Source organism: Micromonospora sp. NPDC049101, assembly GCF_040648675.1.
Classification (GTDB): Bacteria; Actinomycetota; Actinomycetes; order Mycobacteriales; family Micromonosporaceae; genus Micromonospora.
The window spans coordinates 112844-169880 of the sequence record NZ_JBEZED010000003.1; the positions used below are offsets into that span (position 1 = coordinate 112844).

Below are 57037 nucleotides of genomic sequence, written 5' to 3' on the forward strand. Positions count from 1 at the left end.
TCGCTTCACGCACGCCCATGCAAGCCTTACGTTTACGAACTTCGATGTCCCGGTCCTGGCTCGATGGGGAGCGTCGGTGCGCCGGGGACGGTTGTGGGAGGAGACGTCATGCGCGGACGCAGATGGGCGACCCTGGTGGTGGGCGCGACGCTCGCACTGGGTGGGCTGGTGGGGATCGGCGCCACTCCGGCTGCGGCGGACCCGCAGGGCGGCACGCTGCGCAATGTCTACTCCGACGGCCAGTTCTGCAACAGCTACGGCAGCGAGGGCGTCCGGACTGGCCTGTGGAGCTGGTACTACTGCGAGTACCGCCAGTACGGCCCCAACGCCCCCGGCTTCTACTTCCTCTGGAGCTTCACCTACTAGTTGACCGCCAGGAACGATTGGCTAGCTATTTGCGTGGCGCGCATATTTGCGCGCCACGCAAATAGTGCTACCGTGGTGGCATGACGGGGCTACGGGAGCGCAAGAAGGCCGAGACGCGGGCGGCGCTCGGCTGGGCGGCGATCCACCTCACCGTGGAGCGCGGCTTCGACAACGTCCGCGTCGAGGACATCGCCGAGGCGGCCGGGGTGTCCCCGCGCACCTTCAACAACTACTTCTCCAGTAAGGCCGAGGCCATCGCCTCGCGCCATCTCGACCGCAGCCGGCGCACCGCCGCCGCGCTGCGCGAACGCCCCGCCGACGAGCCGCTCTGGGCGGCGCTGACCCAGGCCGCGCTGGAGCAGTTCACGCGCGGCCCCGAGGTCGAGGCGATGCCGTCCCCGCCACACGACCAGTGGGCAGCCGGCGTCCGCACCATGCTCGCCGAGCCCGCGTTGCAGGGCGAGCGGCTGCGCGCCGTCGCGATCGCCGAGGCCGAGTTGGCCGCCGCGGTCGCCGAGCGCACCGGCACCGACCTCGCCACCGACATGTATCCGCGGCTCGTCGCCGCCGCCGCCAGCGCGGCCGTCGCCGTCGCCATGCAGCACTATCTCGACAGCGCCGACCCGCCCGCCCCGATCGAGCGCCTCATCACCGACGCTTTCACCCAGGTCGCCGCCGGCCTCCCGGCACCGCCCCGCTGAGCCCCGACACGACCTCACTTACCTCTCCAGTCGCGGCACACCCGCGGCGGGCCGGCCGCGCGCCGCGCCCGCCGTGGCGATGACGCACGCCCAGAACGGATCACGATAATGATCGATGTCCTGATCGTTGGCGCCGGACCCAACGGCCTCATGCTCGCCTGTGAGTTGGCCCTCGCCGGCGTCCACCCCGTCGTCCTCGAACGCCACGCCGCGCCCACCGGCGAGCCCCGCGCCAACGGCCTCGTCGGCCAGGTCGTCCGCCTGCTCGACCGCCGCGGCCTGTACGCGCGGCTCAGCGGCACGAGCACCCCGCCGACCCCCCAACCAGCCTTCGTCTTCGGCGCGTTCCCGCTGGATCTCACGATGCTCACGGAGAACCCGCACTACGTGCTCGGCGTGCCGCAGGCCCAGCTCGAGGCCGCCCTCGCCGCCCGGGCCGCCGAGCTCGGCGTCGACCTGCGCCGCGGCCACGAGGTCGTCGACCTCCGCCAACGCCCCGACGCGGTCGAGGTTCACCTCGCCGACGGTACGCAGCTCACCTCCCGCTTCCTCGTCGGCGCCGACGGTGGTCGCAGCGCGGTGCGCCGCGTCGCCGGCATCGAGTTCCCCGGCGCCACCGTCGACCGGTCGATATCCCGCACCGCCACCGTGACCGTCCCCGCGTCAGCTCTCGATCCCGAGACCGGCGGTCTGCGGGTTCCCGGCTACGGGGTCGTCCCGCCGTTCCAGCACACCCGCACCGCCCGCGGCCTGATCGCCTGGGCCCCGTTCCCCGGCCGCCCGGCGATCCTCAGCACGACGGAGTGGCCCGACACGCCCACAAACGACGAGACCCCGATGGACCTGGCGGAGCTACGCGCCAGCGTCGCCCGGGTGCTCGGCGCCGACGCCCCCCTCGACGCGCCGGACGGCCCCGGCCTGCTGCGGCGGCTGACCGGCCGCAACACCCGCATCGCCGCCCGCTACCGCGCCGGCCGGGTGCTGCTGGTCGGCGACGCCGCGCACGTGCACCCCGCGATCGGCGGCCCCGGGCTCAACCTTGGCCTCCAGGACGCGGTCAACCTGGGGTGGAAGCTCGCCGCCACGGTACGCGGCTGGGCACCGCAGGGCCTGCTCGACACGTACGAGACCGAGCGTCGCCCCGTCGCCGAACGGGTCGTCATGTCCACCCAGGCACAGTCGGCGCTCATCGGCCCCGGCGACGAGATCACCGGCCTGCGGGAGCTCTTTGCCGAGCTGCTGCGCAAGCCGGAGGTGACCGGGCACATCGCGGCGCTGATGTCCGGCGCGGACATCCGCTATCGGGCCGACCCCGCCGACCCGTTGGCCGGCCGCTTCGCCCCCGACGTGATCGTGCACCGCGACCACGGCCCGATCCGCCTCGCCGAGCTGACCCGCGCCGCCCGGCCGCTGCTGCTGGACTCCACGGGCGTGTACGCCGAGGTCGCCGCGCCGTGGCGAGACCGGGTCGACGTGGTCACCGGCCCACTGGAGGGCACGACCGCGACCGCGATGCTCGTACGCCCCGACTGCTTCGTCGCCTGGTCCGCTGGGGATGCCGGTACGCTGCGCGCCTCGCTCACCCACCACTTCGGCGTCCCACGATGAGGAGGCAACCACGATCGCGGGTGGACGCGGATCAGGGTTTCCGGCGTAGTTCGCGCAGCACGCCGTGCCGGCGCACGGCCCAGGCGAGGCGTCGGACGCTCGGGTGCCTGACGAACAGCACCGCCACCTGACGGATCAGGCCGAAGCGGTTGTCGCTCGCCTGGTTGTCGACAGCCTGCCAGATCAGCTCGCGCACCCTGGCGTTGTCCAGCACCGCCCGCAGCTCACGCCGGACCGCGGGGTCCTCGGCCGCGGAGGCGAAGGCGGCGACCTGACCCGGCTTGTCCGCAAGTGGCTCCAGCGCCGCCGCGACGAGTGGCCGGCGTACCTCGTCCTGCTCCAGCAGCAGCAACACGGCTTCCCGGATCTCGATCGTGTCCAGGGCGGACCGCAGCAGGCTCAACAGGCTGCGCTCCACCTCGCGGTCGTGATCGGCGGCGGACAGCGTGGCCAGCAGCACCGCCACCTCGTCGAGGTCGATGAGGTGGCGCAACGCGCTGCGGAACTCCGGCAGCCCCCAGGCAACCTGCAAGGCCTTGACGAGATTACGGTTCATGAACCATCCGCTACCCGAAAGCGACGGCCGGCGAAACCCGTGGCCGGCCGCAGGTCCGCGCGGCTGCCACCGGCGGCCTTGCGCTGCCCGTAGGGCTTGGGGCGTCCGCCGACGGCAGGGGTTCGCCGAGCAAAGTCGCGCCGACCGGTAAACCGTGCGAGCCGATCCGGTGTCTTGCAGGTTGACGAGGCTCGGGAGGGCGGATGAGTGATTCGCGTGGGGCGGAGTTCGACGACTTCGTGCGTACCCGATCGGTGGTGTTGTTGCGGGTTGCCTTCCTGCTGACCGGGGACCGGCACGCGGCGGAGGACCTGCTTCAGGAGGTGCTGGAGCAGGTGTACGTGCGCTGGCGTCGGGTGCAGAGCAGCCCCGAGGCGTACGCGCGACGTGCGCTGGTCAACCGGTCGATCAACCGGTGGCGTTGGCGTGCCCGGCGTCCGGAGCGGGCGTTGGGTGACCACGACGGGGTCGCCCGGGACCATGCCGACGCCGTCGCGGTTCGCGAGCTGGTCGTCGGGGCGCTGCGGGCGTTGCCGGCCCGGCAGCGGGCCGTGGTCGTGCTCCGTTACCTGGAGGATCTGCCGGTCGCCGACGTCGCGGCGGCGATGGCCTGCTCCGAGGGTGCGGTGAAGAGTCACGCCTCGCGTGGGTTGGCGCGGCTGCGGGAGGTGCTGGCGGATTCGAGTCTCGCCATGCCCATCACGGAAACCGGGAGTGCGCGATGACGATGAACGACAGTGAGGTGCGCGAGATCCTGCAGCGCGCGACGGATGACCTGGTCGCCCCGGCGGGTCTGCTCGGCGCGGTGCGCCGGGGCGGGCGGCGCCGAGTGGTGCGCCGCCGGGCGGTGTTGGCGGCCGTGTGCGTGGCCGTGGTGGCCCTCCCGGTGGCTGGCGGACTTCGGCTGGCCGGCGACGCGGGAGACGCCCAGGTCGCCGCACCGCTCTTCGACGAGCCCACGCGCGGTGACCTGGCCGCCGACGAAGGCTACCTGCGGCAGGTCCGCACGACATGGGATCGTCATCTGAAGCAGATCGGAGAGCCGACGAGCGGCCCGCCGCACGTCGTCTGGGCCGGCAGGACACCTGCGGGGCCGGCCGCCTACGTCGCCGACGGCACCCTGCGCCCCACGACCGTGGGGTTCGTCGAACCCACCGCCGACGGGCCGCGCGTCGGTACCCTGACGCAGGTCGGCGACTCGGGGACGGACGGCCTCGAGCAGGCCACACTGCTCGGATCCCAGCGCGACGTGCTCCTCGTCCTCGACTTCGGACAAGCTGTGGAGTTCTCCCCGGAGTTGCGCTTCCGGCCCGATGGCAAGGTCGAGCGGACGTTCACGCCGGTGGCGTTCCGCGACGGCGCGGCGGTGCTGTCGGTGCCCCCACAGCGCACGAAGCTCACCGTCGCGCTCGCCCGGACACCAGTCGACCGGAGGAACGCACTCCACATCAGCAACACGTCGCTCGTCCTCTTTCCCGACGGGAAGGACCGGCCGGCGGCACCGCTCTTCCGCCACACGTTGCCCGGCGCCGAGCAGGTGTGGGGCAGCGACCCGGCTGCCGAAGACGTGAGCGCGCCCGCCGAGGCCATCGCGGACTACATCGACCCGGTGGGCTCGCACACGCACAACGGGTCCCCCCGGCTGTCGGTCTACGGGGCAACCCCGGACGGTCGCCGGCTCCTCGTGGAGAGCATCCAGTACGACGACCACCCCTCCTGCGTCATCGCCTTGCTCGCCGGCAGGAACCTTCCCTTCGAAGCGGTGGCCAGCATGACCACGGACTGGCTGGCACCCCTGCCGGTACGGCTACGACTGCCCGACGACCAGGGCATCTTCGTCGCCGCTGAGGGGTCGGCGCTGAGCTACCGGATCGGCGACGGGCAGTGGCAGGACGCCGGCCGCAACGCGGCACTCCTACCTGCCAGCGCCACCGACGTCCGGGTCACCGACGCCGACGGGACCGCGACGAGCGTCCCCGTCGGGCCCTGATCCCGCAGACCGGCCGCCGGCAGCCCCGCCGGCGGCCGGCGCGGTGGCCGGCAGTCGAGATGCCTCACCCGCTTCGCGGGAACGCGTGCGGTGTGTTGCTGAGCCCCGCCGCGCGTCCACGGCGAGCAGCAGGAGCGCGGCCAGCGTCAGCAGCCCACCGGCGAGGGCCAACGTGCGTGCCCCCGAGGTGGGCAGGAGGGCACCGCCGAGCAGTGAACCGCCCGCGATGCCGGCGTTGAAGGCGGTGCTGACGCCGGCCGACGCGATGTCGGTGCTGCCCGGGGCCAGGTGCAGCATCCGGTTCTGCACGGCGGAGCCGAACGCCGCGTAGGCGAGGCCGATCCCGGCCAGGAGCGCGACCGCGCCGGGCCGGAGCGCGCCGAACGCGTACAGGCCGAACAGCGCGGCCGTGCCGATGCCCAGCGGCGTCAGCAGGGAGGCGATCGGCCGGGTGTCCAGGGTCCGCGCCGCAGCCAGGGTGCCGACCACCCCGGCGGCACCGGCGGCGAACAGCAACGGCGCGAGCAACGCGTCGGCGAAGCCGCTGACATCCAGCAGGAACGGTGCCACGTAGGTCTGCAGGGTCAGGAAACCGCCGATGCCGAGGGCGGTCGCGACAAGCAACAGGATGAAGCGTCGCCCGTCCGGTGCGGTGCCCCGGGCGGCGCCACCAGCGGCCGGGGGATAGGAGGGCAGGAAGACGAGCACCGCGGCGGCGACGGCCAGACCGACCCCGGCCAGCGCCGCGAACGCCGCCCGCCAACCGGCGTGCTGCCCGAGCCAGGTGCCGAGGGGTACGCCGAGCACCGGGGCCAGCGTCGCCCCGGTGGCGAACAGCGCCACCACCCGGCCGCGTACCGCCACCGGAAAGGGACCGGTCACGGCCGCCGTGGCGACGGACCAGAACAGGGCCTGCGCGAGGGCGGTGGCGAGTCGGGAGCCGGCCAACACGGTGTACGTCGGCGCGAGCGCGGCGGTGCCGTTCGCGGCGGCGAACAGGAGCATCGTGCCGCCGAGCAGGTGACGTCGGGGGATCCGCCGGGTCAGCCGGGCCAGCGGCACGGAGGCCAGCACGACCACGACGGCGTATCCGCTGACCAGCAGACCCACCTGGGAACGGGACCTGTCGAGATCGGGTGCGATGTGGGTCAGCAGACCGACGGGCAGCAACTCGGTCGTGATGAACGCGAACGCGGCGAGGGAGAGCGCGACGAGCACGGCCCTGGCCCTGCGCGGCGACACCTCCGGCACCCGTCGCCCACCCCCATCCCTGGCCACCAGAGGTCAGGAACGCGGCCGGAACGGGGCGAGCACGGCACGGATCTGGTCAGCCGCACCCCAGTCGTCGTCGAACTGGGCCAGCACGGCGAGGTGTTGTCGCAACTGGACGATCGGCATGCGGGCCCGCCAGTCGCCGTCGAGCGAGGTCCGGTCCGCGTAGACCTCGAAGAACCGGCGCGCCTCGGGCGGGGGCGAGGTCGACCACAGGTGGGCGAGGTCGACCTCGGCCCACATGTACGACACCGCCGGGTCGATCAGCGCGGGTTGCCCGTCCGGGGTGGCCAGCACGTTCTGGACCCACAGGTCGCCGTGTGTCAGGCACGCGGGCCGGACCGGCAGCAGGTCGGGCAGCCGGTGACACAGTCGTTCCAGTGCCGCCCGGTCTCCGGCGTCGAGTGCCGCCTGCACGCGGGGCTCCCCGAGCCACCGGAGCAGCCGGTGCTCGGCGAAGAACGCGTGGCCGTCGTCCTGCCAGGTGTTGACCTGGCGGCGACGGCCCAGCCAGTTGTCGCGGTGCCATCCGAAGCGAGGATGGGTCGTGCCCAGGTGCATGTCGGCCAGGAGGTGTGCGAGTCGCTCCCAGAAACTCTCGCTGTGCGGCCGCTCGTGCAACACCGACAACACGAGCAGTCGACGGTCGGCCAGGATCACCTCGGGTGTCGCCACGCCGCCGAGCTCGCGCAGGGCGGCCAGCCCTTCGGCCTCCGCGAGGAAGACCCCGTCGTCCGGCTCGTCGGCGAACGCCTTGACGAACACCGGCGGCGCGTCCCGGCGGGTGACCATGCCCGCGAGCGCCGCGACCCCGCCGGCCACCGGCTGCACCGTGACGACCTCGCGCATTCCGGCTTCGAGGAGGCGCTCCAGCAGGATCGTCGTCGAGCGCATCAGAACGCACCCCCCACCGTCGGCGTGCTCGGTCGCCCCATCCTAGGTGGCGGTCGAGCCCGGCTTCAGGACCGGTTGCGTGGCTGGGCGAGGAAGCGCAGATACTCCACCCGGTCGAACGGGTTGCCGTCGGTGCGCGGCCGGCACGGCGGGTCACCGGACACCGGGCTGTCCCCGCCGGGCGTCGACGACCACAGCCCCTCGCCGCTGGACAGGTCCGGTAACCGCCGCTGCGCCTCCGGTTCGAGCCGCGCCGGCAGCACCCCGCCGATCCGCCAGCCGGCCGCGATCTCGTCGGTGCCGTCGATCCGGGCTCCGAGCCGCCCCAGGTACGCCGCGACCGCACCGAGCCGGTCGGCCGGCACCTCCGCCTCGAACCGGCGACACGGCTCGAAGACCCGGGTGCCGGCCTCGGCGAGCGCGCGCATGAGGACGTACGGCGCCAGATCGCGGAAGTGCCCGGCCGTGGTGATCGGCGACCAGTAGCCGCTGTGCGTGAGGGTGACCCGGATGTCGGTGACCGGCCAACCGTGCCGACCCTGGTCGAGAGCGGCCCGGGTGGCCTCCTCGATGGCCTTGTGGAACGACAGCGGCAGCGAGCCAAGTTCGACCTCCAGCCGGTAGCGCACCCCGGAGTCGGGCTCGACCCGGAACCCGACCGTGCCGAGGAAGCCGTGCCCGATGATCTCCACCGCCGTGCCGGTGCCGGTGGGCCGCTCGACGTGCATGAGCCGGCCCGGCCCGAACTCGGCCTCGATCCCGTACGTCTCGGCCAGCGTGGCGGCCAGCACCTCGCGCTGCACCTCGCCGTAGAGCAGCACGCTCGTGCCGCCGTCCGGGGCCACCCGGGTCCGGATGAACGGGTCGGTGTCCGCGATGTCCAGCAGCGCGGCGTGCAGCGCCAGCGTCCGGGCCGGGTCGCGGGGTCGGACCACCGCCTCCAGGGTCGGCGCCGGGAAGTGCGACCGCCCGTCGAGGCCGGCCGGGCTGCCGAGCTGGTCGCCGAGGCGTACCCCGGTCAGGCCGGCCACCCGCGCGATGTGCCCGGCGGTCAGCGCGGCCGGCGGATCGTCCCGCCCGGTCTGGGCGTGGTGGGTGGCCGCGCCGATCACGTCGAGCCGGGTGATCCGGGCGCGGGTCGTGGTGGTCCGCCCGTCCGGCTCCCGGCGGTACGCGACGACCCGCTGGCGGGCCCGGAGCTGCCCGCCGTACGACCGCAGGTACGCCACCCGTTCCCCGGCGGGGTCGCGTTCGATGGCGAAGACCCGGGCCCGCGGCTCGGACTCCGCCGGAGGCGACGCCGGGAGCAGGGCCGCGATGGCGTCCAGCAGCTCCGGTACGCCGGCTCCGGACAGCGCCGAGCCGAACAGCAGCGGGTGGACCTGCCCGGCCGCGACCTGCGCCCGAAGCACCTCGTCGATCCGATCCGGGTCGGGCGGCAGGTCGTCCACCAGGTCGGCCAGCAGCTCGTCGTCGTGCTCGGCGAGGGTCTCGGCGAGACGGTGGACGCTGCGGTGGTCGTACCGTGGATCGTCACGGCGGAAGGCGGCCTCGGGGGTGCCGGGCGCGTGGACCGTGCCCAGCGGGGCGACGGCCGGGGTGAGCAGGCGGCGCACGTCCCCGACCAGCTCCTCGGGGCGGGCGCCGGCCCGGTCGATCTTGTTGACGAAGATCAGCGTGGGTAGCCGGAGCGACCGGAGGATCCGCATGATCCGCCGGCTGTGCGGTTGCACCCCCTCGACGGCCGACAGCACCAGGATCGCCGCGTCGAGCACCCCGAGGGCGCGCTCGACCTCGGCCACGAAGTCGCTGTGCCCGGGGGTGTCGAGCAGGTTGACCTGGCGGTCGCCCAGCCCGAACGCGGCCACGGCGCTGCGGATGGTGATGCCCCGACGGCGTTCGATCTCGCCGGTGTCGGTCTGGGTGGTGCCCGCGTCGACGCTGCCCAGCCGGTCGATGGCGCCGGTGGCGTGCAGCAGGCGTTCGGTCAGGCTGGTCTTACCGGCGTCGACGTGGGCGACGATGCCAAGGTTGACGGTCTGCATGGGCTGACGGGTCCTCGAAAGCTCGCGTCCGGATGGGCGGGAAGATTTCGAGCCCTCGCATCGCCGTGCTCCCGTCGGTCGTTCGTGCCCGTCGTGGCGCCGGACCGATGGTGGCCCGGATCCGTCTTCCGGCAACGCTGGCACGGCCGGGACCGGCCGGTCCACCGAAATAACTGTCAGCCGGCCGGCACCCACCCGGACGGGTGACGCTTGATTAGATCGTCTCCCGTCAATAGATTGAGGGTGGGCGCCGCCGGGGTCCGGGTGACCGGGCCGTCGGCGACTGACAGGTCCACCCCGAGCCGGGCACCGCGGTCGTACGCACCGACCAGCCGTTGTGGCGCACCGCCGCGCCGCACCCAGGGCGCACTGCCGTGCCGCGTCCGTCCCGGACGCGCGTCGCCGTGCCGCCTCCGTTCAGCTCGATGGCAGAAGGACCTCCCCATGACGATTCTCCGCGCCCGCCCCGCTTCGACCCTGGCGGTCGTCGCCGCGCTGGCAGCCGTGACCGCGACCGGAACGGCCCTGCTCACCAGCCCCGCCTCGGCGGCCCAGGGCTGCCGGGTCGACTACACACCCAACCAGTGGTCCGGCGGATTCACCGCCAACATCAAGGTGTCACCCGGCGACACCGCCGTCTCCAGCTGGACAGTCACCTGGACGTACGCCGGAGACGAACGCGTCACGAACGGCTGGAACGCCACCGTCAGCCAGTCCGGCTCGACGGTGACCGCCCGCAACGTGTCGTACAACGGCAGCATCCCGGCCGGCGGCGCCACCGAGTTCGGTGTGCAGGGCACGTTCGGGTCCAGTGGCGGCGCGCCGACCGGGTTCAGCCTGAACGGCGTACCGTGCAACGGCACCGGGCCGATCCCCACCACCGCGCCGCCGACGACGCCCCCGCCGACCAGCGCGCCGCCGACGACACCCCCGCCCACCACCCCGCCACCGACCACGCCCCCGCCGACCACGCCCCCGCCGACCACGCCGCCGCCGGTCGGGTGCGCCGGGGCGGTGCTCTGCGACGGCTTCGAGAACCAGACCGGCTCGACACCGTCCGGCGACTGGACCGTGGTGAGCCCGGACTGTTCCGGCGCCGGCACGGCCACCATCGACACGACCACCACGCACAGCGGCAGCCGGGCGGTCCGGATCAACGGCGCGGCCGGCTACTGCAACCACGTCTTCATCCGCTCCACCAAGAATCTCGGCAGCGTGGGCAGCGTCCGGTACGGCCGAATCTGGGTCCGCCACACCACCGCCCAGCCCACCGAGCACACCACGATGATGGCGATGACCGACGCCGCCGACGGCAACAAGGACCTGCGGATCGGCGGCCAGAACGGCGCCCTGCAGTGGAACCGCGCCTCCGACGACGCGACCCTGCCCGAGCAGAGCCCCGCCGGGGTGGCCCAGAGCGTGCCGCTACCCACCAACCGGTGGGCCTGCCTGGAGTTCATGGTGGACGGCTCGGCCGGTCAGCTCCGTACCTGGCTGGACGGCACCGCCATCGCCGGGCTGACCGCGGACGGCGTACCGACGCACGACATCGACGGCCAGTGGTACAACCGCACCTGGCGGCCGCAGCTCACCGACCTCAAGCTGGGCTGGGAGAGCTACGGCGGCGGGGCCGACACCCTCTGGTACGACGACGTCGCGATCGGGTCCAGCCGGATCGGCTGCTGACCTCCAGCTATCGGAAGGAGGGGTGCGGGGATCGTCGCCACGAACGATCTCCGCACCCCTCTCGTCGCCGGGGCCGATCTCCGCATCCCCCTCGTCGTCGCGGCCCCGGGGTCGACGAAGCACCCGCGCGGCTCGTGGTCAGCCGCGGCGGCCTGCCCACAACGGGCTGTCCACGTAGTGGTTGTCGTAGCGGTCCTGGGTCTCGCCGACGTCCTGCCAGGTGGCTTCGCCCCGGTGCACCCTGTCCAGGAGTCGGTAGTAGTCGAACCGAGGCTTCCCGGGGGTGATCACCACCAGGAAGTCGGCGTCCTGTCCGTCGGCGGGGGCGAAGGCGTGCGGGGTGTTCGGCGGGACGAAGAGCGTGTCTCCCCGGTGCAGGGTGTGCAACTCGTCGCCGACGAGCATCTCCAGGGCGCCGTCGAGCACGAAGAACAGCTCGCCGGAGTGCGTGTGCAGGTGTGGTGGCGCGCCGTCGGTGCCGTGCCTGAGCAGGGCGCGGTTGCTGGTCAGGGCGCCGCCGGTGTGCTCCGGGTCGAGGAGCAGTGTGATCACGCTGGCGGGGTCGCTGTCGAGAACCTCGGCCTGGGCCGCGCGTACCAGTGTCATTGTCGACTCCTTCGACGATCGCTGAATCCTAGACATTAAATGTCCAGAACCCGTCGACGCCAGTGAGCATGACACTCGTCCCAGGTTCTGGACAGGTAAAGTCCAGAATCATGCGGATGAGCCAGGGTGTCGAATGGGCACTCCACACGTGTCTCAACCTGAGCTGGCTGGACGCGCCGGTGCCAACGGGCACCCTCGCCGCGTTCTACGAGCTGCCCCCGGCCTACCTGAACAAGCAGCTACAGGCCCTGGTCCGGGCCGGGATCCTGACGTCGACCTCGGGGCCGCGCGGGGGCTTCCAGTTGGCCCGTGCCCCGGGTGCGGTCTCCCTGCTGGACATCGTCGCCGCGATCGAGGGCCCGGAGGAGCTGTTCCAGTGCGACCAGATCCTCCGCAAGGGGCCGGGCGAGCATGCGGGCGTGGACTATCGGCAGTCCTGCGCGTTCGCCCAGGCCATGCGGGGTGCCGACCTGGCCTGGCGGCGGGAGTTGGCCGGCCGGACCGTGGCCGACGTCCGGGCCGACGTCGAGCGCGGGTACCCCGAGGCGGCCGCCAACACCCGGGCCAGGATCGCCGAACTGCGCTAGTGCGGCGGGCCGGTGCGCCGGCACCGGCCCGCCGAGCGGCCTGGTTGTTTGTCAGGATCGGGTGAGCTTCAGCTCCCGGTGCAGGTGGCGGTGGTGCCGCTGCCGCTTCCGGTGCCCTGGAATCCGAAGCTGGTGCTCTGCCCCGCGCCCAGTCGGCCGTTGTAACTCTGGTTCGCGACGGTGATGGTGCCACTGGTACCGCTGGCGACACCGTTCCACAGCGAGCTGACCGAAGCTCCGCTGGGCAGGTTGAGGGTGACCCGCCAGCCGGTGAGCGCGGTGGTCCCCGCCGTGACGGTGACGGTGGCGACGAACCCGCCGTTCCACTGGTCCTGAACGGAATAGGCGGCGGTGCAGGCGGGGGTGCCGCCGGGCGGAGGCGTGGTCGGCGGCGGCGTGGTGGGCGGCGGCGTGGTGGGCGGCGGCGTGGTGGGCGGCGGCGTGGTGGGCGGGGGTGTGGTGGGCGGCGTGCCGTCGTCGAGCGTCAGGTTCTTCTGCTGGACGCTCCACTGGCTGCGGCAGAGGCCGCAGTTCGGGCCGACGAAGTTCCCGCCGGCGGTGGTGTCGCCCTTCAGCCGCCACTTGAGGTAGAGCACTGCCACCCGGCCGAACTCGCCGCCGTTGGGCTGGTCGTACGTGCCGCCGTGCCCGACGTTCAGGTTGCCCATGAAGGCGGGCAGCCCGGCCGGCAGCTTGCCCCAGTCGTCGATGGCGTTCGGGTAGGCGATGTCGCTGGGCCCGCCGACGAAGTAGGCGATCGGTTTGGTCAGCCGGCGGAGTTGGTAGTCGTCGGCATCGTTCAACAGGCCGCTGCTGAAGATGCCGGTCGTGGTGACGCGCGGGTCGTTGGAGACGGCGTAGGCCTCCAAGCCCCCGCAGGAGAAGCCGGCGACGGCGACCTTCGTGGTGTCGATCCTGTTGAAGTACTTGCTGCCCTGCCGGGAGTTCTCCGCGACAGCCCAGTCGATGGACTGGGTGAGCATCTGGGAGTTCGTGGAGCCGGATCCGTTCGGAGCCCCGTTGGCGATGGCGAGGAAGCCGTGGGAGGCGATCTCGCGGAGGAAGTTGCCCTGGGAGAGGCCGTTGGCCGAGCAGCCGCCGTTGCCCCAGACGACGATGGGGAGCCGTTCGGACGGGAGTGTCTGCGGCCGGAAGATGGTGTGGTTGGCCAGGCTGGCCGAGGTCTCGTAGTCCGCGGGATACGGGCCGGAACCGCCGACCGCGGCATCGGCGGGTGTCGCGCCGAGCGCCATGAGCACGGATGTGATCGGGACGACGGCGGCGGCCAGGCCCACACAGATCTTGGATCTCGTTCTCATGTACCCCTCCAGCGGATGACGCGACGGCGCTCCCTGCGGCGGCGGTGGGGCAGGCGCCCCTCGACCATGGTCGTCAGCGCTGGTCACGGGCCAGGTCGACGTGGGCGGGTCGACCACCCGGCCGCGGTTTCCCGCAGGCGATCCGAGGGGAGCGGTATGCAGTTACTATCACTCTCGCAATGAAAAGTGTCAATGTCTCGGCGGTGTCGTCAGCCCCCATGGGGTGGGCCGGCGCGCGTGCCACCTGTCGGTTCCGGTCGCGAGGGATCTCTCGAAGCCTGGAAGTGGGTGATCCACGACGAGGCGTCCGGCCAGTGCGGTGTCGCCACCTCGACGAGACGCGCCTGCGCGAGCGAGCCGAGCGTGGAGTGGATGTCCAGGAAGATCTCCCTGGCCTCCCGACGCGGCCAGGGCGTCGGCAGCAGGTGCTGGGGCAGATCCGGGTCGAGGTCCGCGAACCTCCGCCAGGAGTCCATGGCGGACGTCCGGGCGACAAGCGCCCTGGCCGGGGCCACCTCCCCGTTGCGGGCCGCCACCCGCAACTCGGCGTACCGCTCGATGAAATCCGCGTACGCCGACGCGAGGGCGCCCAGGTCGTACGCGGACGCCGGGCCGTGCGGCCCGGCCTCGTCGTCGAACCGGACGTGCAGGACCGACCACCGCGCACCGCCGACCTGCTGCAGCAGTTCGCGCAGCGCCTCCCGCACCGGCGCGGCATCGGATCCGGGCCGGATCCACACGCTGTCGTACAGGCCCACGAACCTCAGTTCGCTCAACGCCCTGCGCACGGCGTGCCGGGGCGCCTGGCCGGCGCTCGGAACCGAGAAGGAGGCCATCACCCAGTCACCGGTCCAGCGCGGCGGCTGCGCGCCGAAGGTCAGGAAGTGCCGCATCCGGGAGCGATGCCTGGCGATCGCCGTGGGCGTGAGGTGGTAGACCGGTGGCCGCCGGTTACCCCGCGCCGCGATGAGACCGCGCTTCACCAGCCGGGACAGCGCCGCACGGGCACTGGACTCGCTGACACCGAACTCCCGCAGGATCGCGATGACCGCCGTGGACGGCAGTTGGGCATCCGCGGAGTCGAGATACTCGCCGAGCACCGTCGTCAGCAGATGTTGCGGGCTGGACCCGATCTGGGCTCGGGGGACTCGGACGTCGTCGGCGGGCTCGTGGGCACTCACCTCCGCTCACGCCCGAGCCGAACTCGTGCCCACGATGTCGATGGCGACCCGCAGAGGTGTTTCCGCCCTGTCGAGCAGTTCGAGTGTGATCGCGATCGCCTGGATCATCCCCACCTCGTGCTCGGCCAGGAACGTTTGGACCGCGTCCATCCCGTCGCTCTGGAGGATGGGGCGGCATTGCTCGACCAGCGCTGTCCAGCGTGCGGCATCTTCGGTGCCAAGGCCGATGACGTGGTCGAACACGACCTCTCCTTTCACGCTGACTGGCGGGATGCACGCATTGAGCCTCAGACGAGGAAGGCCGCGATGCGGAACTTCCCGCTGCTACCCGCCTCCGCGCAGACCCCACTCATCCAAACCCGAGTAGATCAGGCCGGCGCGGACGACCGGCGCACCGAGACAGATGGACTCGCCCGAGTAGATGGAGATCAGCGAGTCGGCGCCGCGCCACCAGACGTCTGCCAGTCCGCGAACTTCTGCCACTGGTTCGAAGTCGTGCAACTCCAGGTGATCCAGTGCCTCGCCGGTCACCTTCGTGATCTGCTTCGCCCAGTGCGCGGCGTGATCAGACAGGGCGACTGATTCGACCCAGCCTTCCACACTGGCGTGGAGTGGCACCCACCGTCGGCCACAGTGGATCCCGAACTCGCCAGCCGGGCCGATCATGAACGAATAGGGAACGGCTGTCCGTTGCGGGCCGGCTTCGAACCACCATCCCGAAATCGCGGGACCATCTGCCGTTTCCGCCGGTGAACCTTCGGGGATGCCGACCTGAAAGTATCTGGGGCCGCCGTCGTACTTCGGTGCCGGTGGCAGGACCAGGCCGCCCCACCGACGCTGGAACGCCACGGCGCGGTCGATCTCGTCGGCCGGGACGCCCGACTCCAGCCAGGCGGAGCGGTGTTGCTCGACGTCCGGCAGGTCGGCTTGAACCCCGTCGGCGACAATGAACGACCGGGCTCGTCGGGTCAGCCCTTCCGGAACGTGGTGAAAGAGATTCAGCCTCACCGGTTGGACCCTACCTACCGTCAGTAAAGGGGGCCGGCAGCGGCCGTCGGTCGGGTGCTGAGGGCGTAGCCGGCGGTCGTGACACCCAGCGCCACACCCCAGCCGAGGAAGACGAGCAGTGTGGCGGTGACCGCCCAGCCGTCCCACACCTCCGACCACCGCAGCTCGCCCGTGACTAGTCGGTCGACGACCACCGCGGTGCTGAGCACGCCGTAGGCGACAAGTGTGAGCGCCACCATCCCGGCCGGGATCACCGCCAGCAGCCGGGGCACCCGTCGACCGCCGAGCCCCGGCACCCAGCGCGGAAACTGCTGCCCCCACCGCTGCACCAGCCCGAGAACGAGCAGGCCGGCGAGCGGTGGGGCGAGAGTGAGCGCCACGCCCGTCGCCGTCGACAGGTCGCGGTGGATGTCGTCCAGCTCCCGCTCCGAGATGCCGAACGGAACGCCGAGCACCCAGAGCCCATGGGGTACGGCCCAGCCGACCACCGGGAGAGTGACCGCCACGTACGCCCAGCGCCGTGTCCACCGGGGCACCGGCCGGTAGCCGGGGGTCACCGGTCCGCGCCGGGGACCGGACGCGTTCGCCAGCCCGGTGAACAGGATGCCACCGGCCAGCAGGGCGAGCCGGGCGCCGAGGTCACGCCAGTCCGAGGGACGTCCCGTCAACGCCGCCGGGACCTCGAAGAGCAGGTGCAGCGGGAACGCGCCGACCAGGAGCAGCGCCGCCGCCAACCAACTGGCCGTGGTCGCGGGGCGGCCGGGGGAGCGGAGTACGCCCACGACCACCACCGCGAGGGCGACGAGGATCGCCACCGCTCCCCAACCAGCCCAGAACGGCAGTGTCTCGACGTGGTCGGCGCCGCATCCCCCCGCCGGATCGACCAGGTCGGTCCGGTCGCAGGCGGTGTACGCCCACCGGCCACCGGCGATCCAGAAGAGGCGCAGAGCCAGCTCGCCGAGGAGGAAGGCGCCGCACGCCACCGCCCACGGTCTGGCCCGGTTGGCCACTGCGAATCGGTACGTTCGAGCAGTACGGTCGGACATCCCACTCCCCACGGACGGTGCCGCGCCGGCACACCGGGCCGCTCGTCGCCGTGCCCGCTGTCCACACCGGAACCCAGCAGGCACCAACCGGCAGCCATGGATCGATGATCTGTGGCGCTGGGCGACTCCTCCTCCCCCGGCAGAGGGGACTGCGCTCCCTCGGCGAGGTGACATCCGCGCGCCGGCCGGGTGTCGTGTGGCACGAAGACCGGCACCCCGGAGTGACAGATGCCGAGCGGGCCCTGGGCGCGTCGTACCGGAAGGTCGCCGAGGCCAAGCAGAAGGCGGCAGGGATGGCCGTGATGGACACGCGGGCAGCACCGATGGCCACCATGGACGGCAGGCGACGAACACCACGCGGCTGCGCTGGTTGGTCTGGGCCGGTTGTGCGGGTGGGCGTGGGTCGGGCATGTGCTGGCCCGCGCTGTCGGGCTCGCCGCTTGATCAACTCGGTGTTCATGAAGTCGGGCTGTCCCGGGCGAGCGGATGCCCCGACTTCCTGTTAATCAACTCGGGTTTCGTAAAGTCGGGCCATCCTGGGCCGGCAGATGCCGCACCTTCCTGAAAGTCCCGAAGGTCAGGGCCCGACTTCCTGGGCAGGCTCGCGCGGAAAGGGCGGCGGTGACCAGCCTACGGACGTTCGCGGAAGCCGGGTGTGGTCGTGCTGGCCATCCCACCCGGCACCGCTGCCAGAGGTTGAGCCAGCGCCTCCCATCCATGCGGACGGGGATGTTGGCCAGACGTCAGCGCTTGAGCCCCTGGACGAACGACGACCAGGCGGACGAGGTGAACGACAGCACTGGCCCCTGCTGGTCCTTGCTGTCGCGGACAGCGACCACGGCCGGGAGGTTATCCGCTACCTCAACGCACGCGCCGCCGTTGTTGTCGCTCCGTGTGGACTTTCGCCACACTGCGTTCGTGAGGTCCGGGGTCATCATGGTCAACCTCTACTTGATTTCGTCGACGATCCGCAGGATGAGCTTGCGGGACTCTACTGGCCCGAGGGCTGCCGCTTGAAGACGAGCCCACAATCGAGTGTATGCCCGGACGGCCTCGGGGCTGTCAAGGTAGTCGGCGTCAGCGAAGGTCTCGACGTAGATAACGCCCGACGCTTCTCCGAACCGCAGGACGATGAAGTTGTACGACGACGCTACGTAGGTAGCGGCATTCAGCGGGAACGCCTGGACCGTTACGTTCTTGCGGCGGCTGACCTCCGCGACATGCAGCAACTGCAGCGGCTCGGCGTGGTCGCCGGTCACCCCGTAGAAGTCGAGCAGCAGCTTGAGGTCGGTGAGGCGGATGCCGGACTGGCCCAGCTCCAAACGGCTGATCTTGCTCGATGAAGAGTCGATCAACTCTTAGGAATTCGCCGGAGTGACTGCCGGCCGTTCTCACGGCACTCGCGGAGCTGTTTCGCTTGCGTCGTGGTTCCGTCGTGCGCCTTGATCGGCTAGCGGAACGTTTGCGGTAGCCGGGTGTGGTGGCCTTCAGGGACCACACCCGGCACCCTTGTTCACGCGTCGATTTTGCCGGACTTGATCCCTTGGACGAAATCGATCCACTGACCAGCGCTGAACGCTAGCACCGGTCCAAGTCGATCTTTGGAGTCCCGGACCATGACTAATGGGGTTGGCGCGGCAACCTCGACGCAGTTCCCCTCGTTGCTGCGGGTGCTCGTCTTCCAGTTGAGCGTGGTCATGTTAGTTCCTCTGCGATCGATGCCATGAGTTTGCGAGACTGCGCTTCGGTCAGCGCCGGGTTCTCCATGATCTCCCACGCCTCCCCGTACGTTGCGACCTCAGCGGGCTTGTCGAGGTAGAGCGCACCCGTGAGACTGTCGGAGTAGATGATCGACGGCTCGGCTCCCCCCTCGAAGTCGAGGATCGTGAACGTGCCGCTGGTCATGTTCCCCCGGTGCAGAGCCCCGGCTAACGGAATCACTCGCAGCGAGACGTTCGGCTGCCTGCTGACCCTGATCAGGTGCTGCACTTGCTCTGCGTCTATCCCTCGCCGCAAGACAGCCTCCTCAAGCAGAACGTCGAACTGCGGAGCGGGTGGTGCCGAGCGCGTCAGTAGCGCCTGACGACCGAGACGCACGGCTAGCCGTCGCTCGATCTCCGGCCGGGTGATGTCTGGACGGGCTACCTGCAAGACGCGGGTAGCGTACGTCTCGGTCTGGAGTAGGCCGGGAACAAGCTGCGCTTCGTACGTCCGGAGTCGAGCTGCTGCGGCTTCCAGTCCCACGTACAGCTCGAACCACTCGGGGATGGCGTCGCTGTAGGAGTGCCACCAGCCTCGACCCTTCGTCTCCTTCGCGAGGCCCATCAAAGCCTCGGTCAGTTCTGGTGACGCTCTGTAGATTTTGCACATCGCTTCTACGTCGAGCGATCTCATCGAAGTAGCGCCAGTCTCGATGCGCCAGATCTTCGGTGTCGACCACTCCAGCGCGTCGGCTGCTGCCTTGACTGTCACGCGGGCTTCCTCGCGAAGCTGCCGCAGGTACCGCCCTAGCTGTCGCCTGGGGACCGTCGAGCCGGTGTCTGTCGTCACTGCCGCTCTCCTTCTCGTGACTACATACCGGGCGCGGCTTGCACTCGATATGTAACTCCTGTCGGTCACGCATAGCAATGGAATCTATCAAGATGAAATCTACTCTTACGTTTCATCCAAAATGTAATATTGCATATCCGCGTTGACCGGTAAACCATTGCGCTGGGTGTGGCGATCGGGTGACTGTGGGTAGGCGTGCTGCCGCAACCCTCTACGAGGGAGGGTGAATGAGCCGGCACGTGCCTTACGGCGAATACCTGACGGCGGCAGCGATGACCTTGGCTCGCAGGCATCGGCCGGTGTGGTCGTGGGTCAAGTGGCGCAACGTCTGTCGGTGCGGGAGCGAGTTGCCGTGCCGAGTCAGGCACCGGATCCCGATCAACCGGGGTCACTGGCCGGGTGAGAGCCGATGACCACCCACCTTCCGGTCCTGCCGCTCTGGCTGTGCGACGCGTGCGCCCGGCCTTGGCCATGCCCCACCCGCCGCGTTGAGCTGCTGGGGGAGTACGCCACGTCGCCGGTGGCCCTCCGGATCTACCTGGGGTCGCACTTCGCCTCGGCCCTGCAGGACATGTCCTGGGCTCCCGCCGACGCCGTGTATCGCAGGTTCCTCGGGTGGCTGGCATGAAGGCCGGTGACGTCGTGCTGATCGGGGCGGCCTGCTCGGTGCAGTTCTCGGGGGACCGGGCCCTGATGCTGCGTCTGGTGTCGGTTGGCGAGACCGACCCGTACAACGACTGGATCTGGGTCACCGGGTACGTGCTCGACGCGAAGGGGTTGGCTACGACCAGGCGTGAGCTGTACGTCCTGCGGGCCGGGCTGGTCGTCCAACGGGGAACCGCCCCGGCGGGTGTGCAACCGAGGCGGTCCGGTTCGCGCGTGACGGTCTAAGTCGTATCGGCGGGCGGTCAACCGGCGGTGTCGGAGTAGACCTCCACGTCGTAGAGCAGTTGCACGTGCCGGCGGCCGTTGGTGATGCCGACGAAGGTCGGGTCGCCGGCCGGGGTGCGGCCCTGACGCCACACCTCCGCGCGCGCCGCCTCCCGCGACTCGTGGTGGGTCCTGCCCTCCTGGTGCAGTTGGAGAACGCGACGTGCGGTGATCCGGTCGCTGTCGAGGTGCACACGTAGCAGCGGCATTCTCCGACCTCCCTGCCGACCGTACGGCCAACCTTCGCTTGTTCAGCTAGCTTACCGATGTTAAGTCCCCTGTCCAGTGGACTAGGGTGGTGCCATGACCACCGCAGAGCCGGGCGTACCGTCGATGCCCACGGCCGGGCGACGAGACAGCCGCACGTCGTCGCCGGTATGGCTACGCGCGGAGTCACCCCGTCCGGCACGAAGAGCGCCGCTGACCCTCGGGCGCATCGTGGACGCGGCGGTGACACTGCTGGACGAGCGTGGCGTCGAGGGTCTGACCATGCGCGGCCTCGCCCAGCAGCTCGACGTGACGGCTACCGCCCTGTACTGGCATGTGAAGACCAGGGACGACGTTCTGGACCTGGCCGTTGACCAGATCTTCGGCGACGTGCCCATCCCGGACGTGAGCGACGACTGGCTGGAGGACGCCCGCCTGCTCGCCCGAGCCTGGCGCGCCGCCATGCGGCGGCATCCCTGGGCGCCGAACCTGGTCGGACGTCCGATGCTCGGGCCCAACGTCCTCGCCCGTACCGAATTCCTGCAGTCGGCGCTGGTGCGCGGCGGCTGCCACGGACTGCAGCTCGCGGTGGCCACGCGGATGCTGGCCAACTACGTCATCGGCGCCGCGCTCACCGAAGCCACCTGGCACCAGACCGCGGATCCGCACGCCCGGGCCGCGGCCCGAGACCACATCGCCGCGAGGGCCGACACCTACCCGACCCTCGACGCCTCCGGCCATCTCGACGACACCCGATGGGACGACGACCTGCTGTTCGAGGAGGGCCTCGACGGCATCCTCCGGGCAGCGGCACGGACCGGGCTGCCGGAATGACCGGCGCGCCGCCGGCGTGACCGTGGGAGAGCGGGGTCGGCAGTCGAGCCGAAAGGCCCGGAGCAGACTGGCTCCGGGCCTTTCGGTTTCGCCCTCTGCTCAGGGACTGGCGCAGGTGGTGGTGGGCGGGGTGGCGCTGTCGCCGGTGGCGGTGAACCCGAAGGTGGTCGACGCGTTCGGGGCCAACGTGCCGTTGTAGGCGGCGTTTCGGACTGAGACGTTGCCGGTGGTGCCCGTGTTGGTGCCGCTCCAGAGGCTGCTGATGGCCTGGCCGCTGGCCAGGGTCAGGCCGACGGTCCAGCCGTTGACGGTGGCGGCGGTGTTGTTGGTGACCGTGACCTCACCCTGGAAGCCGCCGGGCCAGTTGTTGACCATGCGGTAGGTGGCGGCGCAACTGCCCGGCTCCCCGGTCGGCGGAGGCGTGGTCGGCGGCGGGGTGGTCGGTGGGGGCGTGGTCGGGGGCGGGGTGGTCGGCGGGGGCGTCGTCGGCGGAGGGGTCGTGGGGGGAGTGGTGGACTGGAACTGACTGAAGAATCTCCAGATCTCCCCCGAGGTCCAGGTCCTGGAGTCGTTCGGGCTGGACCCGTCGACCGGGCTCGGGGTGTGGTCTCCGTCGAACGCGGCCCACTGCACGGGATAGCCGGCTCGGCAGCCCGCGTAGGTGGTGGTGATGTGGGTGCCGCTGCCCCGGCTCGGTTCGCGGGGGCTCTGGGCGGTGCAGCCGTTGTTCCTGACGAACGTGTCGCGCAGCGCCCGGCCCTGGGAGATGTTCAGCACGCTGTCGTAGATGCCGTGGATGCCGAAGTAGGGGACGGGTTGGGTGCCACCGTTGCAACCACTGAGATTGGCGCCGGACAGGACGGCGACCGCGCGGATGACTGTTGGTCGGGCACAGGCCACGGCGTAGCTCATCGCGCCGCCGTAGCTCCAGCCCAGGGCGAAGCGTTGGGTCGTGTCGACGCAGAGGTCGTTCTCGACCTGTCGGGAGATGTCGTCGAAGAGGGTCAGGTCCCGACCGTTGGTGTTGGCCCAACCGGCGTTGATGCCCTGGGGCGCGACGAAGATCGTGGTGTTGTTCGACAGCGGCGCGAGCCCGTAGTAGCCGGCCGAGGCGACGTTGTTGGCCGAGCCGTTCAGCCAGTGGAAGCCGAAGATCAGCCGGTAGGGCTTGTTTCTGTCGTACCCGTCCGGGATCCGCAGGATGTAGGTGCGACTCTGGCCGCTGCTCTGGATGGTGCGTGTCCCGTTGGTGAGCGTGGGGGCCTTGCCGCAGCCGGCGGTCGCCGCGAGCGTGCCGTTCGTCGCGGCCACCGCCTCCGGGCCGAAGCCGCCGTTGAGCACGCCACCGGCGGCCGCCGCGAGGAGAACCGCCGCGCCCGCGATGAACGAGAAGAGCTGTCTATGCTTCGCCATTGCTTGACTCCTTGCCACTGGTGGTGGTGCGGGACCGGCTCCGGCGACCGCCGGCCGCGCCCGTGGTGACACCGGGGATGTGGATGACGGTTGCCGGCCCGTGTGGCGTGCGGGGCCGTACCGTCGCTGCCGGGTGTCCGCCGCGACGGGCGTGGGAAGCTGGGGTGTGCGGCCGGAGACCGGGGTCGTCCGGCAACCGCCCGCGGTCGCCTGGCATCGGCGGAGCGGCCCGGACTGGTCACCGACTGGCAGGGGCGGCCGGAGGGCGTCGCCCTCGGCGTGCCGATGTCAATCGGCTGGGTGCTGGGAAGCGTGCCCTGCGCTCCCGCGCCGGAAAGATAGCATGTCATCGATGTCTTGCTCAACCGTCCGAGGGCACACCCCCCACAACAGGCCGCAAAAGGCCTAGGAGCGAGGAGTCGCAATGAACGTGGCTACCCTGGTCGGCGGCCTTGTCGCACTCTTCATCGCCGCGGCGGCGCTCGTGAGCCTACGCAGGCGCGGTCCAGCATCCGGTTCCGTTGGTCTGCTGCTGAGACTCCTCGCGGTCGCGGCCACCGCCTGGATCGTCATCGCGCTGCTGCCGTTCACGATCGACGACAGTGGCGGTGCGGTCAGCTATCTGCTCGGTGTGCCGGTGGTCGCGGCCGTGTGTCCCCTCGTCGCCGACCTGACCCACCGTGCGGTCGGCATCACCACGACGGTCTCGGCGGTGGTGCTGCTGCTGTGGGCACTCCTCCTGGGCCTCGGCGTCGGTCTCTGGTTCGTCCTCCCGGCTCTGCTGCTGGGGATGGCCGCGATCGCCACCGTGCCGGGCCGAGGCGCGGCGGTGCGGGGAGGCCGGGATGCCTGAAGCCGCCTGCCGCCCCGAGGTGCTGCGCACGATCAGTGCTGCCGCCGCACGTCCGCCAACCGCTCGACGAGGAAGGCACGCTCCACATCGTTGTCGGTGAGGGTCAGCGCCTCCTCGTAGGCGGTCACGGCCTGGGACCACCGCCTCAGCTGGCGCAGGAAGTCGGCGCGGGCCGCGCTCAGATATCCGTAGGTAGCCAGGGCCGGGTCGGCGAGCATCGGCGTGAGCGCGTCGAGGCCGGCCTCGGGGCCGTCACGCAGCCCGATCGCGACGGCGCGATTGAGGCCGACGACTGGCGACGGCCACAGCCGGAGCAGGGTGTCGTAGAGCCCGACGATCTGGTTCCAGTCGGTGTCCTGCCAGGTTGGCGCCTCGGCGTGCACGGCGGCTATCGCGGCCTCCAGGGCGTACCGGGTCGGTGGCCGTCGGCGCAGCGCCTCGGTCAACAGGGACAGGCCCTCGCCGATGAGCTGCCGGTTCCAACGGCTGCGGTCCTGCTCGGACAGCAACACCAGCCGCCCGTCGGCGGACGTGCGGGTGTCCTGGCGTGCCGTGGTGAGCAGCAGCAGTGCCAGCAGGGCGCTGACCTCCGCGTCGGTCGGCATGAGCAGGTGCAGCATGCGGGCCAGACCAATCGCGCAGTCCACCAGGTCCTGCCGCACCAGGTGCGCGCCCACCGGCGCGGTGTGGCCGGTGGTGAAGATGAGATGGACGACCTCGAGTACGGCGCCGGTCCGCTCACCGAGCTGGTCAGGCCCCGGTACCCGGTACGGGATGCGGGCCGCGGCGATCTTCCTCTTGGCCCGGGTGATCCGCGCGGCCATGGTGGTCGGCGGCACCAGGAACGCACGCGCCACCTCCGGGGTGGACAACCCGCACACCAGGCGCAGGGTCAGCGCGACCCGCGCCTGCCGGGACAACGCGGGGTGCACACAGGTGAAGATGAGGCGCAGCCGGTCGTCGACCAGGCCATCATCGGGGCCCGGCACCGTCTCGTCCGCGACGAGCAGTGGCATCTTGCGACGGAACACCGACTCACGACGCAGCACATCCCGGGCCCGGTTGCGGGCGATGGTGGTGAGCCAGGCACCCGGCCGGTCGGGAATGCCACTCTCGGCCCACGTCTCCAGGGCCTGCGCGAACGCGTCCTGGGTGCACTCCTCGGCGAGATCGAGGTCGCGGGTCAGCTGGGCGGTGGTGCTGAACACCTGGGCCCAGTCGCGGCGGTGCGCCTGGGCGACCGCCGCGACGACCGTGTCGTTCATCAGTGGTCGACCACCGGACGGATCTCCACACCGCTGTGACCGGCGCGCACCTCGGGCAGCAGTGCCGCCAGAGTCAGCACCTCGTCCAGGTCGGCCGCCTCCAACAGGTAGTAGCCGCCCAGCGCCTCCTTGGTCTCCAGGAACGGGCCGTCGGTCGTGTCGAGCTGGCCGAGTGCGTCCGCCCGCAGCGAGGTGGCCGTGGGCGCCGGTTCCAGCTGCTGCCCGCCGAGGACCCGCGCGCCGGCCTCGGCCACGAACGCCACGTGGGCGGCGTCGTGGGCCTTCCACTGCTCGTCGGTCATCGCGTCCCACTGCTGCGCGTCGCCGTAGATGAGGATCATGTACTTGGCCATGTCTGGCATCCCATCGTGTGCTGGCCCCCGTCGGTGGTGGCCACTACCTAGACGACGAGTTCGCGGAGCCCCGGATCGACAGCCTGGCGAAATTTCTCCGTTCGAACCCGGCGCGGCCGTCGGCCTCAACAGCAGTCCCTAGGCCACTCCGGTCAGGTACATCCGACGTCGTCGAGGCTCGAACTTCTCGATCGCGTACCGCAGCATGACCCGTGGCATGACCTGGTAGCGCCCGGCGAGGAACCGCTCCGCCGCCGCCCGGTCACGGTTGCCCACCTCGCGCAGCATCCAGCCCACCGCCTTCTGCACGAGGTCGTGGGGGTCGCGCAGGAGCTGGTCGCCGAGCCGGAAGGTCCACTGGAAGTCGCCGGCCCTGATGAAGGCGAACGTCGCCATGATCGCGATGCGCCGGTCCCACACGAGGCTCGACGCGGCCAGCCGATCCAGGACGCCGCGGTCCTTGTCGAGCAGCCAGGGCCCGACGATGTACGGCGCGGACGAGTCCACCAGATCCCAGTTGTCGATGCGGTCGGTGTTGGCCAGGACGATGTCGAAGATCTGGCCCCGGGCCTGCTCGTCGCCCTTGGCGAACTTGCGCACCAGGACGAACAGCGCCGTCAGCCTCTCCTCGTGTACGTCGCCGGCCAGCAGGTCCGCCGTTGCCGACAGAGGAAGATCGCGCCAGTACCGGGCGGCCACCTTGCGCTGTTGTGGCACGGAGACGCCGATGGCGCGGTCGCCCTCGGCGTACCCGCCCGGGGTCATCTGGAGAAACCGGCTCGACGCCGCCGCTCGGTGCGGGTCGGCGAGGCTGGCGAGCTCGGCACGGACGTCGGCGATCGTGGCCATCACCGCCCAACCTACCGGGACCGCCGGGCCGGCCATGACCTCCGACCGAGCCCTGGCGGTTCGGCAGCTTCCGGCACCGACGGCGGTGCCGCCTCCGTGAGTCTCACGGCGGCGGCACCGCCGGTCGGGTGGTGGTACGGGTCAGTTGCGGGTGGACCAGCGCTGGTTCTGTTGCCCGTTGCAGGCCCAGAGGAGGAGCTTGGTGCCGTTGGCGGTCCCGGCGCCGCTGGCGTCGAGGCAGAGCCCGGACTGGACGCCGGTGATGGTGCCGTTGGAGTTGATGTTCCATTGTTGGTTGGTGCCGCTGTGGCAGTCCCAGATGATGGCCTGGGTGCCGTTGGTGGTGCCCTGGCCGCTGGCGTCGAGGCACTTGTTGCCCAGCACCTGCAGTTGTTTGCCGGCGGTGTGGGTCCAGCGTTGGGCGGTGTTGCTGGTGCAGTCCCAGAGTTGGACCTGGGTGCCGTTGGTGGTGGTGCCGTTCGGCACGTCAACGCAGCGGTTGGACTGGCCACCGACGAGCTGGACGCCCTGTTGCGGGTTACCAACGGCCGGCGCGTACCCGGCGGCGGCGATGTTGGCCTGCACCGCGTCCTCGGTCGCCGCGGTCGGGTAGCCGGAGGTCATCACGCCCTCGTAGAAGGTGCCGCGGGCAGTGTTGCTGTTGTCGCCGCCGATGCCGAGCAGGATGGCGCCTTCCTTCTTCATCGGGTGGTAGCCGTTGGGGCGGCGTCCGTCGAAGTAGTTCGTCAGGCCGCCGGCCTGGGCGTTGCCGCCCCGGATCGCCCAGTGGTTCGGTTCGCCCTTGACGATGGCGGTCACGAAGCGGTGGTTGATGGGCGCCATGGGGTTGTATCGCGGGTTCACTCCGGAGAAGAGTCCCCATTCCATGTCCATCATGATCCAGGGGCCGTTGCCGTCGCCGTAGCCCCACACTTTGTTGTTGCCGAAGTAGATGGTCTCCATGATGCCGATGTCGTCGGCCATGGCGTTCGTCTGCGCGTTGCCGTAGTCGAAGCAGCACCCGTTGTTGTAGTGCGTGCCGTCGAGGACGGCGTACATGCCCTCGGGCTGGTCGCCGGTCGCGATGCCGTTGGTGTTGTTGTTGCGGTAGCCGGTGCCCGGAGGGATGTAGACGCCGTACGCCTTCTGGCCGCCGATCGTGACCGGTGCCGCCTTCGCGTCGGCAAGGTTGTCCGACCCGCCAGGCCCGGGGCCCGGCACGCCGCCACCCAAGGCCTGGGTGAGCCGGTTGTTGCGGCCGGACTGGTCGTAGATGATCGTGATGACGCAGTTGGTGTTGGCGCAGAACGTGTCCTGGGTGGCGGCGTTGACGTAGCCGCCCTCGCTCAGCACGCCGACGTCGCGGGTGGTGTTGTCCGACGAGCGGCGAACCTGGTAAAGCGGGCCGTTGTACGCGCCGTACAGCGCGCGGGTGGTGCTGTGCGCGGCGACGCACGGGGTGCCACCCGAGGCGTAGATGTCGCACGGTCCCGTGCCGGCGGCGCGGGCGACACCCGGCGCGTCCGAGACCACGTAGATACTGGCGCCTACAGCGAGAACCAGCAGGGTTCCCGTCGCGGCGAGCAGACGACTCAGTCGTCTCTTCACATTCATCGGATCCTCTCGGCGGTGAGGTGGAGCGCGGTGGTGGGGTGGGGCCCGACGTCACACGTCATACCTGTTTACATTAATGCTCGTCCATTCGTTGCGCCACCGTCGGTCGTCCGCCCCGCTGGTCGCGGAACCTGCTGGCTCGGGCTGGGGTTTCCGGACGGATATGCTCGTCAGGGAATGATGGTGCGTGCCCGTGTCGGGGCAAGAATCGATTCGAGGGCGCGGCATGAACATCGGGGAGATCGCCCGCCGGGCGGGGGTGTCCCGCAGCACCGTCTCCTACGTCCTGAGCGGGAAACGGACCGTCTCGGCGGGGACCCGGCAGCGGATCCAGGCGGTCATCGACGAGCTGGACTACCGACCGAACGCCAGCGCCCGCGCGCTCAAGGAGGGTCGCACCCGCACCCTCGGGCTGGTGATCCCCCCGGCCAGCCAGCGGTTGACCGACATGCAGTTGGGCTTCGTCGCCAGTGTCGTCGAGGCGGCCGCGCGCCACGATCTCGACGTGCTGCTGTCCCCGTCCGGGGGTGACCACGACCGGTCGTTCGAGCGGATCGTCACCGGGCGCCGGGTGGACGGGGTGGTCCTGATGGAGATCCGCCTGGAGGACGACCGGGTGACCCGCCTGACCAAGACTGGTCTGCCGTTCGTCACGATCGGGCGGATCGCCGAGCCGCACGACATGAGCTGGATCGACATCGACTATTCCGGGCTGATCGCCCGCTGTGTGCACCACCTGGCCGACTTGGGGCACCGGCACGTGGCCCTGGTCAACCGCTCCGCCGAGTTGGTGGCAGCGGGTTACGGCCCCAGCCATCGAGCGCTCACCGGTTTCCGGGCGGCGGCGGCGGACCGGGGGCTGACCGGCGTGGAGGTCTGCTGCGGCGACGACACGGCCTCCGGCGAGGCGTGCGTGGAACAGCTGCTCGTGACACATCCCGACGTCACGGCCATCGCCACCATCAACGAGGCCGCGCTGCCCGGCATGCAGCGCGCGCTGACCGGCGCCGGTCTGTCCGTGCCGCGGGACTTCTCCGTCACCGGCGTCGCCGCCCAGCACTGGGCGGAGGACTTCCGCCCGCCGTTGACCGCCGCGGACGTCCCAATGGTCGAGATGGGCGCCGAGGCGGTGTCGCTGTTGCTGGAGAGCATCGCCGCCCCGGGCGCCGTGCCACGGCACCGGCTGTACAGCCCGCCCATCTCGCTGCGCCTGAGCACCGGGCCGGTCCGGGGCCGCGGAGCCGACGCGGCTACCTCCTCGTGACCCGCCGTTCCTCCTGACCGGCGGCGAGGATGAGATAGCTGCTGGCGGTCCAGGTGTACGCGCGGTCCCGGAGCCCGGCCCCGGTTTCGGCGTCGAAGTTCTCCGCGAACCCGGACTTCTCACACAGCGCGAGGAAGCGTCGGCTGATCTCGTCGGCGACCCTGGTCTGCCCGGCCCGCCGCAGGCCGTCCTCGACCAGCACGGTGGAGGGCGCCCAGATCGGGCCACGCCAGTAGCCGTCGGCGAGATAGTGCGCCGAGTCGACCGGCTCGGTGGCCAACCCGTGCGTGGTCAGGTGGGTTTCGACGCCCCGGGCCAGTGCGACGGCGACCGGAGCGGGTAGGTCGGCACCGAGCGCGACGGGCATCAGGTCGAGCAGGCTCCGACTCGTCCGCCGCTGGCCGGTGTGCGGGTTGCGGGCGGCGAAGCGTTCGCCGTCCCACAGGTCCCGCAGCATGGCGCCATGGACCCGGTCGGCCTCCCGGGACCACTGGTCGGCGGGCTCACCCAGCTCGGTGGCGAGGGCGGCGAGGCAGCGAAGCTGGGACACCAGGAACGCGGCCAGGTCGGCCGTCTGGAGGACCCGGCTGCCGTCGAAGGTGGTCGCGTTGTCCCAACCGCTGTCGTTGCCGTGCTGGTAGTGGGGCAGCTCCTGGCCGGGGGCCCGACGGGCGTCGAGCCAGAACCGGGTCCAGCGGGCCAGCCGGTCGTACGTCTGCGCCAGTGCCGCCCGGTCCAGTGGCTGGGGAAGGCGTCGACGCAGGTGGTGCAGGGCCCAGCCGTGGATGGGAGGCTTGACGTAGTTGTGCAGGACCTCGGAGTGCGTGACCGAGTCGGGGAGCGCGCCGGCCTCGTCCTGGTGGTCGAAGGGCAGGTGGAACTGGTGCCAGGCCAGCTCCGGCTCGCCGGCGGCCAGGGCGATCGCGTTGAAGCAGTGGTCCCAGCTCCACACCTTGTCCATCCAGTGCTTGGACATCAGGACCGCGGGGCGGGTGACGAAGCCCGCCGGGCCGACGGTGGCCGACCACAGCACGTAGGCGGCCAGCTCGGCGGCCGGGGTCTCCGCGCCACGCCACGGCGCGACCGCGTCGACGAACGCGGTGAACTCGGCGACCCGGTCGCGGCACAGCTGGTCGAAGGTGGCGGATCCGACGTACGGGCGGCGGGCGGTGGCGTACTCCTCGATCGCGATCTCCCAGGGCTGGTCGCCGGGGAGGTCGACGTGTCGGTCCGCGGTGCCGAGCGCCTCGACACCGTCGGTGCGCTGGAGCGCACCGGAGAGCACGGTGATCCGGTAACGGCGCCCGGTCTCGTACGAGGTGAACACGTGGGAGCCGTCGACCGGATCGTGGTAGAGGTAGGTGCCGCTGAACGGGGTGAGGGTGGCGGCGGCCGCGGCCACCCGCAGGCCGAGCCGTCGGCCCCGGATCCGCAGGGTGTCCGGCCCGTCGTAGACCGCCTCGATCCGGTCGGCGCCGTTTCGCCAGGTCAGCAGCGCGGGTGTGGCGACGACAGTGGTGCCGGCGACCGCGGGGGAGAGCCGGAGCACGGCGTGGAGCCCGGTCTGGTGGGAGACCAGGTGCAGATCGTCGGCGTACGTCTTCTCGGCTACCACCGGGGAGATGTTGAACCAGGATCCTCGGTAGCTGAACGGGATGTCCTGGACGGGGAACTCCGGACCGGACGGGACGACGGTCATGGGTGGCGGGTGCCTTTCTGTGCTGCGGGTGGTCAGTCCTTGACGGCGCCGGCGGTCACGCCCATCGAGACGTAGCGCTGGGCCAGGATGAGCAGCACCGCGGCGGGGATGGAGGCGACGACAGCGGTGGCCATGATGGCGTTCCACTGCTGGTTGTTGTTGCCGATGTAGTGGTAGATGCCGAGGGTGATGGGCTGCCGGTCGCCGCCACCGGCGAGTGTCGAGGCGAAGATGAAGTCCGACCACGACCACAGGAACGCGAACAGCGACACCGTGACGATCGAGTTGCGGCTGATCGGGAGCACGACCGACCAGAAGGTCCGCAGCCGGCTGGCGCCGTCGACGACGGCGGCCTGGAGCAGCTCGTCGGGGATCCCGGACATGAAGGCCGTGAAGATCAGCACGCCGAACGGCACCGCCAGTGTCGAGTCGGCCAGGATCAGGCCGGGCAGCGTGTTGAGAATGCCGAGACTGAGATAGATGGCGTAGAAGCCCATCGCCATGATGATGCCCGGGATCATCTGCGCGATCAGCAGGACGAAGCTCAGTGCGGTGCCGCCGGGTGGCCGCAGCTTCGCCAGCGCGTAGCCGGCGGGGGCGGCCAGCGCCACGGTGAGCACCACCGTGCCGAGACCGACCAGGAAGCTGGTGCCGAGGTACGGCAACTGTTGGTCGAGGACGGCCCGGTAGCCGTCCAGCGTGCCGTTGGTCGGGAACAGGTGCGGCGGGCTGGCCCGCATGTCCTGGTCCCGGGTGAACGACACGTTGATCATCCAGTAGACGGGGAAGAGCATCAGCCCGGTCAGCACCAGGCCGACGGCGGTCTTCCACCAGACCCGGGGAGTGGAGGTGGTCATGACAGGTTCTGCCTCCGCTGGATCCTGATGTAGACGAGCCCGGCGACCAGGGCCATCACGATGAGCAGGTTGCCGACGGCCGCACCCGGACCGAACTCGGGCAGCAGGTTGCCGAAGCCGAGTCGGTACGACCAGGTCGCGAGCGTCGCGGAGGAGTCGCTCGGCCCACCCTTGGTCATGATCCAGATGATGTCGAAGACCTTCAGCGTGTAGACCAGCCCCAGCAGCAGCGTGATCGCGGAGACGGGGCGCAGCAGCGGGAAGGTGATCCCCCAGAACCGTTGCCAGCTCGACGCGCCGTCCAGCGCGGACGCCTCGTACATCTCGACCGGGATCGCCTGTAGCCCGCTGTACAGGACCACCAGGTTGAACGGGATGCCGATCCAGATGTTGGCGATGATCACCGAGGTGAGCGACCAGCCCGGCGAGGTGAGCCAGTTGACCTGGTCGATCCCCACGACGCCGAGTGCCGCGTTGACCAGCCCCGAATCGCTGTTGAGCAGCCACGACCAGGTCGAGGCCGAGACGATCAGCGGCAGCAGCCACGGTACGAGGAACAGCGCCCGCAACGTGGCGGACAACGGGAAGTGCTGGTGGAAGAAGAGCGCCAGCGCCATGCCGATGCTGAACTGGAAGACGAGCGACGCGGCAGTGAAGGTCAGGGTGTGCGCCAGGGTGGATCCGAACGCCGGGTCGGTCAGGACCGTCCGGTAGTTGTCGAAGCCAGCGAAGGGCGCACCGCCCTGCACGAACGAACGGACCGTGTACTCGCGCAGGCTCAGGTCGAGGTTGCGATAGAGCGGGTAGGCGTAGAAGGCCGACAGGTAGAGGGTGACGGGCGCCAGGAAGGCCCACGCGAGCCATCGGCTGGGCCGGCGGGTGCGGGACGGGGGAGGCCCGGGCGGGGCGGCCTTGGCCGCCCCGCCCTGGTCCGGTGCGGCAGTGGAGCTGGGTGTCGTGGGGAGCATGGTGTCGGTTCGGCGCGGCTACCTGGTCGCGGCCTGGGCGGCGGTCAGCGCGTCCTTCGGTGACTTCCCACCGCTGAGGGCCGCCTGCACCGCGGTCCACAGGGATTCCGAGATCTTCGGGTACTTCGTACCGAGGTTGTCACCGGTGCGACCCTTGGCTGCCCGGACCGCCTCCACCCAGACCTTGAGCTTGGGGTCCGCGGTCGCCTGTCGATCCTGCACGGCGGCGACGGGCGCGACGTAGGACAGCGTGGTGTCGGTGGTGAGGAGGTTGTCGGCGTTGGTGAGGCAGGCGACGATCTTCTGCGACGTCTCGTACCTGCTGGTCTTCTTCTGCACCGGGATGGAGACGAACTCACCGCCGGTGGGCGCCGGTGCCGGGCCGCCCGCGTTGGCCGGGATCGCGATGGTGCCGTAGGAGAAGCCGAGCTTCTCCGCGTTGGCGAGCTGCCAGGTGCCGTTCTCGGCGAACGCGAAGTCGCCGGTGGCGAACTCCTGCCAACTCGTGGTCTGGGTGTTGTTGATGACCGAGTTGGGGGCGAGGCCCTGCCGGAGCCAGTCGGTCCAGAGCGTCAACGCGGACACCGACTGCGGCGAGTCCAGGCTGGTCAGCTGGGCTCCCGACCCCCAGAACCAGGGCAGGAACTGGAAGCTGCCCTCCTCGGTGCCGATCGCGGAGAAGGTGATGCCCTTCTTCCCCTTGGCCTTGACCTTGGTCAGTGCCGTGGTCAGCGACGCCCAGTCCTTGATCGAGGCCGGATCGACGCCGGCGGCGGTCAGCAGGTCCTTGTTGTAGTAGAGGGCGAGGGTGTTCGCCCCGATCGGCACCCCGTACGTCTTGCCCGCGCTCTGACCGGCGCCGAGCAGGTTCGGGGCCATGGCCGAGACGTCGAGCTTGTTGTCCTCGGTGGTGGTGAGCGCGCCGGCCTCGGCCAGTGTCGAGATGACCGGGTTGTCCACGATCAGCACGTCCGGCGAGTTGCCCTGCTGGGCGGCGAGCAGCGCCTTGTTGGTCAGGTCGGTGGTGTCGTAGCCGGTCCGCTCGACAGTCGCCGCCCCCGCCGAGGTGCCGCACTTCTTGAGCAGTGCGACCCACTCGGAGTCGTTGGCGAACTGCGGGTACGGGTCCCAGACGAGGTACGCGCCGCCGCCGTCGCCGGACCCTCCGTCGGACGACGAGCAGGCACTGCCTGTCACTGCGGCGAGCGCTATCACGGCGACGGCGGCCAGGCGCCGTCGACGACTGAATCCTGTCATGTGGTGCCTCACTTCAGTCGATGTCAGGTGGGGTGTGCGGGTTGACCGTCGCGGGTCGGACGTCGTCCGACCATGAGGCGAACCGATTCGACAAATCGGTTCGCACGAAGATAGGTCCGCCCCTGGCGCCTGGTCAAGAGATGCGCGGAGGTTCTGAAGGTTGCGCTGTGAAACGCCACCTTCACCGGGTCGTCACTTCATTGACATCGTTCAGTTCCTGGTCCTACGATCCGTGCGAATCGATTCGCAAGCTGCCCTCCGGAGAGCGTCCCCCGCGCCCCACCAAGGAGCCGCCCGTGAAAACCCCGTCCCCCGGCAGGCCGGGCCGAGCCCGCGCGCTCGCCGCCCGACTCGTGGTTGGCCTGCTCGCCGCCACCGCCGCCGTAACCGTCGCCGCGCCCCCGGCGCAGGCCGCCAACGAGTCGATAAGCGTCAACTTCGCCACGGACAACGGCGCGCCGACCTACCGCGCGTCCGGCTGGATCTACGGCATGACCGAGAACGCCAGCGGTCCGGCGGACCACTTCTACCGAGACGTCAAGTTCCAGGCCATGCGGGCCGGCGGCGCGCAGCTGCCCGGCAGTGGCTGGGTCGGCGGCACGTACGACCGCCGGTGGAACTCCACACTCGCCCAGGCGCGTCGGACCACCGCCCTCGGCGGAAAGTTCATCATCCTGCCGCACGACCTGTGGGGTGCCGACGGCGCCGGGATCTCGCGCTTCCCCGGCGACAACGGCAACTGGACCGACTACGACAACTTCCTGACCCGGCTCATCAGCGACGTCCGGGCCTCCGGACTGAGCGTGCAGTGGGACATCTGGAACGAACCCAACATCACCATCTTCTGGAACCGCCCGATCTCCCAGTACCTCGAACTGTGGCGCCGCACCTACCAGCGCATCCGGACGGAGTTCCCCAGCCAGCTCATCGTCGGGCCGAGCTGTGCCTGCGTCCCGTCGACGAACCACGCCTTCTGGAACCAGTACCTGGACTTCGTCCGCTCGACCAACACGGTGCCGGACATCATCAGTTGGCACTCACTGCCGGGTGACCCGGTCGCGAACGTCGCCGCCGCCAACGCCACCCTCGATCCGCGCGGCATCGCCCACCCGCGGCCCTACCAGATCAACGAGTACGGCGCGCCCGACGAGCAGAACCCGGCCGACGGTGCCTGGTACATCGCCCGTCTGGAGCGGGCCCGCGCCGACGGCCTCCGGGCGAACTGGGCCAGCGGCGGCAGCCTGCACAACGACCTGGGCAACCTGTTGATCCGCAACTCGGCCGGGCAGCACCAGCCCAAGGGTGAGTGGTGGAACTACCGCTTCTACGCCTCCCAGACCGGGCAGATCGTCGGGGTCACCCCCAGCCAGTCGTACGACGCGTACGCCACGAAGGCGGACGGCGTGGCCAAGATCCTGATCGGCGGTGGTCGGACCACCGGGAACCTGACCGTCAACCTGCAGGGTCTGGACACCACCAGCGGCATCGTGCAGAACAACCAGGTCCGGGTGCTCACCCAACGCATCCCGCACAACAACGGTGGTGCCGTGCCGGGGCCGATCACGGTCTCGAACAGCGTGGTCGGCGTGTCAAACAACAACGCCACAGTGACCCTGCCGTACACCAACCAGACCGATACCTACGCCGTCACCCTGCTGCCCCCGTCGGATGGTGGCTTCCAGTCGGTGGCGGTGGCCCAGCACTCCCAGCAGTGCCTCAACAACACCGGCCTGAGCACCGCCGACGGCAACGGCCAACAGCAGAACTACTGCGACGGCGGCGACCAGCAGCTCTGGAACTTCCGCCCGGTCGCGGGGGTGGCCAACACCTACACCGCGGTCAACCAGCAGAGCGGCAAGTGCCTCGAGGTCAACGGGGCGTCCACCGCCGACGGTGCTGCCGTGAGCCAGCGGACCTGCCTGAACAGCTCGAATCAGCAGTTCACCCTCCGCAGGGTGACCTACTCGGGCAACGACTCGCACGACTACCAGCTGGTTGCCCGACACAGCGGCAAGTGTGTGGATGTCAACGGCGTTTCCACGGCGGCTGGCGCAACTGTCATCCAGTGGACCTGCAAGGCGGTCAACCAGAACGGCTCGTTGAACCAGACCTGGCGGCTCCTGGGGCGGTAGTCGTCCCGGGGGCAGGTGACGCGCTGGCTGTCGGCCCCGGCAGTCAGCGCGTCACCGAACACCACATTCATTGACATGAATAAAACAAAGGTCATACGATTCGCTGATTCGATTCGCCCTCGCCACCACCGCCCGTGGCGCGTCGACGCGACCCCCCTGCGCTTCCACGACTCCGAGGAGCCACCGCGTGCGAACCCCGTCCCGTAGTGGGCCAGGAACAGCCCACGACCTCATCCCGAGACGCCAACGCGTCCGACGTTTGACCCTCCTGGCCGGCGCCCTGGCCGGGGTGCTCGTCGTCGTCGGCGTCGGTGTCGGCACCAGCCCCACCAGTTCGCCCTTCGCCGCCGAGGCCGCCGCGGCGGCCACCATCCAGCCGGGGCAGAGCACCCCGGTCGTCGGCACGCCGTCCGGCCGCTGTCTCGAAGTGCCCAACTCCAGCACCACCAACGGCACCCAGGCGCAGCTCTGGGACTGCAACGGCGCCGCCGGCCAGACCTGGACCTGGACGTCGAGCAAGCAACTCCAGGTGTACGGCAACAAGTGCCTGGACGCCTCCGGCCGGGGCACCACCAACGGCACCCAGGCGATCATCTGGGACTGCAACGGCCAGAACAACCAGCAGTGGAACGTCAACAGCAACGGCACCATCACCGGCGTGCAGTCCGGGCTCTGCCTCGACGCCAACGGCGCCGCCACCGCGAACGGCACCAAGATCATCCTCTGGGCCTGCAACGGTGGCGCCAATCAGCAGTGGGCCTCGCCGAACACGCCGCCGACCTCCGTACCGCCGACCTCCGCACCGCCGACCAGCCCGCCGCCGAGCGGCTCGCGCCCGTGCGACATCTACGCCTCCGGCGGCACGCCGTGCATCGCGGCGCACAGCACGACCCGGGCCCTCCTCGCGTCGTACGCCGGCAACCTCTACCAGGTGCGACGCTCGTCGGACAACACGACCCGCAACGTCGGGCTGACCGGCACGGGCGGCACCGCCAACGCGGCGACGCAGGACTCGTTCTGCGCCGGCACCACCTGCGTGATCACCGTGGTCTACGACCAGTCCGGGCGCGGCAACGACCTGTGGTACCAGGGGTCCAGCGTGGTTCCGGGCAGCCCGCAGAGCAGGCCGGCGGTCGCGACGACCGAGTCGCTGAGCGTGGGCGGCGCCAAGGCGTACTCGCTCTACATCAACCCCGGCAACAGCTACTGGCGTGACGGGCACCTCACCGGGGTGCCGACCGGCGCCGCGCCCGAGGGCATGTACATGGTCACCAGCGGCACCCACGTCAACAGCGGCTGCTGCTTCGACTACGGCAACAGCGAGACGACGCGCAAGGCCGACGCCGCCGGTGCGATGGACGCCATCAACTTCAGCAAGCAGTGTTGGTTCGGCGGCTGCTCGGGCAGCGGCCCGTGGGTGCAGGCAGACCTCGAGTGGGGTCTCTTCCCCGGCGGCAGCCAGAGCTGGAACCCGAACCAGCGCGCCTTCACCAGCAAGTTCGTCACCGCAACGCTGAAGAACAACGGCACGTCCCGCTTCGCCATCAAGGGCAGCGACGCCACGTCCGGCAGCCTCTACACGCTGTACGACGGCTCGCTCCCGCCGGGCTACAGCCCGATGAAGAAGCAGGGTGCGATCATCCTGGGCAGTGGCGGTGACTGCTGCAAGCCCGACGGCGGCGCGAACCTGAGCGCCGGCACCTTCTACGAGGGGGCCATGGTCGCCGGGTACCCGTCCGACGCGACCGAGGCCGCGGTGCAGGCCAGCATCGTGAGCGCCGGCTACCGGTAGCCCGACCACACGTGCGCCGGTCACCACGAGCTGGTGACCGGCGCACGTGCTCGTCGATGCCGCCCGGTGTCAGGCCACCGAGCAGGAGGCGCCGTTGAGGGTGAACGAGGTCGGTTTGGCGGTGTTACCGGTGTGCGTGGCCTGGAAGCCCACGGTCACTGATCCGTTGCTGGGGATGCCGCCGTTGTATGCGACGTTCCTGGCCGTCACCTGTCCGGAGTTCGGGGAGTAGGAGGCGTTCCAGCCCGACGTGATGGTCTGCCCGCCGGGCAGGGTGAACACCAGGGACCAGCCGTTGACGGCGCTGGTGCCGGTGTTGGTGACGGTGATGTTCTCGGTCAGCCCGTTGTTCCAGGCGTTGACGGCGACTGTCACCCGGCAGGCACCGGAGTCCGGCGGCGGCGTGGTCGGGTTGGGCGGTGGCGTGGTCGGGTTGGGCGGTGGCGTGGTCGGGTTCGGGGGTGGCGTGGTCGGGTTCGGGGGTGGCGTCGTCGGGTTGGGCGGGCTGGTCAGGCCGAAGAACCCGATGGCGGACGCGGCCATGCCGCTGGCGGGCAGGCTGTGCCCGGCGCCCTGGATGCTGTACGCCTCGACCTGAACCGTGCCGCTGCTGTCGGCGTACCTGCGCCGGTTCCAGTTCGGCTGCGGCGTGTCGGTGGAGGTGGGTGTCTGGCTCAGCCCGAACACGTTCGTCCACTGCTCGATCGTCTCCTGCAGCAGCGAGTACGGCACGAGGGTGTCGTTGGTGCCGTGCCACAACTGGACGCGCGGGCGGGGCCCGGAGTAGCCGGGGTACGCCTGGCGGACCGCGTCGCCCCACTGTTGCGGCGTGCGGTTCATGTTTCCGCCGGTGCACTGGCTGCTGGTGGGTGGGAAGTCGGCCGCGTTGGCGAAGCAGTTGTACGGCACCCCCATGAACGCGGCGCCGGCCTTGAACACGTCGGGGTAGAGAGCCAGCATGTGGTTGGTCATCATGCCGCCGGAGGAGCTGCCGGTGGCGTAGACCCGGTCCGGGTCGGCGGCGTACTGCTGTTGCACGTGCCGGACCATCGAGATGATCGACACCGGGTCGCTGCCGCCGCCACGCCGCTTGGCCGCGTCCGACCAGACGTCGAAGCAGTTGCCGAACCCGGCCTGCTGGGTCGCGGACGGGTAGATGACGATGAACCCGTACCGGTCGGCCAGGCTGGCGAACTCGCTGCCGGAGTAGAAGCCGGGGCCGGACCCGCCGCAGCCGTGCATGGCCACGATCGTCGCCGGCCGGGCCGGGCGGTTGTCCGGCACGTAGACGTGCATGCGCATCCGGCCGGGGTTGTCACCGAAGCTCGTCACCTCGGTCAGCGATGCCGCGTACGCGGGTTGGATCGCGGGGATGGCCAGGCCGGCCGCCACCAGTGACATGGCCAGGGTGAGCAGCAGTTTCCTTCTGATTCTCAACGGACGACTCCTTCGATTGCCTGTGCAGGCTGTGGTCGGCCGCGCGATCCGGTCGCGGGTGTGCCCGATGCCCGCGGTGACCGCGCGATGCCCGCTACCGGTGGCTCGCCGTGCCCGACTGGAGGACCGCATCGCGTGACGATTAGTGTTCCCCTCGGACCAACAAGTGTCAATCGATGTACTTCTATCGAGGATTGGCCGTACCGGCCGGATCGACAGCGGTCCGTCTACAGTCGTCGTACCGTCCCTGAAGAGCACGGAGCGTCTGTGGCAAGCCCCTTCGACATCGACGAGATCTATCCCGACGACGGAGACCACCCGCTCCGGCTGCCCCGACGTCAGGTCGGCAACTCGCCGCAGGGCGTCGCGGTGACCCTGCTGGCTGACTACACCCTGCGAACCCGTGCCGCGCTCCCGTCCGCCGCCATCGTCGCGCTGCTGGCGGAGACCGGGGTGACCACGGCGGGCGCGCGTACCGCGATCAGTCGGCTGGCCCGCCGCGGTGTCCTGGAGGGCAGCCGGCTGGGCCGGCGTAGCTCCTACCGGCTCAGCCGCGCGGCCGCCGCCAACCTCTCCGCTGGCGGCCACTGGATCCTCGCCTCGACCAGCTCGACGGTGCCGTGGGACGGGTGCTGGACCGTCGTCGCCTTCTCGCTGCCGCAGCAGCTGAGCACGCAGCGACGGGCCCTGCGTGCGCAGCTGCGGTGGCTCGGCTACGCGCCGTTGTACGACGGGCTGTGGATCTCGCCGGACGACCTGACCCCGGCGGCCCGGGCGCAGCTCGACCAGCTCACCCTCGGCGCCGTCACGGTGTTCCGTGGCCGGCAGACCGCACTGGAGTCGGCCATCCACCGTGCCCCGATCGAGGCCTGGGACATCGAGGCGATCACCCGCAGTTATCGGGCGTTCCTCCAGCGCTGGACACCGGTGTTGCCCCGGGTGGCGGCCGGGGAGATCGACGGTGCGGCCGCGGTGCGGGCCCGCACCGAGGTCATGGACACCTTCCGGCGTTTTCCCGTCCTCGATCCGCAGCTGCCGGTGGAACTCCTGCCGAAGAAGTGGCTCAGGAGGCCGGCGCGGGAGTTGTTCGGGGCCGTCTACGACGGCCTCGCGGCACCCGCCGAGCGGCACGTCCGGGCCGTCGTCACGCGGTTCACCGACGACGAGCAACCGGGCATCGAGGCCCACACCACCGCCGACATCCTCGCCGGAGTACGTCTCGACGAGGGCCCGGCGGGTCCGGCGCACGGCGGAGCCGTCTGTTGACGCTGGGTCACGCCGCGCTGTTCTGTGAGCGATAACAGTTTCACCGGGAAACGCGCGTCCGCGAGGTGCCGGTGACGCCGATCAGCCCCTGGCCAGGGCTGCGCTCAGGATGGCGATGACGAGGCAGGCGGCGGCGGAACCCGACCCCCACTGCATCGATCCGGGCGTATGTTACGTCTTGACGAACGGCATGTTATCGCTCACCCTCGATATTGAGGACGCCAGCGATGGCTCACCGGGCGGGCCGCTGTCGCACCTCACGATCACGACGTCCCCCAGGGCATGCGGACGTCAATCGAGCACCCTCGGCAGCGGCGTCAGCCCGCCGGACGACAGGTGTCAGCACGCCCGTCGACGCGGTCGACACCGACAGCACCGCCGCCAACCGCTCTGCGCGCGTCGTGATCATGGCCCGGACCGACTCTGGCAAGAAAGTGGCACGTCACCACCACCGTTGCGACCACCACTGAGAAGGAACCACATGAAACCCAAGAGAACTCTGCTGGCGGCGGCGTCCCTCGCCGTCGCACTGACCGCGGGCATGACGGCGGTGCTCGCCCCCACGGCCAGCGGCGCCGGAACGACCCTGAAGGCGGCGGCGGCCGAGAAGGGCCGCTACTTCGGCGCGGCCGTCGCGGGGCAAAAGCTCTCCGACAACCAGTACGTGACGATCCTGAACCGCGAGTTCAACAGTGTCGTGGCCGAGAACGACATGAAGTGGGACGCGACCGAGCCGCAGCAGGGTCGATTCGTCTACACCGGTGGTGACCGGCTGGTCGCGCACGCGCAGGCCAACGGCCAGAGTGTGCGGGGCCACGCGCTGTTGTGGTATCAGCAGCAGCCGGTTTGGGCGCGGGACATGTCCGGCAGCGCGTTGCGCAGCGCGATGATGAACCACGTCACGCAGGTCGCGACCCACTTCAAGGGCAAGATCTACGCGTGGGACGTGGTGAACGAGGCGTTCGCCGACGGTAACAGCGGTGCACGGCGTGACTCGAACCTGCAGCGTACCGGCAACGACTGGATCGAGGCGGCGTTCCGGGCGGCGCGGGCGGCGGATCCGGCTGCGAAGTTGTGTTACAACGACTACAACACCGACGGGATCAACGCGAAGTCGACCGGGATCTACAACATGGTGCGGGACTTCAAGTCCCGTGACGTGCCGATCGACTGCGTGGGCTTCCAGTCGCACCTGGGCACGTCGTTGTCCAGTGACTACCAGGCCAATCTGCAGCGTTTCGCCGATCTCGGCGTGGACGTGCAGATCACCGAGCTGGACGTGATGACCGGCGGCAACCAGGCCAACATCTACGCCGGGGTCACCCGGGCCTGCCTGGCCGTTGCGCGCTGCACCGGCATCACCACCTGGGGCGTGCGCGACAGCGACTCCTGGCGCGGCGACGACAACGCCCTGCTCTTCGACCGGTCGGGCAACAAGAAGGCCGCGTACAACTCCGTCCTGGACACCCTCAACGGCGGCTCGACCCCGCCCACCACGCCCCCGCCGGGCACCGGCGTGGACACCAGCGCCTGGTACGTGTTGCTCAACCGCAACAGCGGCAAGGCGCTGGACGTGTACGCCTCGGCCACCAACGACGGCGCCCGGATCAGCCAGTGGTCACGGAACAACGGCGCCAACCAGCAGTGGCAGTTCACCGACTCCGGCGGTGGCTTCTACCGGGTGAAGTCCCGGCTCTCCGGCAAGGTCCTCGACGTCAGCGGCCGCTCCACCGCCGACGGCGGCGCGATCGTGCAGTGGTCCGACAACAACGGCACCAACCAGCAGTTCCGGCTCGCCGAGTCGAGCGGCGGCTACGTGCGCCTGATCAACCGCAACAGCAACAAGGCCGTGGAGGTGCAGGGCTCGTCCACCGCGGACGGCGGCAACATCGTGCAGTACGCCGACTGGGGTGGAAACAACCAACAGTGGCAGCTGGTCCGCATCGGATAACAGCCGTCGCGAGGCAGCTCGGTAACCGTGGTGGCCCGTCCCGTCCAGCGGGGCGGGCCGCCACGGCATCAGCTGGCTGTGCAGCTCAGGGCTGGGTTTCGCCGCCGCCGATGTCCCCTGGTCTGGGCCCGTGTTGGTGGCCTGGCGCCGGTGCCGGGCAGCCGATCCCGATAGACGTCGGTCGTTTGACGTATGACGTTGTGGGCGCTAATTTTCCCCACGCGGGCGGCGCGGCCGCAAGGTCGACTGCCGGCACGGCCGGGCAGGTGCACCGGTGGCCGCATCCCGCCCGCACCCCCCGACGTGCCGACGCCACCACCAGACGCTGGCACGCACCCCCAGGGCCACGCGCGTGCGTTCCGCTCGTGGGTGACCCCGATAAAAGGAGTGGACCATGAATGCCATCGGTGAGGTTCGTCCCGCCTCTCCACCGAGACGTCGCTGGCGGTCCGGCTTGGCTGCGGCGGCGGCAGCGATCATGGCGGCCGGCACGCTCGTCGCGGTCAACGCGGCGCCCGCGGCGGCGGCGACGGTGGACACCAGCGCCTGGTACGTCCTGGTCAACCGCAACAGCGGCAAGGCGTTGGATCTGGTCTCCTCGGCCACCAACGACGGCGCCCGGATCAGCCAGTGGACGCGCAACAACGGCGCGAACCAGCAGTGGCAGTTCGTCGACTCCGGTGACGGCTTCTACCGGGTGAAGTCCCGGCACTCCGGCAAGGTTCTCGACGTCAGCGGCCGCTCGACCGCCGACGGCGGGGCGATCGTGCAGTGGGCCGACAACAACGGCACCAACCAGCAGTTCCGGCTCGCCGACTCGGACGGCGGCTACGTCCGGCTGATCAACCGCAACAGCAGCAAGGCCGTGGAGGTGCAGGGCTCGTCCACCGCCGACGGCGCCAACGTCGTCCAGTACGCCGACTGGAACGGCTCCAACCAGCAGTGGCAGCTCGTGCGCACCGACGGCAGCAACCCGCCGCCGACGGGTGGCAGTGGGTGCGGCAAGGCACCGACGCTGGCCAGCGGCACGCACACCATCCAGAGCAACGGCAAGAGCCGCACCTTCATCCTGCGGGTGCCCACCAACTACAACAACAGCAACCCCTACCGGCTGATCTTCGCGTTCCACTGGCGCGGCGGCACCATGCAGGAGATCTCCTCGGGTGGCACCAGCGGCACTGCGTGGTCCTACTACGGGCAGCAGGAGCAGTCGAACAACAGCGCGATCCTGGTCGCGCCCCAGGGGTTCGGCAACGGCTGGGGCAACTCCGGCGGTGAGGACATCGTCTTCGTCGACGACATGATCAGCCGGATCGAGAGCAGCCTCTGCGTCAACCCGAGGCAGCGGTTCGCCCTCGGCTTCAGCTGGGGTGGCGGCATGAGCTACGCCGTCGCCTGCGCGCGGGCCAACGTTTTCCGCGCCGTCGCGGTCATCTCCGGTGGGCAGATCAGCGGTTGCAGCGGCGGCACGCAGCCCATCGCGTACTTCGGGCTGCACGGCATCTCGGACAACGTCCTGAACATCTCCGGCGGCCGGGCGTTGCGCGACACGTTCGTCCGGAACAACGGCTGCACCGCGCAGAGCCCGCGCGAGCCGGCAGCCGGCAGCCGCACGCACGTCACGACCACGTACTCCGGTTGCCGGGCTGGTTACCCGGTGCAGTGGGCCGCGTACGACAACGGTCACATGCCGGGCCCGGTGGACGGCACCTACGCCGAGAGCGGCATCACGACCTGGACCAAGGGTGAGATCTGGAGGTTCTTCGCGCAGTTCTCGTGAGGCCGGTCGGCCTCAGCTGGCGGCGCCTGCTCCCGTACCTCGGGGGCGGGCGCCGTCTCGTTGCCCGCGCCGGTCAGCGTTGCAGCCGGACCGGCTTGCCCGAACCGCTGCGGCGGACCAGCCAGGCCTCGGTGATGTGGGTGAACATCGCCTCGGCCGCACCGTCGGAGTCGTGCGCGGCGATGCGCTCGTAGATGCGCCGGTGGCCCCGGTTGGACGCCACGCACAGGGACCGTTCGGTCCGGCCCATGTAGCGGGCGGTGTTGATGACCTGGCTTTCCAGCGCCCGCACCACGCCGCGGGCGATGCGGTTCCCGGAGGTCTGCATGATCGCGTCGTGGAAGGCCCGGTCGTGCTCGTGGTAGGTGACGTGGTCGTCGACGAGCTCGTCCATCCGGTCCACCATCGCGCGCAGCCGCTCGATGGTCCCGGCGTCGGCGAGGCGGGCGGCGACGTTCGCCATGTCCGACTCCAGCACGCGCCGGGTGACCACGAGATCGTCGAGGATGTCGAGGCTGTCGTCCTCGGCGATGGTGGCCCCGAGGACGAGTTCGTCGAGCATGTCCCACTGCGCCGCCGGGGTGACCATGGTGCCGGCACCCTGGCGAACCTGCACCAGCCCCTTCTCCTGCAGGATCTTGACTGCTTCCCGGACGACGGTCCGGCTCACGGAGAACGTCTCGCAGAGGATCGGCTCGGGGGGTAGGGACGTACCGGACTTATGGACGCCCCGGACGATGCGCTCCACCAGCTCGGCGGTGACCGCCCTGGCGAGGTTGGTCGGCCGACGCACCCATGCCGGTGTCACCGGGCTGCTCAGGGCTGTTTCCTGCGATAGCGTCATGTCCCCTCCGAAAGGCTCGCCGTGGCACGACGTCTGGCTCAGTGTACGGCTGAGTATTGACGTCACACGTCATACGAGTTACGTTCCGGGCAACATTGGCACGGCGGCACGCCCGCCGGCCACCCCACTTTCTGAGGTGACAACTGATGAGACAGCGCGCGATATGGTCGGCCGTCCTCGTTGTGGGCCTAGCCCTGGCCGGTTGCGGAAGTGCTAGCGATTCGAGTTCGTCGAGCGGGTCTGACAGCAAGTTGGTGGTGTGGGACTGGAAGTCCGGTGAGGCGTTCGCCAAATCCTATCTGGACAAGGCCAAGGCTGACTTCAAGAAAAAGCACCCAAAGGTTGAGGTCGAGTTCGTCGCACAGCCCTTCGACCAGTACTACACGCTGCTCGGTGCGGCGATCCAGTCCGGCAAGGGCCCGGACGTCATGCTGTTCAACGGTGGTGGCCAGATCCGCGACCGGGTGGACGCGCTGGTGCCGATCACCGACTACGTGGCCGAGGACAAGCAGCGCCTGGCCGGGTGGGACGCCTTCACCAAGGACGGCAAGGTCTACGCCGAGCCGGTGACGCTGCAGGGCTACCCCATCTACTACAACAAGGAGATCTACCGCAAGGCCGGCCTCGACCCGGCGACCCCGGCCGCCACCTGGGACAAGTTCGTCGCCGACTGCGCCGCCATCGCCAAGGCCGGCGCCAAGTGCTTCGCCCTCGGTAACAAGGAGGGCGTCGGCATCCAGTTCTGGCTCTCCAGCATGGGGTCGGTCACCCTGACCGCCGCGGAGTACGACGCCTGGATCACCGGCAAGCGCGACTGGACCTCACCGAACGTCAAGCGGATCTTCCAGCTCTGGAAGGAGACCGGCGACAAGAAGATGAACAGCGACGGGGCCAACTCGACCGCGATGTTCAACGACTCGTTCGCGTACTTCCAGTCCGGTAAGGCCGCCCACGTCATGGGTCTGATGTCGGACGTGGGGCACTGGAAGGACTTCAACGAGTTCCTCACCCCGGAGAAGCTCGGCGTCATGAAGCCTCCGGTCGTCACCGCCGGCACTACCCCGAGCCTGCCGTACGACGGTGGTATCGGCTACGGCGTCGCCAAGTGGACGAAGGACCCGAAGGTGGCCGCCGACCTGGTGCGCTCCCTGAGCTCGGCGGACGCGTTGAAGGCCTTCTACGCCGATGCCGGCGCGATCGTCGCCGACACCACGGTCGACGTGTCCCAGAGCGGCCCCGCCGTCTCCACGATCGTCAGCGACCTGAAGACCGGCAAGCCGGCTCTGCACGTGGCGCTCTCCTCGAAGACGATTGACCTGATGGGTCGGCTGTCCCAGCAGCTGCTCAGCGGGTCGATCACCGTCGACGAGGTGGTGAAGCAGTTGGCCGCTTCCGACCAGGCGGGCTGACCTCCGTGTCGATTGGAAACACAGAACCGTCGGTCCGTCTGGCTCAGGCCGGACGGGCCGGCGGGGCGGCGCCCAACTCCGCCGGGCATCGGCATGGGGCACAGCCTCGTCGCTCCCGTGGCGGGCTGCGGGCCGAGCGCCTCGCCCCCTACATCCTGGTCGCTCCGGCCGTCCTGATCATCGTGGTGCTGCGGCTCTATCCGCTGCTCCTCGGCGTCAACTTCTCCTTCACCGGCGACGGTGCGCAGAACGGGACGGCTGTCGGGTTCGGCAACTACCGCGAGCTGTTCCACGATCCACTGTTCCGGACGGCGCTGAGCAACGTCGGGTTGCTGGTGCTGTTGCTCCCGGTGGCGGTGGCCATCCCCGGCCTGCTCGCGACGTTCATCTACCTGCGGGTGCCTGGCCACCGCTTCTACCGCAGCGTCTACTTCTTTCCCGCGGTGCTCTCGCCGGTCATCGTCGGCGCGATCTTCAACCTGCTGCTCGCCTTCGACGGCCCCCTCAACGCCATCCTCGGGTCGGTCGGCATCAGCCCGGTGGACTGGCTCGGTGACCCGGACCTGGCGATGTTCATCGTGGTGGGCGTGCACATCTGGGCCACCTTCGGGATGGCGCTCGTGGTGTTCCTCGCCGGCTTCGCCACCCTGGACCCCGCGCTCCTGGACGCCGCCCGGGTGGACGGCGCCTCGCTCCGCCAGGTGGTCTGGCACGTGATCATCCCAAGCCTCTCGCGCACCATCCAGTTCGTCTTCGTGACGACGATGATCGGGATGCTGACCTCGATGTTCGGGCTGCTCTTCGTGATGACCAGCGGCGGGCCGGAGGGTTCGACCTACCTGCCGGAGTACTACATCTGGATCCAGCAGGGCCAGATGAACCGACCCGCGCTCGCATCGGCCGCCTCGACGATCCTCTTCATCATCATGCTCGTGGTGGGGCTGTTGCAGATCAAGCTGCTCGAACGATCCGGAAAGGAGGATTGATGTCTCGGGTCCGTCTGGGATGGTGGTTTATCGCCCTCCCCATGTCACTGCTCGCGCTGGCGACGATCTACCCACTGCTCTTCACCGCCAACGTCGCGATGAAGACCCGCCGTGACTACATCCTCGACCGGTTCTCCCTCACCGACGCCCTGCGCTGGGAGAACATCAGCACGGCGTGGAACAGCGTCGGCATGGGCCGATACTTCGTCAACTCGCTGCTCGTGGTGACGGTGTCGGTGATCGTGCTGCTGCTGCTCGGGTCGATGGCCGGCTTCGCGCTGAGTCAACTGCGGTTCCGTGGCTCGTCGGCGTTGTTCCTGGGTTGCCTCGCGGGGCTCTTCATCCCGTTCCAGGTGATCATGGTGCCGCTGTCGCGGATCATGGCCGACACGGCGCTCATCGACACGTACCCCGGTCTGATCCTCGTCTACGTGGCGCAGTTCCTGCCCTTCACCGTCTTCCTGATGACGAGCTACTACCGGGGCATCCCGTCGGAGATCGTCGACGCCGCCCGGATCGACGGCAACACCGTGTACGGCGTGTACCGCCGGATCATGTTGCCGCTGGGCACCCCGGCACTGCTGTCGGTCGGCATCCTCAACGCCCTGTTCTGCTGGAACGACGTCCTCATGGCGCTGGTGATGATGCCCTCGGCGGATCACCGCACGCTGATGATCGGTGTCACCTCGTTGCGGGGTCAGTACTCCGACAACATCCCCACCTTCGCCTCCGGGGTGCTGATCGCCGCCATTCCCGTCCTGTTGGTTTACCTGTTCCTCCAGCGCCAAATTGCCGACGGTGTAGCCGCCGGTTCCACGAAGGGTTGACATGCGGATCACGGGATATCGGACGCTCTCCACGGTCCAGGAATGGGGGCGGCCCGTCGGCGACGCCAACGGGGTGTTCGCCGACGGGGTGGTTCCGGTCTCGATCGTCATCGTCGACACCGACGAGGGCATCTCGGGAGTCGGCCTCGGGCCGCACGTCGAGATCGAGCGGATCTTCGCAGCCATCGAGGGCGAAGACCCCCGTGCCGTGACAACGCTGTACGACCGCATGCTGCGGCACACCTTCAAGGCCGGTCACGCGGGCCCGGTGTTCGGCACCATCGGCGCACTGGACACCGCACTCTGGGACATCAAGGCGCAGGCGGCCGGCGAGCCGCTGTGGCGGCTGCTGGGCGGACGGGACCGGCGGGTCAACGCCTACGCCTCCGGCCTGGACATCGGGCTCACCGACGACGAACTCGTCGCGGAGTACGAGGTCTACGCCAGCCACGGCCTGCGCGCCGCCAAGCTCAAGGGCGGTCTCGACATCGATCGCGACCGGCACCGCCTGACCCTGGTCAGGGACGTCCTGACCGAGGCCGGGCACGGTCGGCGACCGGGTCTGATGCTCGACGTCAACGAGGCCTGGACCCGCAAGCAGGCCGTGCGGCACGTCGGCGACCTCGAACGCACCCTCGACCTCATCTGGATCGAGGAGCCCGTCCGACGCTGGGACGCCGAGGGCCTCGCCGTCGTCAGCCGGGGCGTCAGCGCGTCGGTCGCCACCGGCGAGAACCTCACCGGGCTCGAACAGTACCGTCCGCTGCTCGCCGCCGGCGCGGTCGACGTCGTCCAGATGGCCGCCGTCTGGGGGGTCACCCACTTCCTGCGGGCGTCCGCCCTGGCGCACGCGTACGACCTGCCGGTCAGCCCGATCGGCAACAGCCCGATCGGCCTGTTGCACGCCGCGACCTCGGTGCCGAACCACCTGACCAGCGAGCTGCAGGACCTGCATCCACCGGTCGGCGTCTCCGTCGACCTGCACGTCGAGGACGGCGCGTTCATCCTCGGCGACGCACCCGGGCTGGGTGTCCGGGTCGACGAGGAGCAGATCCGAGCGGCCAACCACCGCCCGCAGGTGCAGACCGCCGAGAGCCCCAACGTTCGGCCGGAGCGGGCCGGCCGACGGCTGCTGGGCGGAATCGACGGGGTGGTCCCCGCCCGCCAGGTGCCGGTCGTGCCACTGAACTCCCGTACTGAGGTGTCGCCCACCGCACGGCACTGAGCTGACCGCCAGAAACAGAGAGAGAACGTGGGTGCACCGCCACCGCGGTGCACCCACGACCATGTCCGGTCGCCACGCCCGACGTGCCGACCGGCGAGATGGAGGATCGATGAAGGCAGTCGTCTACCGGGGGGCGCGAGACCTCGGAATCGAGGATCGCGACCCGGTGCCGCCGGGTCCGGGCCAGGTGCGGATCGAGGTGGCGTACACCGGGATCTGCGGCACCGACCTGCACATCTACCACGGAGACATGGACGCGCGGGTCGGTGACTCCGCGATCATCGGGCACGAGATGTCCGGCCGGATCGCAGCCGTCGGGCCGGACACCACCGGCTGGAGCGTCGGCCAGCCCGTCACCGTGCTGCCGACCCGGCCCTGCGGAAAGTGCCCTGCCTGCCAGCGTGGGCACTCCCACGTCTGCCACGCCATGAACTTCCTCGGCATCGACTCGCCGGGTGCCATGCAGTCCTACTGGACCGTACCGGCGGACCTGGTCCTGCCGCTCCCCGAGGACCTGCCGCTCGACCACGCGGCGCTCGTCGAGCCGGTCGCGGTCGCCGTGCACGACGTCCGCCGGGCGAACGTGACCGCCGACGACCAGGTGGTCGTGGTCGGCGGTGGCCCGGTGGGGACGCTGATCGCCGTCGTCGCGCGGGGCTGCGGCGCGCGGGTGCTCCTCGTCGAACCGGACCCGTTCCGACGCGAGGTGGCGGAGGGGATCGGGATCGAGGCCGTCGACCCGGGCGCGACAGACGTCGTGGCACTCGTCAACGAACGCACCAACGGCGCGGGCGCCGACATCGCCTTCGAGGTGTCCGGCTCCGCCGGCGGCGTCACCACGGCGGTCGACGTTCTCACCACCCGAGGCCGACTGGTGATGGTGGCGATCCACCCCCGGCCCCGGGAGGTCAACCTGCACCGGTTCTTCTGGCGTGAGCTGGAACTCCTCGGCGCCCGGTTGTACCAGCGTGACGACATGGTGGAGGCGATCCGGTTGGTCGCCTCGGGCGCCATTCCGGCGCAACAGCTCATCTCCCGGGTGGAGCCGGTCGAGGCGGCCTCGGCCGCCTTCACCGCACTCGAGGGTGGCGGCGTGATGAAGGTGCTGCTCGATCTGCGGGAGGGTAACAAGTGACGGCCCTGTTCGACCTGTCCGGACGCGTCGCCGTGGTGACCGGCGCCCGGCGTGGTATCGGCCTCGCCATGGCCGAGGCCCTGGCGCTGGCCGGCGCCGACATCGTGGGCGTCTCCGCCCATCTCGAATCGGATGGCAGCGAGGTGGAACGCCGGGTACGGGCCGCCGGCCGGCAGTTCACCGGGCTGCGTGCCGATCTCGGCGACCGGGCGGCCGTCCACCAACTGGCCCGGGATCTCACCGCTCTCGGGCCGATCGACATCCTGGTGAACAACGGCGGCACGATCGCCCGCACACCGGCCGCCGAGCACCCGGACGAGATGTGGGACCACGTGATCGAGGTGAATCTGAGCAGTCAGTTCATCCTGAGCCGGGAGATCGGCCGGACGATGGTCGAGCGTGGCCGAGGGAAGATCATTTTCACTGCCTCGCTGTTGAGCTTCCAGGGCGGCATCACCGTCCCCGGCTACGCCGCGTCGAAGTCGGGCGTCGCCGGGCTCACCAAGGCTCTGGCGAACGAGTGGGCGGCCCGCGGGGTGAACGTCAACGCCATCGCCCCCGGCTACATCGCCACCGACAACACCCAGGCGCTGCGCGACGACCCCGATCGCAACGAGGCGATCCTCGCCCGAATTCCGGCTGGCCGCTGGGGTCGTGCCGACGACCTCGGCGGCGCCACGGTGTTCCTGGCGTCGTCGGCATCGGACTACGTCAACGGGGTCGTGCTGCCCGTCGACGGCGGCTGGATGGGCCGATGACGGGGCGGCCGGTGCCCCCGGTGGGCGTCGTCGGCGGCCGTCCGGGCAGGCTCGTCCGCCGCGTACCCGGGCTGGAGGCGTCATGACGGCCCGAGCGCTCCCGCGTCGCCCGGACGTGCGTCTCACCGAGCTGGGCTTCGGCGCGGCCCAGGGCGGCAACCTGTACCGGGGGACGTCGGACGAGGAGTTCGCCTCGGCTGTCGACGCGGCGTGGGAGGCGGGCGTCCGGTACTACGACACCGCGCCGCACTACGGCCTCGGGCTGTCCGAGCGACGCCTCGGCGCCGCGCTGCGTCAACGGCCACGCGACGAGTACGTGGTGTCGACGAAGGTCGGGCGGATCCTGGTGCCGTCACCCGAGAACGCACACCTGCGCGACTCCGACGGGTTCGACGTCCCCGCCAGCCATCGGCGGGTGTGGGACTTCAGCCGCGACGGCGTCCTCCGCTCGATCGAGGCCAGCCTCGACCGCAGCGGACTGGACCGGATCGACATCGTCTACCTGCACGACCCGGACGACCACTGGGAGCAGGCCGCACACGAGGCCGTGCCCGCCCTGGTCGACCTGCGCGACCAGGGCGTCGTGGGTGCCATCGGTGCCGGCATGAACCAGTCGGCGATGCTGACGCGGTTCGTGCGGGAGACCGACGTCGACGTCATGATGTGCGCCGGGCGGTACACCCTGCTGGAGCAGGGCGCGGCCGACGACCTGCTGCCCGCCGCCGACAACCGCGGGGTGGGCATCGTCATCGCGGGCGTCTACAACTCGGGGCTGCTGTCGCGGGACCAGCCGCCGGCCGATGCCGTCTACAACTACCAGCAGGCCCCGCCGGAGCTGATCGAGCGGGCGCGGCGGATCGCGGCGGTCTGCGAGACGTACGGGGTGACCCTGCCGCAGGCGGCACTCGCCTTCGTCCGTCGGCATCCCGCCGTGGTGTCGACGGTGGTCGGCGTCCGCACCGAGGCACAGATGGTCGAGACGGTACGACGGTCCGAGGCCGTCGTACCGGAGGATCTGTGGGACGCCCTGGCCGCGGCCGGGCTGCTCGCCGCGCTGCCCGGCCCGGACTCCCGGTCCAGCTGAGCTGACAACGACGTCCCGGCCGGGACCGGCTCCGATTCTCGGACACCGGTCCCGACCGGGACGTCATTTGTTACCGCTTCAGCCGCAGGTCAGACCGCGGTGAACCGCCACTGCTGGTTGGCCGCGCTGTGGCAGGTCCACTGCAACAGTCGGGCGCCGTCGGTGGTGGCCGCGCCGTTGACGTCGACGCAGAGGCCGCTCAGCACACTCTTCACCGTGTACACGCCGGAGGTGCCCGTCGCGGTGGCGGTGAACTTCTGCTGGTTGCCGTTGTTGCAGGTGGCCTGCTGGAGGAAGGCACCCGCCGCGGTCGAACTGCCGACCACCTCGACGCACTTGCCGCTGTGCACCGCCTTGAGGTAGAGCGCGCCGTTACCGGCGTCGACGGCCTGCCACCTCTGGTTGTTGGCACCGGTGGACGACCACTGGGTGATCTGGGCGCCGTCGGCGGTGGAGACACCGCTGACGTCCATCAGCTTGTTGCTGTGCTGCGCCGTGACCGTGTAGGTCTTGCCCGCCAGGCCACCGCCGGTGCCGGTGCCGGGTGTCCCGACGCCGTTCCCGCCGAAGGTGTGCGAGTCCAGATCGAACGAGTTGCTGCTGTTCTTGAACACCATGTAGAGCGTCTGTGTCCCGCTGGAGGCGGCGACGCTCACCGGAGTCGTGGACTGGTAGTTGTCCCAGCCGCCCGTATTGGGCACCGTGGTGGTGGCCAACAGGGTGCCGGTCGGCGAGCCGGCGCGCAGCTCGATCGAACCGCCGCCGGAGGGCGAGGACACCCGGTAACTGACCGTCGAGATGCCCGACAGGTTCATCGGGCTGAACGCGATCCAGTCGTTGGTGGAGATGTCACCGACGCGCTTGGTGCTCTCCGCCGCGGCCTGGTCGACGACCCGGATCCCCGACTGGCTGCTGAAGTACTCGGACTGCTTGTGCTTCGGTTGCAGGATCGCCTGTGCGGTGCCGGTGAGCGGGGACCCGCCCCCCGAGCCGCCGTTGTCGGTGTACCGCGCGTTCAGCACGTAGAACAGGTTGGCGCCATCGGGGTGCCCACCGAGCAGGTCGGTGGAGATGGTGCCCGAGCAGCCCGGGTACTCGGTGGTCTCGTGGGCGTGGTCGTCGTGACCCAGCGCCGGGTTGAGGAACACCTTCGAGCAGTCGACGGTGCCGCCGTCCGGATCGGTGACCGTGATCTGGTACGACACCTTGTCACCGAAGGTCAGCATGCCGCCGTTGCCCGGTGTGGTGATGGTGACCACCGGGGCACTGTTGCCGACGGTGATCGGGACGTTGGCGAAGCCGGTCTTACCGGTGCTGTCGGTGACCTTCAACTGGGCCGTGTAGTTGCCGTTGGCGGTGTACGTCTTCGACGGGTTGGCCGCCGTGGAGGTGGTGCCGTCGCCGAACGTCCACAGGTAGCTCAGCGTGTTGCCGTCCGGGTCGGTCGTGCCCGCGCTGCTGAACTGGACGGTCAGCGGCGAGGAGCCGCTGGTGGGGGTGCCGGTGGCCTTGACGATCGGGGACCGGCCGCCCTGGATGTAGTCGATCCGGTAGAGCCCGGAGTCGCTGTTGCCGCCGCCGAAGTTGGTGCCCCACTCCAGCAGGTAGAGCGAGCCGTCCTTGCCGAACTCCATGTCCATCGGCTTGTTGAAGTTACCGCCGGGCAGGAACGGGTTGGTGCGGGTCACCGCCGAGGAGGAGTCGAAGTGCACCTCCTTGACGTAGTTGCGGGCCCACTCGTAGAAGAAGTGCACGCCGTCGTAGTAGGGCGGGAACTTCGTCTGGGACGGGTTCGCCGCGTCGTAGCGGTAGACCGGGCCGCCCATCGGGGCCGAGCCGCCCGAGCCGAGCTCCGGGAAGGTCGTCGAGGCGGGGTAGCCATACCAGATGTTGGGCATGACGACCGGCTTCAGGTTGACCAGACCGGTGTTGTTCGGCGAGTTGTTGACAGGCGCCGAGCAGTTGAACTTCGCGCCGACCACGCCGGTGTCCGGGTTGTACGGAGCGTAGGGCTGGTTGTTGCCGTGGCAGAACGGCCAGCCGTAGTTGCCGGGCGTCTTGATCACGTTCAGCTCGACCAGGCCCTCCGGGCCGCGGTTGGTGGTCGGCGGGTTGCGGTCCGGGCCGTAGTCCGCCAGGTAGACCCAGCCGTTGGCGGGGTCGATCGAGAAGCGGAACGGGTTGCGGAAGCCCATCGCGTAGATTTCCGGCTTGGTCTGCGCGGTGCCCTGGGGGTAGAGGTTGCCGGTCGGGACGGTGTAGCCGCCGCTGGCTCCGGGGCGGATGCGCAGCAGCTTGCCGCGCAGGTCGTTCGTGTTGCCCGCGCTGCGGGCAGCGTCCAGGTTGGACTTACCCGAGCGCCAGTCCAGCGGGGCGTAGCCCTGCCAGTTGGGGTCGAGGTTCGGGGGCGTGTCGTCACCGGTGCCGATGAAGAGGTTGCCGTCCGGACCGAACTCGATGTAACCGCCGGTGTGGCCGGGCTCCGGGAACGTCCGGTCCCGGTACGCCGGGATGTCGATGATCGTCACGCCGCTGGACATGTTCAGCGTGTCACCGCTGAGCGTGTAGCGGGAGACGCGGTTGACGTCGGTCGAGCTGCTCGCCGGCGAGTGGTACAGGTAGACGTACCCGTTGGTGGCGAAGTTGGGGTCCAGCGCCATGCCGGTGAGGCCGTCCTCGCCGCCGGTGTAGACGCTCAGCGTCCCGGCGGTCACGGTGCTGTTGGTGGACGGCTTGAAGATCTTCAGCTGCCCGCCGCGCTGGGCGTAGAACACCCGTCCGTCGGGGGCCACCGCCATCGCCATCGGGTCGACGGTGTTGTCGTCCAGGGTGCGCTTCTCGAAGTTGCCCCAGACGGTGCCGCCGCAGTCGCCGGGAGCGTTGCCGGCGGCCCACTTGATGCCACCGAGGACGTGGTCGCGGAAGTACGTCTCGCTGTAGGAGGCGATCGCGTGACCCATCGCGGTGGCCCACACCCGTCCGCCGGCGGTGTTGCGACACCAGGAGATCGGGTGGTCCGGGCCCATCGCCCGGGAGCCCGGGTTGTAGGTGCGCTCGTCGGCGGTCACCAGCACGTGCACCTTGCCACGCGGGTTGGAGTCGAAGTTGTACCACTCCTCGCTGCGGTTCCACCGATCCGGCAGACCGGCCGTCGACGGGTGCTGCTTGTCGGCGACGATGGCGGTGCCGGGCAGCACGCCGGGGGAGTGCTCCGGCATGTGGGCGCCGCCGTTGATGGTGTTGTCCCACCACGGGTATTCGGTGTCGATGCCCATGTCGGTGGCGTTGTGGATGGCCACGATGCCCTTGCCGCTGGCGAGGTAGCCCTCCACCGCCTGGCGTTGGGCGGCCGAGGTCCAGACCATGCCGGAGGTCTGGAGCATCACGATGACGTCGAAGGTCGCCAGGTTACTGGCGGTGAAGACGCTCGAGTCCTCGGTCGCCACCACTTCGAAGTTGTTCGCGGCCGCCTGCTGCTGGATCATGGAGATCCCGGCGGGGATCGAGTCGTGCCGGTAACCGGTGGTCTTGCTGAACACCAGGGCGCGGAAGGCCGGGGCGGCCGACGCCGGCGGGGCGAGTCCGAGAGCCAGTAACAGGCCGGCGATCACCGCGATGATCATTGTATTGCGACGCATGCCGTCTCCTAGGTTGGGCGGGCAACTCCGGTTGCGCCCACGCACCCACCAGGCGTCAGGTTGTGCCTGGACGCGTGGGTGGCACGAGTGCGCTGGTCTTTCCTCGTGCCGTTCGCCGAAACGGCAGTCAGACCCGCAGGACATCACGCAGCGTGATGGTGGCTGTGGTGGTCGTCCCGTGGTCCACGAGGTCAGGATGAGCTAGTGATAGATCCGTGTCAATGAATGGGGCGGCGTCCGGCGTCTTGCCCTGGTGACGACGGCCATGTTCGAATTCCTCGCGCACGGCGACGCTGCCGATGGCGTGGCGGCCCTGGCAATCGGCCCCGGACGAGGATTGCGGACCCGCATCCAAACATCTATCTTCATACGTGTGATGTTTCGTCGATGTCAAGGGAATGTTCGCAACATAAAAACGTAAGTCCCCGCGGCCGGCGGCGAAAGTTCGTTTTCCGTGCCACCAACGGGTCGGGTCCGACCTGCTGACCTTGTCGATGACTACTATCTGTGAGGGCTTTCGGGATGTCAGACCCACCACCGGCGCCGTTGCTCACCCTCCGGGGCATCGGTAAGTCCTTCCTCGGGGTGCGCGTCCTCGACGGTGTCGACCTCGATGTCGCGCCGGGCGAGGTGCACGCCGTCGTCGGGGAGAACGGCGCCGGGAAGTCCACTCTCATGAAGATCGTCTCGGGCGGGTACGCCCCGGACGAGGGCACCGTCGAGTTCGCCGGTGAGCCGCGCACGTTCCGTGGACCGCGCGACGCCCAGCGGGTTGGCGTCGGCATCATCCACCAGGAGTTCAACCTGCTGCCGGAGCGCACCGTCGCGGAAAACGTCTACCTGGGGCACGAGCCGGTCCGGCGTGGTCTGGTCGACCGGCGGGCGATGCTCGACAACACCACGCGGTTGCTCGCCTCGATCGGGGAGACCACGTTGCCGGCCGACGCCCGGGTGGGGCAGCTCGGCGTCGCGCAGCAGCAGGTCGTCGAGATCGC

At 69.8% G+C, this 57037-nt stretch carries 52 protein-coding genes (1 of these 52 only partly in view); 25 read left to right on the forward strand and 27 right to left on the reverse strand.

Annotated features, from left to right (window positions below):
- Positions 1-108 precede the first annotated feature (108 nt).
- From AB0B57_RS04775 to AB0B57_RS04785, 3 genes are all read left to right on the forward strand, one after another.
- Positions 109-366, forward strand: a complete 258-nt coding sequence (locus AB0B57_RS04775; RefSeq protein ID WP_357065133.1) for a hypothetical protein — start codon at positions 109-111, stop codon at positions 364-366.
- An 80-nt stretch (positions 367-446) separates the two neighbouring features.
- Positions 447-1067: a TetR family transcriptional regulator gene (locus tag AB0B57_RS04780; RefSeq protein ID WP_357065134.1), complete on the forward strand. Its 621-nt coding sequence runs from the start codon at positions 447-449 to the stop codon at positions 1065-1067.
- A 108-nt stretch (positions 1068-1175) separates the two neighbouring features.
- Positions 1176-2675 (forward strand): FAD-dependent monooxygenase, encoded by a 1500-nt coding sequence (locus AB0B57_RS04785; protein WP_357065136.1) that lies wholly within the window; start codon positions 1176-1178, stop codon positions 2673-2675.
- Positions 2676-2706: 31 nt separating this feature from the next.
- Here the strand turns inward: AB0B57_RS04785 and AB0B57_RS04790 are convergent, their stop codons facing one another.
- On the reverse strand, positions 2707-3231 hold the full coding sequence (locus AB0B57_RS04790) for a hypothetical protein (RefSeq protein WP_357065137.1): 525 nt from the start codon (positions 3229-3231) through the stop codon (positions 2707-2709).
- A 203-nt stretch (positions 3232-3434) separates the two neighbouring features.
- Between AB0B57_RS04790 and AB0B57_RS04795 the strand changes: the two genes are divergently transcribed.
- The gene (locus AB0B57_RS04795) at positions 3435-3956 is read left to right on the forward strand and encodes a SigE family RNA polymerase sigma factor (protein ID WP_357065139.1); all 522 of its coding nucleotides are present in this window, start codon (positions 3435-3437) and stop codon (positions 3954-3956) included.
- Positions 3953-5221, forward strand: a complete 1269-nt coding sequence (locus AB0B57_RS04800) for a hypothetical protein (RefSeq protein ID WP_357065141.1) — start codon at positions 3953-3955, stop codon at positions 5219-5221. The genes AB0B57_RS04795 and AB0B57_RS04800 overlap by 4 nt, the downstream gene beginning before the upstream one ends.
- Here AB0B57_RS04800 and AB0B57_RS04805 read toward each other — a convergent pair.
- From AB0B57_RS04805 to AB0B57_RS04815, 3 genes are all read right to left on the reverse strand, one after another.
- Positions 5147-6463: an MFS transporter gene (locus tag AB0B57_RS04805; RefSeq protein WP_357065142.1), complete on the reverse strand. Its 1317-nt coding sequence runs from the start codon at positions 6461-6463 to the stop codon at positions 5147-5149. The two genes, AB0B57_RS04800 and AB0B57_RS04805, sit on opposite strands and share 75 nt — an antisense overlap.
- A 42-nt stretch (positions 6464-6505) precedes the next feature.
- Positions 6506-7387 carry a fructosamine kinase family protein gene (locus AB0B57_RS04810; RefSeq protein WP_357065144.1) on the reverse strand — a complete coding sequence of 294 codons (882 nt, stop codon included), beginning with the start codon at positions 7385-7387 and terminating at the stop codon, positions 6506-6508.
- 65 nt (positions 7388-7452) lie between these two features.
- The gene (locus AB0B57_RS04815; RefSeq protein ID WP_357065146.1) at positions 7453-9432 is read right to left on the reverse strand and encodes a GTP-binding protein; all 1980 of its coding nucleotides are present in this window, start codon (positions 9430-9432) and stop codon (positions 7453-7455) included.
- A 444-nt stretch (positions 9433-9876) separates the two neighbouring features.
- Here AB0B57_RS04815 and AB0B57_RS04820 point away from each other — a divergent pair, with 444 nt between their 5' ends.
- A complete protein-coding gene (locus AB0B57_RS04820; RefSeq protein WP_357065148.1) occupies positions 9877-11118 on the forward strand; it encodes a cellulose-binding domain-containing protein in 1242 nt (413 codons plus the stop codon).
- Between the two features lie 138 nt (positions 11119-11256).
- On the opposite strand, the gene AB0B57_RS04825 is transcribed toward AB0B57_RS04820, so the two are convergent.
- The gene (locus AB0B57_RS04825) at positions 11257-11724 is read right to left on the reverse strand and encodes a cupin domain-containing protein (RefSeq protein ID WP_357065149.1); all 468 of its coding nucleotides are present in this window, start codon (positions 11722-11724) and stop codon (positions 11257-11259) included.
- Positions 11725-11840: 116 nt separating this feature from the next.
- Between AB0B57_RS04825 and AB0B57_RS04830 the strand changes: the two genes are divergently transcribed.
- Positions 11841-12311, forward strand: coding sequence for an Rrf2 family transcriptional regulator (locus AB0B57_RS04830; RefSeq protein ID WP_357065151.1), 471 nt, complete (start codon positions 11841-11843; stop codon positions 12309-12311).
- 68 nt (positions 12312-12379) lie between these two features.
- Here AB0B57_RS04830 and AB0B57_RS04835 read toward each other — a convergent pair whose 3' ends face one another.
- The 9 genes from AB0B57_RS04835 to AB0B57_RS04875 form a co-directional block, all read right to left on the reverse strand.
- Positions 12380-13630 carry a cellulose binding domain-containing protein gene (locus AB0B57_RS04835; protein ID WP_357065153.1) on the reverse strand — a complete coding sequence of 417 codons (1251 nt, stop codon included), beginning with the start codon at positions 13628-13630 and terminating at the stop codon, positions 12380-12382.
- 209 nt (positions 13631-13839) lie between these two features.
- Entirely contained in the window at positions 13840-14811 is a 972-nt protein-coding gene (locus AB0B57_RS04840) for a PaaX family transcriptional regulator C-terminal domain-containing protein (RefSeq protein WP_357065154.1), read from the reverse strand.
- Between the two features lie 6 nt (positions 14812-14817).
- Positions 14818-15054, reverse strand: a complete 237-nt coding sequence (locus AB0B57_RS04845; RefSeq protein ID WP_357065156.1) for a hypothetical protein — start codon at positions 15052-15054, stop codon at positions 14818-14820.
- Between the two features lie 81 nt (positions 15055-15135).
- The gene (locus AB0B57_RS04850) at positions 15136-15819 is read right to left on the reverse strand and encodes a hypothetical protein (RefSeq protein ID WP_357065157.1); all 684 of its coding nucleotides are present in this window, start codon (positions 15817-15819) and stop codon (positions 15136-15138) included.
- A 20-nt stretch (positions 15820-15839) separates the two neighbouring features.
- Positions 15840-16829: a hypothetical protein gene (locus AB0B57_RS04855; RefSeq protein WP_357065159.1), complete on the reverse strand. Its 990-nt coding sequence runs from the start codon at positions 16827-16829 to the stop codon at positions 15840-15842.
- Positions 16830-17608: 779 nt separating this feature from the next.
- Positions 17609-17800 carry a DUF397 domain-containing protein gene (locus tag AB0B57_RS04860; protein ID WP_357065581.1) on the reverse strand — a complete coding sequence of 64 codons (192 nt, stop codon included), beginning with the start codon at positions 17798-17800 and terminating at the stop codon, positions 17609-17611.
- Positions 17801-17812: 12 nt separating this feature from the next.
- Positions 17813-18187, reverse strand: a complete 375-nt coding sequence (locus tag AB0B57_RS04865; protein ID WP_357065160.1) for a Scr1 family TA system antitoxin-like transcriptional regulator — start codon at positions 18185-18187, stop codon at positions 17813-17815.
- A 191-nt stretch (positions 18188-18378) separates the two neighbouring features.
- Complete coding sequence (locus AB0B57_RS04870) at positions 18379-18564, reverse strand: DUF397 domain-containing protein (protein ID WP_357065162.1); 186 nt, start codon at positions 18562-18564, stop codon at positions 18379-18381.
- On the reverse strand, positions 18561-19415 hold the full coding sequence (locus AB0B57_RS04875) for a helix-turn-helix transcriptional regulator (RefSeq protein ID WP_357065163.1): 855 nt from the start codon (positions 19413-19415) through the stop codon (positions 18561-18563). Before AB0B57_RS04875 ends, AB0B57_RS04870 begins: the two co-directional genes overlap by 4 nt.
- Positions 19416-19824: 409 nt before the next feature.
- On the opposite strand from AB0B57_RS04875, the gene AB0B57_RS04880 reads away from it, so the two are divergent.
- Together AB0B57_RS04880 and AB0B57_RS04885 are read left to right on the forward strand one after the other, a co-directional pair.
- Entirely contained in the window at positions 19825-20043 is a 219-nt protein-coding gene (locus AB0B57_RS04880) for a hypothetical protein (protein ID WP_357065165.1), read from the forward strand.
- Positions 20040-20306 (forward strand): hypothetical protein, encoded by a 267-nt coding sequence (locus AB0B57_RS04885; protein WP_357065166.1) that lies wholly within the window; start codon positions 20040-20042, stop codon positions 20304-20306. The genes AB0B57_RS04880 and AB0B57_RS04885 overlap by 4 nt, the downstream gene beginning before the upstream one ends.
- Before the next feature lie 17 nt (positions 20307-20323).
- On the opposite strand, the gene AB0B57_RS04890 is transcribed toward AB0B57_RS04885, so the two are convergent.
- The gene (locus tag AB0B57_RS04890; protein ID WP_357065168.1) at positions 20324-20554 is read right to left on the reverse strand and encodes a hypothetical protein; all 231 of its coding nucleotides are present in this window, start codon (positions 20552-20554) and stop codon (positions 20324-20326) included.
- Between the two features lie 94 nt (positions 20555-20648).
- Between AB0B57_RS04890 and AB0B57_RS04895 the strand changes: the two genes are divergently transcribed.
- Positions 20649-21386: a TetR/AcrR family transcriptional regulator C-terminal domain-containing protein gene (locus AB0B57_RS04895; protein WP_357065170.1), complete on the forward strand. Its 738-nt coding sequence runs from the start codon at positions 20649-20651 to the stop codon at positions 21384-21386.
- 99 nt (positions 21387-21485) lie between these two features.
- Here AB0B57_RS04895 and AB0B57_RS04900 read toward each other — a convergent pair whose 3' ends face one another.
- Positions 21486-22799, reverse strand: coding sequence for a cellulose binding domain-containing protein (locus tag AB0B57_RS04900; RefSeq protein ID WP_357065172.1), 1314 nt, complete (start codon positions 22797-22799; stop codon positions 21486-21488).
- Between the two features lie 424 nt (positions 22800-23223).
- Here AB0B57_RS04900 and AB0B57_RS04905 point away from each other — a divergent pair, with 424 nt between their 5' ends.
- Positions 23224-23652 carry a hypothetical protein gene (locus AB0B57_RS04905; protein ID WP_357065174.1) on the forward strand — a complete coding sequence of 143 codons (429 nt, stop codon included), beginning with the start codon at positions 23224-23226 and terminating at the stop codon, positions 23650-23652.
- A 32-nt stretch (positions 23653-23684) separates the two neighbouring features.
- Here the strand turns inward: AB0B57_RS04905 and AB0B57_RS04910 are convergent, their stop codons facing one another.
- The 4 genes from AB0B57_RS04910 to AB0B57_RS04925 all read right to left on the reverse strand — a co-directional run bounded on the left by AB0B57_RS04910 (position 23685) and on the right by AB0B57_RS04925 (position 27733).
- Positions 23685-24917, reverse strand: a complete 1233-nt coding sequence (locus tag AB0B57_RS04910; protein WP_357065176.1) for a sigma-70 family RNA polymerase sigma factor — start codon at positions 24915-24917, stop codon at positions 23685-23687.
- On the reverse strand, positions 24917-25270 hold the full coding sequence (locus AB0B57_RS04915) for a YciI family protein (RefSeq protein ID WP_357065178.1): 354 nt from the start codon (positions 25268-25270) through the stop codon (positions 24917-24919). The genes AB0B57_RS04910 and AB0B57_RS04915 overlap by 1 nt, the downstream gene beginning before the upstream one ends.
- 138 nt (positions 25271-25408) lie before the next feature.
- Positions 25409-26119 (reverse strand): DNA alkylation repair protein, encoded by a 711-nt coding sequence (locus AB0B57_RS04920; RefSeq protein ID WP_357065179.1) that lies wholly within the window; start codon positions 26117-26119, stop codon positions 25409-25411.
- Positions 26120-26260: 141 nt separating this feature from the next.
- Positions 26261-27733 (reverse strand): arabinofuranosidase catalytic domain-containing protein, encoded by a 1473-nt coding sequence (locus tag AB0B57_RS04925; RefSeq protein WP_357065181.1) that lies wholly within the window; start codon positions 27731-27733, stop codon positions 26261-26263.
- A 226-nt stretch (positions 27734-27959) separates the two neighbouring features.
- On the opposite strand from AB0B57_RS04925, the gene AB0B57_RS04930 reads away from it, so the two are divergent.
- Positions 27960-28997 carry a LacI family DNA-binding transcriptional regulator gene (locus AB0B57_RS04930; protein ID WP_357065183.1) on the forward strand — a complete coding sequence of 346 codons (1038 nt, stop codon included), beginning with the start codon at positions 27960-27962 and terminating at the stop codon, positions 28995-28997.
- On the opposite strand, the gene AB0B57_RS04935 is transcribed toward AB0B57_RS04930, so the two are convergent.
- From AB0B57_RS04935 to AB0B57_RS04950, 4 genes are read right to left on the reverse strand one after another with little or no spacing between them, the layout of a single operon-like run.
- Entirely contained in the window at positions 28984-30696 is a 1713-nt protein-coding gene (locus AB0B57_RS04935) for a trehalase family glycosidase (RefSeq protein WP_357065184.1), read from the reverse strand. The genes AB0B57_RS04930 and AB0B57_RS04935 overlap by 14 nt on opposite strands.
- A gap of 32 nt (positions 30697-30728) precedes the next feature.
- Positions 30729-31553 (reverse strand): carbohydrate ABC transporter permease, encoded by an 825-nt coding sequence (locus AB0B57_RS04940; protein ID WP_357065186.1) that lies wholly within the window; start codon positions 31551-31553, stop codon positions 30729-30731.
- The gene (locus AB0B57_RS04945) at positions 31550-32521 is read right to left on the reverse strand and encodes a sugar ABC transporter permease (RefSeq protein ID WP_357065187.1); all 972 of its coding nucleotides are present in this window, start codon (positions 32519-32521) and stop codon (positions 31550-31552) included. The genes AB0B57_RS04940 and AB0B57_RS04945 overlap by 4 nt, the downstream gene beginning before the upstream one ends.
- Before the next feature lie 18 nt (positions 32522-32539).
- Positions 32540-33778 carry an extracellular solute-binding protein gene (locus tag AB0B57_RS04950; RefSeq protein ID WP_357065189.1) on the reverse strand — a complete coding sequence of 413 codons (1239 nt, stop codon included), beginning with the start codon at positions 33776-33778 and terminating at the stop codon, positions 32540-32542.
- Between the two features lie 296 nt (positions 33779-34074).
- On the opposite strand from AB0B57_RS04950, the gene AB0B57_RS04955 reads away from it, so the two are divergent.
- On the forward strand, positions 34075-35910 hold the full coding sequence (locus AB0B57_RS04955) for an RICIN domain-containing protein (protein WP_357065191.1): 1836 nt from the start codon (positions 34075-34077) through the stop codon (positions 35908-35910).
- A 187-nt stretch (positions 35911-36097) separates the two neighbouring features.
- Entirely contained in the window at positions 36098-37702 is a 1605-nt protein-coding gene (locus AB0B57_RS04960) for an arabinofuranosidase catalytic domain-containing protein (protein ID WP_357065193.1), read from the forward strand.
- 69 nt (positions 37703-37771) lie between these two features.
- On the opposite strand, the gene AB0B57_RS04965 is transcribed toward AB0B57_RS04960, so the two are convergent.
- Complete coding sequence (locus AB0B57_RS04965; protein WP_357065194.1) at positions 37772-39139, reverse strand: PHB depolymerase family esterase; 1368 nt, start codon at positions 39137-39139, stop codon at positions 37772-37774.
- 267 nt (positions 39140-39406) lie between these two features.
- Between AB0B57_RS04965 and AB0B57_RS04970 the strand changes: the two genes are divergently transcribed.
- The 3 genes from AB0B57_RS04970 (at position 39407) to AB0B57_RS04980 (ending at position 44136) form a co-directional block, all read left to right on the forward strand.
- The gene (locus AB0B57_RS04970) at positions 39407-40405 is read left to right on the forward strand and encodes a PaaX family transcriptional regulator C-terminal domain-containing protein (RefSeq protein ID WP_357065195.1); all 999 of its coding nucleotides are present in this window, start codon (positions 39407-39409) and stop codon (positions 40403-40405) included.
- A gap of 481 nt (positions 40406-40886) precedes the next feature.
- Positions 40887-42356, forward strand: a complete 1470-nt coding sequence (locus tag AB0B57_RS04975; RefSeq protein ID WP_357065197.1) for an endo-1,4-beta-xylanase — start codon at positions 40887-40889, stop codon at positions 42354-42356.
- A gap of 394 nt (positions 42357-42750) precedes the next feature.
- A complete protein-coding gene (locus AB0B57_RS04980) occupies positions 42751-44136 on the forward strand; it encodes an RICIN domain-containing protein (protein WP_357065199.1) in 1386 nt (461 codons plus the stop codon).
- A gap of 73 nt (positions 44137-44209) precedes the next feature.
- Here the strand turns inward: AB0B57_RS04980 and AB0B57_RS04985 are convergent, their stop codons facing one another.
- A complete protein-coding gene (locus tag AB0B57_RS04985; protein WP_357065201.1) occupies positions 44210-44980 on the reverse strand; it encodes a FadR/GntR family transcriptional regulator in 771 nt (256 codons plus the stop codon).
- A 257-nt stretch (positions 44981-45237) separates the two neighbouring features.
- On the opposite strand from AB0B57_RS04985, the gene AB0B57_RS04990 reads away from it, so the two are divergent.
- The 7 genes from AB0B57_RS04990 to AB0B57_RS05020 all read left to right on the forward strand — a co-directional run bounded on the left by AB0B57_RS04990 (position 45238) and on the right by AB0B57_RS05020 (position 52404).
- Positions 45238-46389, forward strand: a complete 1152-nt coding sequence (locus AB0B57_RS04990) for an extracellular solute-binding protein (protein ID WP_357065202.1) — start codon at positions 45238-45240, stop codon at positions 46387-46389.
- A 5-nt stretch (positions 46390-46394) separates the two neighbouring features.
- The gene (locus AB0B57_RS04995) at positions 46395-47375 is read left to right on the forward strand and encodes a sugar ABC transporter permease (protein WP_357065204.1); all 981 of its coding nucleotides are present in this window, start codon (positions 46395-46397) and stop codon (positions 47373-47375) included.
- Entirely contained in the window at positions 47375-48202 is an 828-nt protein-coding gene (locus AB0B57_RS05000; RefSeq protein ID WP_357065206.1) for a carbohydrate ABC transporter permease, read from the forward strand. Before AB0B57_RS04995 ends, AB0B57_RS05000 begins: the two co-directional genes overlap by 1 nt.
- A 1-nt stretch (position 48203) precedes the next feature.
- Positions 48204-49427: a mandelate racemase/muconate lactonizing enzyme family protein gene (locus AB0B57_RS05005; protein WP_357065208.1), complete on the forward strand. Its 1224-nt coding sequence runs from the start codon at positions 48204-48206 to the stop codon at positions 49425-49427.
- Between the two features lie 109 nt (positions 49428-49536).
- Positions 49537-50562 (forward strand): alcohol dehydrogenase catalytic domain-containing protein, encoded by a 1026-nt coding sequence (locus tag AB0B57_RS05010; protein ID WP_357065210.1) that lies wholly within the window; start codon positions 49537-49539, stop codon positions 50560-50562.
- Complete coding sequence (gene kduD, locus AB0B57_RS05015; RefSeq protein ID WP_357065212.1) at positions 50559-51320, forward strand: 2-dehydro-3-deoxy-D-gluconate 5-dehydrogenase KduD; 762 nt, start codon at positions 50559-50561, stop codon at positions 51318-51320. Before AB0B57_RS05010 ends, kduD begins: the two co-directional genes overlap by 4 nt.
- A gap of 82 nt (positions 51321-51402) precedes the next feature.
- Positions 51403-52404, forward strand: a complete 1002-nt coding sequence (locus tag AB0B57_RS05020; protein ID WP_357065214.1) for an aldo/keto reductase — start codon at positions 51403-51405, stop codon at positions 52402-52404.
- Positions 52405-52493: 89 nt separating this feature from the next.
- On the opposite strand, the gene AB0B57_RS05025 is transcribed toward AB0B57_RS05020, so the two are convergent.
- On the reverse strand, positions 52494-56042 hold the full coding sequence (locus AB0B57_RS05025; protein ID WP_357065216.1) for a ThuA domain-containing protein: 3549 nt from the start codon (positions 56040-56042) through the stop codon (positions 52494-52496).
- 522 nt (positions 56043-56564) lie between these two features.
- Between AB0B57_RS05025 and AB0B57_RS05030 the strand changes: the two genes are divergently transcribed.
- Positions 56565-57037: the start of a sugar ABC transporter ATP-binding protein gene (locus AB0B57_RS05030; RefSeq protein ID WP_357065217.1), read on the forward strand. Its footprint extends 1039 nt past the window's final position; only the first 473 of its 1512 coding nucleotides appear in the window; its start codon is at positions 56565-56567; its stop codon lies off the right edge, out of view.

Coding starts and splice junctions, on each gene's coding strand:
- AB0B57_RS04775 (WP_357065133.1), top strand. CDS start 109: ATGCGCGGACGCAGATGGGCGACCCTGGTGGTGGGCGCGACGCTCGCA.
- AB0B57_RS04780 (WP_357065134.1), top strand. CDS start 447: ATGACGGGGCTACGGGAGCGCAAGAAGGCCGAGACGCGGGCGGCGCTC.
- AB0B57_RS04785 (WP_357065136.1), top strand. CDS start 1,176: ATGATCGATGTCCTGATCGTTGGCGCCGGACCCAACGGCCTCATGCTC.
- AB0B57_RS04790 (WP_357065137.1), bottom strand. CDS start 3,231: ATGAACCGTAATCTCGTCAAGGCCTTGCAGGTTGCCTGGGGGCTGCCG.
- AB0B57_RS04795 (WP_357065139.1), top strand. CDS start 3,435: ATGAGTGATTCGCGTGGGGCGGAGTTCGACGACTTCGTGCGTACCCGA.
- AB0B57_RS04800 (WP_357065141.1), top strand. CDS start 3,953: ATGACGATGAACGACAGTGAGGTGCGCGAGATCCTGCAGCGCGCGACG.
- AB0B57_RS04810 (WP_357065144.1), bottom strand. CDS start 7,387: ATGCGCTCGACGACGATCCTGCTGGAGCGCCTCCTCGAAGCCGGAATG.
- AB0B57_RS04815 (WP_357065146.1), bottom strand. CDS start 9,432: ATGCAGACCGTCAACCTTGGCATCGTCGCCCACGTCGACGCCGGTAAG.
- AB0B57_RS04820 (WP_357065148.1), top strand. CDS start 9,877: ATGACGATTCTCCGCGCCCGCCCCGCTTCGACCCTGGCGGTCGTCGCC.
- AB0B57_RS04825 (WP_357065149.1), bottom strand. CDS start 11,724: ATGACACTGGTACGCGCGGCCCAGGCCGAGGTTCTCGACAGCGACCCC.
- AB0B57_RS04830 (WP_357065151.1), top strand. CDS start 11,841: ATGAGCCAGGGTGTCGAATGGGCACTCCACACGTGTCTCAACCTGAGC.
- AB0B57_RS04835 (WP_357065153.1), bottom strand. CDS start 13,630: ATGAGAACGAGATCCAAGATCTGTGTGGGCCTGGCCGCCGCCGTCGTC.
- AB0B57_RS04860 (WP_357065581.1), bottom strand. CDS start 17,800: ATGACCCCGGACCTCACGAACGCAGTGTGGCGAAAGTCCACACGGAGC.
- AB0B57_RS04870 (WP_357065162.1), bottom strand. CDS start 18,564: ATGACCACGCTCAACTGGAAGACGAGCACCCGCAGCAACGAGGGGAAC.
- AB0B57_RS04880 (WP_357065165.1), top strand. CDS start 19,825: ATGACCACCCACCTTCCGGTCCTGCCGCTCTGGCTGTGCGACGCGTGC.
- AB0B57_RS04885 (WP_357065166.1), top strand. CDS start 20,040: ATGAAGGCCGGTGACGTCGTGCTGATCGGGGCGGCCTGCTCGGTGCAG.
- AB0B57_RS04890 (WP_357065168.1), bottom strand. CDS start 20,554: ATGCCGCTGCTACGTGTGCACCTCGACAGCGACCGGATCACCGCACGT.
- AB0B57_RS04895 (WP_357065170.1), top strand. CDS start 20,649: ATGACCACCGCAGAGCCGGGCGTACCGTCGATGCCCACGGCCGGGCGA.
- AB0B57_RS04900 (WP_357065172.1), bottom strand. CDS start 22,799: ATGGCGAAGCATAGACAGCTCTTCTCGTTCATCGCGGGCGCGGCGGTT.
- AB0B57_RS04905 (WP_357065174.1), top strand. CDS start 23,224: ATGAACGTGGCTACCCTGGTCGGCGGCCTTGTCGCACTCTTCATCGCC.
- AB0B57_RS04910 (WP_357065176.1), bottom strand. CDS start 24,917: ATGAACGACACGGTCGTCGCGGCGGTCGCCCAGGCGCACCGCCGCGAC.
- AB0B57_RS04915 (WP_357065178.1), bottom strand. CDS start 25,270: ATGGCCAAGTACATGATCCTCATCTACGGCGACGCGCAGCAGTGGGAC.
- AB0B57_RS04920 (WP_357065179.1), bottom strand. CDS start 26,119: ATGGCCACGATCGCCGACGTCCGTGCCGAGCTCGCCAGCCTCGCCGAC.
- AB0B57_RS04925 (WP_357065181.1), bottom strand. CDS start 27,733: ATGAATGTGAAGAGACGACTGAGTCGTCTGCTCGCCGCGACGGGAACC.
- AB0B57_RS04930 (WP_357065183.1), top strand. CDS start 27,960: ATGAACATCGGGGAGATCGCCCGCCGGGCGGGGGTGTCCCGCAGCACC.
- AB0B57_RS04935 (WP_357065184.1), bottom strand. CDS start 30,696: ATGACCGTCGTCCCGTCCGGTCCGGAGTTCCCCGTCCAGGACATCCCG.
- AB0B57_RS04940 (WP_357065186.1), bottom strand. CDS start 31,553: ATGACCACCTCCACTCCCCGGGTCTGGTGGAAGACCGCCGTCGGCCTG.
- AB0B57_RS04945 (WP_357065187.1), bottom strand. CDS start 32,521: ATGCTCCCCACGACACCCAGCTCCACTGCCGCACCGGACCAGGGCGGG.
- AB0B57_RS04950 (WP_357065189.1), bottom strand. CDS start 33,778: ATGACAGGATTCAGTCGTCGACGGCGCCTGGCCGCCGTCGCCGTGATA.
- AB0B57_RS04975 (WP_357065197.1), top strand. CDS start 40,887: ATGAAACCCAAGAGAACTCTGCTGGCGGCGGCGTCCCTCGCCGTCGCA.
- AB0B57_RS04980 (WP_357065199.1), top strand. CDS start 42,751: ATGAATGCCATCGGTGAGGTTCGTCCCGCCTCTCCACCGAGACGTCGC.
- AB0B57_RS04985 (WP_357065201.1), bottom strand. CDS start 44,980: ATGACGCTATCGCAGGAAACAGCCCTGAGCAGCCCGGTGACACCGGCA.
- AB0B57_RS05000 (WP_357065206.1), top strand. CDS start 47,375: ATGTCTCGGGTCCGTCTGGGATGGTGGTTTATCGCCCTCCCCATGTCA.
- AB0B57_RS05005 (WP_357065208.1), top strand. CDS start 48,204: ATGCGGATCACGGGATATCGGACGCTCTCCACGGTCCAGGAATGGGGG.
- AB0B57_RS05010 (WP_357065210.1), top strand. CDS start 49,537: ATGAAGGCAGTCGTCTACCGGGGGGCGCGAGACCTCGGAATCGAGGAT.
- AB0B57_RS05020 (WP_357065214.1), top strand. CDS start 51,403: ATGACGGCCCGAGCGCTCCCGCGTCGCCCGGACGTGCGTCTCACCGAG.
- AB0B57_RS05025 (WP_357065216.1), bottom strand. CDS start 56,042: ATGCGTCGCAATACAATGATCATCGCGGTGATCGCCGGCCTGTTACTG.